Source organism: Pseudomonas sp. PP3 (genome assembly GCF_905336995.1).
In the GTDB taxonomy this organism is placed as follows: domain Bacteria; phylum Pseudomonadota; class Gammaproteobacteria; order Pseudomonadales; family Pseudomonadaceae; genus Aquipseudomonas; species Aquipseudomonas reinekei.
This window is the reverse complement of record NZ_HG995459.1, coordinates 6,314,002-6,370,514: the sequence shown is the minus strand read 5'-3', so window position 1 is coordinate 6,370,514 and position 56,513 is coordinate 6,314,002. Positions and strand designations below refer to the sequence as shown.

Below are 56,513 nucleotides of genomic sequence, written 5' to 3'. Positions count from 1 at the left end.
AGGTGTCAGTCAGATCCATCCGACTCGGCATTGGTGTTTGCTTTTTTACCCAACAAGCTGCTGGAAACGAAAAGTAAGGCACCGAGGACAATTGCAATATCAGCCAGGTTGAAGGCCGGCCAATGCCAGTCTCGCCAATAGAAATCAAAGGAATCCACAACATAGCCGCGAAAGACCCGGTCAATCAGGTTGCCCATGGCGCCACCGAGGATAAGACTGTAAGCGATGGCTTCTCCTTTATGACGATTTTCAAGGATCAGCTTGATCAGAAAAATCGAGACCACTACCGCGATTCCGATAAAAAAGTAGCGCTGCCAGCCTCCACCATTCGCAAAAAGACTGAATGCGGCACCGGTGTTCCATAGGTGCACCCAGTTAAAGAACGGGGTCACCGAAACATACTCGCCATAGGCCATTGATTGCTGCACCAGCCACTTTACAGCCTGATCAGACGCTGCCAGCAGGCCCGATATGGACAATAGGGCATACGGCGAGAGCTTTTTGCCAATAATGAGCATTATTTAACCCTTCAACGCCAAAATGCGTCTGGCACCGTTAAGTACAATGCCCCCCGCGATGGTGCCGATAATCAGATCCGGATAATTGGAACCGGTCCACGCGACCAGGGCGCCGGCGGTGATGACCCCCAGGTTGATCACCACGTCGTTGGCCGAGAATATCCAGCTTGCCTTCATGTGCGCCCCGCCTTCCCGATGTTTGGATATGAGCAGCAGACAACTGGTATTGGCAATCAATGCGACGAATGCGATAGCCATCATCACCAGCGATTCAGGCTCACTACCGAATACAAAGCGTCTCACCACCTCTACGAGCACGCCCACAGCCAAGATCAGTTGCAGTACACCAGCAAGATGCGCGGCACGTACCTGCATTTTCACGCTATGTCCAACCGCATAAAGGGCAAGCCCGTACACCGCCGCATCGGCAAAATTGTCCAGGGATTCTCCAATCAGGCCGGTGGACCGGGCGATCAGACCGGCAGTCATTTCCACCACGAACAGAAGTGCATTGATGCCGAGCAACCAGCGCAGGGTCCCGGATTCTTGCTTAGCAGAAGCTGCCGAAAACTCGGCGGCCTTGATGGTCTCCGGATTTGCAGCGACGGTTTCCTGAAGCGAGGCGCCTAGCCCCAAGGTCTTCAGTTTCGAGGTGACGGGCTCGACCTCGCCGTCATGCACGACCTTCAGCCGGCGGTTCGACAAGTCGAAGGACAGCGCCCGAATCTCCTCAAAGCCGTTCAGGGCTAGGCGAATCATTCGTTCTTCTGATGGACAGTCCATCTTCGGCACGGCATAAACACTGACCCATCTCCCTGGCGCCTCGGAGGAGGCCTGTATATCGGTATCCGCTGCGGACGTTGCATCACCGCCACAGGCGCCACCACAGGATTTGCTCATGATACGACTCCATTTGAACAATGTTGTGGTACCATTTAAAACTATAAAGCTACTATAAGGTCAATAGAGTAAAGAATCCGTTGGGGAGGAGGCTGATGCGCATTGGTCAGTTGGCGCAGTTGGTAGGGGTCGAAACACAGACGATCCGCTTCTATGAACAGCAGGGCTTGTTGCCGCCGCCTGATCGGCAGGACAACGGTTACCGTGTCTATACCGAGAAGCATGGTGAGGGGCTGGCCTTCATCCGTCGCTGCAGAATCCTGGGCCTGTCACTGGCTGAGATTCACGAACTACAGAGCTATGAGGACGACCCTCATCAGCCTTGTACCGCCGTCAACGCCTTGCTCGATGATCACATCTCTCATGTGCGGTCGCAGATAACCGCTCTGCAAGCGCTTGAGAAACAACTCGTTTCACTGAGAGCGAGTTGCAACGATGACCGGGAAGTTGAGGCGTGTGGGGTTCTTGCTGGAATTAGCGAAGGAAACATGCACCAGCAGTAGGTGAAGCATCAACCAGATAATCCGATGAGATGCCGGTCTGTCTCACTCTCATGCAAAGGTAAGATCAACCATTTAATCCGCTTACCCCATTAAACAACCGAATTTGGCCTGACAATCACGCACCTCAAACCGGGAACTTTCAGATCAGATCGCAATTACTAAACGTTGCAGAAGGAAGATGTTAGTCGGCATTCAAATCGCTGGCTTCAGCATCCATGCGCAGCTTTCTCTTGACGGTTGACTCGCTGATGGCTAAATTTTTGGCCGCTTCACTAATGCTTCCATACTTGTCGATGGCGGCCCGGGCAAGCTTTCTTTCGTACGCCGCAACGGCCGCCTGGAAATCCAAGCCTGCAGAGAAGTCCTCAGAAAATCCAGGCGCTAGCTTCTCCGGAAGTGAGTTTGTGCCAATGATATCGGTGGGTGAAATTACCACTAAACGTTCCACGAGGTTGCGCAGCTCTCTCACATTGCCCGGCCATGAGTGCTCCAAAAGCTGCTGCATGACGCCTTCGGAAAATCGCTTAGAAAAGTGATGGCGCTTGTTAAACTCGGCGAGGAAATGCTCCAGAAGTGGAACAACGTCTTCTTGCCGCTCCCGCAGAGGCGGGACTTTCAGTGGCACTACGCTTAGGCGATAAAAAAGATCTTCTCTGAAGGTGCGCGCGCGCACTAACTCTTCCAGATCGCGATTCGTGGCTGCAATTACCCGAAAATCAACATGGACCGTAATGGTGCCGCCAACACGAGTGAAGGTTTTATCCTGCAAGACCTGTAACAGTTTGACTTGAAGGTCCAACGGCATCTCGCCGATTTCATCTAGAAAAAGCGTTCCCTTGTCAGCGAGCTCAAGCAGGCCAGGCTTTCCCTGCTTATTCGATCCGGTAAATGCGCCTTTTTCATAGCCAAACAGTTCCGACTCAAGCAATTGTTCAGGAATGGCGCCACAATTGATCTTGATTAGCCGGCCTTCCTTTCGGTCACTTTCATTGTGTACCAGCTTGGCGATCACTTCTTTTCCCACGCCGGATTCACCGGTGATGAGTAATGCCGTATCGACCTTGGCCAGTCGTTGCGCCAAGTGTAAGACGTAGCGCATCTTGTCGCTTTTCCAGACGAATCCATCAATCTGCACGGTGCCGCTTTCGCGTCGCAGCCGCTCCAGTTCGGACTCGTAGCGGGCGATATTTTTTTCAGCCTGATTGAGCTGCTCGCGTAGCTGATGCAACTCAGTCATGTCGCGTGAATTGACAATCACTTTTCGCACCTTCCCGCTTTCGTCGAAAAGCGGTATGCCGGTCGCGAGCACACTTTTGCCGGTATTGGTTTTATGGACCACCGTGATCCGTTTTCCGGTCGATATGACTCGCCATGTAATGAGTGGCTTAGCGTAGCCCCGACGCTCGAGTTCTCTCGCATCTTGGCCAATAAACTGGTCCCGACTGACACCGTAAGCACGCTCGAATCCCTCGTTCAGCCATAAGGTTTTACCTCTGCCGTCGGCGACATAGATGCCATCGTAGCAATTGTGAAAAATCTCTAGGAAATCCTCGTATTTCTGCCGCAATTCCTGCAGTTCTGGATTGCGCAAGTCCATGTAGGCCACGGGAACAAGCAGGGTGACCTTTCCCTCATCAGAGGGCAGTTGATCGCGGTAATAGATCGCGCCATCAATATTTACCCACCGGTTACCATTGTTCGGTTCTGTCGTGATCATGCTCACCATCAATGCATTTTCCTGCTCTAGTTGCGCCAATGAATCGTACCGGCCGCCAAACAAGCTTCGGGCGACGCGATTCATTGCCAAGATCGTGTCACCATGCACTTCCACAACACCAATCGGTAATGCATCCAGGACGGTGCTAAGAACGTCATAGGTTGATTTGCTCATCCTCATATTTCCTTTAAGAGATTGCTTTGTTGTGGGTGCGCTCTTTTGGTGACTTATTGATTAACCATAGGCGCAATTGACAGTCAGGTCAAATATGGTTTGCGCGGATCAGAAATGAACCTAACACAGTTGCTGAATGACTGGCTGTCTTTCATAAGCATTTGATTTTAAAGAGTAAATTTATATGGCACGGGCCTTGCTATATAAGCTGGGCGTCCAATATGACGCCCCTGACTCGGCGATTTTGCTGACTTACGGACCAAGCATTTATGGATAGGAGAGCCCACACAATGACCAACCCTGCATACTTTCCGCAACTTTCCCAGCTTGATGTGTCTGGAGAAATGGAATCGACCTATGAAGATATTCGCCTAACGTTACGCGTGCCTTGGGTCGCCTTCGGTTGCCGAGTGCTTGCTACATTTCCAGGTTACCTGCCACTTGCATGGCGCCGCAGCGCAGAAGCACTCATTACCCGCTACGCTGAGCAAGCCGCTGACGAGCTGCGCGAGCGCTCCCTACTCAACATCGGTCCATTGCCGAACTTAAAAGAACGGTTGTACGCTGCAGGATTCGATGACGGAGAAATTGAGAAGGTTAGACGCGTGCTTTATGCGTTTAACTATGGTAATCCAAAATATCTGTTGCTCATTACCGCGTTGAGTGAAAGCATGCAGATGCGGCCGGTGGGAGGAGCTGAGGTTTCGTCCGAGCTTCGAGCATCCATCCCGAAGGGGCATCCAAAAGGTATGGATCCGCTTTTGCCGCTTGTCGATGCCACCAAGGCATCCACCGAGGTTCAAGGGCTCCTTAAGCGGGTGGCTGACCTTCACTATCATCACGGTCCGGCAAGTGATTTCCAAGCGCTGGCCAATTGGCCGAAGGTACTGCAGATTGTTACAGATGAAGTGCTCGCACCGGTTGCCCGCACCGAGCAGTATGATGCCAAGTCACGGGAGCTGGTAACCCGGGCGCGGGAACTGGTGCGTGGACTGCCCGGCTCTGCTGGTGTTCAGCGGTCGGAGCTAATGTCCATGCTGACACCGAACGAGCTTGCCGGTCTGACTGGTGTCCTATTCATGTATCAGCGCTTCATCGCTGACATCACAATTAGCATCATTCATATAACAGAGTGTTTGGACGGCGCGGAAGCAGCGTCTAAGTCGCCTTTTCCTATCTAACTTATTGGGGTATACGGATTTAATGGTTGATGGGGCACCTTCACCCCATCAATCTGATACCACCCTCAGATGGTTGATAGATCGACTCCGTAGTTGAGTTCCTCTGCGAAGTCCGGCAGTCCGTAACCGATGGTTTTCTTGTAGAAAGGAGAGACCTTCGCAGTCGGTGCCTTCTTCTTGTGCTTCGTGGTGTAGAGCATTCGTGCCCGCATCACCTCGAAGGAGTAACCGCGCCCTTCACGGTTCTTGTCCTTGGCCAGTCGGTTGATGGACTCCGTGTAAGCGTTGGTGACGGGCATGTCCGTCTCGAAGTAGGTCATGGTCTCTTCGCGCCAGTTTCCCACTGCCCTGACCAGATCGCTCCAGACTTCCTTTTGGCCCTTCGGGATGGTGGCTATCCACTCGTCCAGGGCGGCTTCTGCCTGGAGCCGTGTGGTGGCGTCCCAGATGCCGTAGAAGCGCTCCTTGTGCTCGTAGGCGGCCAGCAGTTGCGGGAACGCGCCTGTCCAGGTCTCCATGATGAGGCGCTCCCGGTCTGAGACTTCGTGAGCGCGTTTCAGCAGGATTTTCCGGTCTCCCTTGAGAGTCCGGCTCTGGGACGGTTTCAGCTCCTTTCTGAGGCCCTTGCGCACTCTCTCTAGGGCATCGTTGGCCATGCGCACCACATGGAACTTATCGACCACGATACGGGCCTGGGGCAGCACAGCCTTGACCGCTGCCCGGTAGGGGTTCCACATGTCCATGCTGACGATCTCGACCTTCTGCCGGTCTTTCAGCTTCATCAGGTAGTTGGTCACCACGTCCTGGCGGCGGGTGGCCAGCAGGTCGAGCAGGGTTCGCTCCTCAATGTTGGTCAGAATGCAGCGGTAGCGCTTGTTCAGGTATAGCTCGTCAATGCCCAGGATGCGGGGCGTCTCGAAGCGGTGCCAGCGCCCCAGGAACTCGGCGCGGGCGTTGAAGATGTCGCGCACCGTCTTCTCGTCCAGGCCGGTCTGTGCCGCCACAAAGGTGTAGGGGTGGTTGAAGGATTCCTTCTCCACGTACTCATGCAGCCGCAGTGTCATACGGAATCCGTCCACCATCTCCGGTAGCTGGGGCCTGAATGTTGTCTTGCAGGCCCGGCAGGTGTATCGGCGGCGGACCACCCAGAGAGTGACCCGCTTGCCGTGGATGGGCAGATCACGATAGGGAACGTCACGCTTGCCGAACCGTACGAACTCACCCTGCACGCCGCATTCCTCGCAGGCGATGGGATCGGGCACGTCCACCTGGAAGTGCATTTCGTCGTCGGTTGATTTGCAGCCCAGTACTTGGTATTGCGGCAGGTGAAGGATGTTGTCGGGAAGTTCGGTCATGGTGTTGTATAGGCGTAGGTGTCAGTCAGATCCATCCGACTCGGCATTGGTGTTTGCTTTTTTACCCAACAAGCTGCTGGAAACGAAAAGTAAGGCACCGAGGACAATTGCAATATCAGCCAGGTTGAAGGCCGGCCAATGCCAGTCTCGCCAATAGAAATCAAAGGAATCCACAACATAGCCGCGAAAGACCCGGTCAATCAGGTTGCCCATGGCGCCACCGAGGATAAGACTGTAAGCGATGGCTTCTCCTTTATGACGATTTTCAAGGATCAGCTTGATCAGAAAAATCGAGACCACTACCGCGATTCCGATAAAAAAGTAGCGCTGCCAGCCTCCACCATTCGCAAAAAGACTGAATGCGGCACCGGTGTTCCATAGGTGCACCCAGTTAAAGAACGGGGTCACCGAAACATACTCGCCATAGGCCATTGATTGCTGCACCAGCCACTTTACAGCCTGATCAGACGCTGCCAGCAGGCCCGATATGGACAATAGGGCATACGGCGAGAGCTTTTTGCCAATAATGAGCATTATTTAACCCTTCAACGCCAAAATGCGTCTGGCACCGTTAAGTACAATGCCCCCCGCGATGGTGCCGATAATCAGATCCGGATAATTGGAACCGGTCCACGCGACCAGGGCGCCGGCGGTGATGACCCCCAGGTTGATCACCACGTCGTTGGCCGAGAATATCCAGCTTGCCTTCATGTGCGCCCCGCCTTCCCGATGTTTGGATATGAGCAGCAGACAACTGGTATTGGCAATCAATGCGACGAATGCGATAGCCATCATCACCAGCGATTCAGGCTCACTACCGAATACAAAGCGTCTCACCACCTCTACGAGCACGCCCACAGCCAAGATCAGTTGCAGTACACCAGCAAGATGCGCGGCACGTACCTGCATTTTCACGCTATGTCCAACCGCATAAAGGGCAAGCCCGTACACCGCCGCATCGGCAAAATTGTCCAGGGATTCTCCAATCAGGCCGGTGGACCGGGCGATCAGACCGGCAGTCATTTCCACCACGAACAGAAGTGCATTGATGCCGAGCAACCAGCGCAGGGTCCCGGATTCTTGCTTAGCAGAAGCTGCCGAAAACTCGGCGGCCTTGATGGTCTCCGGATTTGCAGCGACGGTTTCCTGAAGCGAGGCGCCTAGCCCCAAGGTCTTCAGTTTCGAGGTGACGGGCTCGACCTCGCCGTCATGCACGACCTTCAGCCGGCGGTTCGACAAGTCGAAGGACAGCGCCCGAATCTCCTCAAAGCCGTTCAGGGCTAGGCGAATCATTCGTTCTTCTGATGGACAGTCCATCTTCGGCACGGCATAAACACTGACCCATCTCCCTGGCGCCTCGGAGGAGGCCTGTATATCGGTATCCGCTGCGGACGTTGCATCACCGCCACAGGCGCCACCACAGGATTTGCTCATGATACGACTCCATTTGAACAATGTTGTGGTACCATTTAAAACTATAAAGCTACTATAAGGTCAATAGAGTAAAGAATCCGTTGGGGAGGAGGCTGATGCGCATTGGTCAGTTGGCGCAGTTGGTAGGGGTCGAAACACAGACGATCCGCTTCTATGAACAGCAGGGCTTGTTGCCGCCGCCTGATCGGCAGGACAACGGTTACCGTGTCTATACCGAGAAGCATGGTGAGGGGCTGGCCTTCATCCGTCGCTGCAGAATCCTGGGCCTGTCACTGGCTGAGATTCACGAACTACAGAGCTATGAGGACGACCCTCATCAGCCTTGTACCGCCGTCAACGCCTTGCTCGATGATCACATCTCTCATGTGCGGTCGCAGATAACCGCTCTGCAAGCGCTTGAGAAACAACTCGTTTCACTGAGAGCGAGTTGCAACGATGACCGGGAAGTTGAGGCGTGTGGGGTTCTTGCTGGAATTAGCGAAGGAAACATGCACCAGCAGTAGGTGAAGCATCAACCAGATAATCCGATGAGATGCCGGTCTGTCTCACTCTCATGCAAAGGTAAGATCAACCATTTAATCCGCTTACCCAAAAAAATGAATATATTATGAAGAGATATGCTTTCCGTCGGCGCTGTCTGGCTTCCAATAAGTATTAAAGCTACCGGTATGGCGAGAAGTTGATTCTGTATCTCAGAAAAAACCTTATTCAGCTTAAGCATAAAGTCAAGCTTTTCTTTCTCGACTTGATCTCTTATTTTTTCAAAAGAAAACTCAGAGACGTATAACTGATAATTCGCATTGACGCGTTCTACAAATTCCGAAAACCGTTTAAGCAGACAGGGAAGTGTTAGTCTGTCGAGCTCATTTGTCTTCAACATTTCAATCAGAACTGATTTTATGATTGAGGACTTTTGTTCTTTATGAATCTGAGCATTAACGAATTCGGCATAAAAATCTTGGCAGCCATCGAGGGGACGGAGATCATTAACGGTGTAGCCTAGAGATAACTCGATTTTCTGGCCATGTAAGAAAATGGCTTTTAACTTTCCTTTCAATACCGAATGATCCGCGACTTTAGCGATTTCTTGGATAAAACGAGCAGTATCTAGATAATACTGTACAATCCGGTCGGGTGCGTTTTCTCCACCCTTGTAGTGGTAGTCAATATCAGACAAATAAAACTCTTTCGGCACGCGTGCTTGGCGAGACGGAGCCGAAATCAAATCTTCCAAACAGCTGGCAAAGATTAAATCATCTTGGGACGGCAACTTAAAAGATAGTTGCTCAATCCTTTGATCGTACTGAGCCTCCAATCCGCTTTTTTCGAGGTCTGAGTGAATACTCGCATATTCTGCCTGCGGAAGGCGACCAGACAGCACCCGGCCAGAAGAAACGGGCCCTGCTATTTTCTTGCTTAAATGAATAGCGAGCTCTAAATCGTTCATCTCATTCTTCGTTGTCTTCTGGATCTATACCTTTCTCTTTTTTTATTCTTGCTATCAGATCGACTGGGGGATTTCTGATGATAATGCTTTCTTCGTCGTCGTCTAGATATACTCTTTCGTTGAATATATCCTCAACATCAAACCCAAGACTTATAGTGCCAAACTTTGTTGTATAGCGCTGCAGTTTCTTAATGCTGCTACTGTGCGGAGAGAAAGTTTCGTGAATCTCAACGTTATTGTCTTTGACATACTCGATAAACGAAGCGGGCTCTTCTGGGTTAATGAACGCTGAAAGTGCTACCAAATGAACTGGTTTGTCATCGTCCTTCATTTCTTTACAGTGTTCGTAAACCTTGGCGCGAATGGATTGGCGCTCCGCCGCGGCGAACTCATTTTCTTCGCAATATGAATCTATCGTTTCGATAAGCTTTTGCGTGTTGTATTTGGAGTCCGTGTAATCAATGCATGCGAGTGCCTGCCTGAAGTATGCGGATGAGTCGCCTTCAGCGCCTGTTCCTTTTTTAATGAAGGAAAGGTAAGGTTGTTCATCGTTTTGCCACTTCTCAATATCGATCCGCGCCGCCTCGCGCAGATTGCTAACATCAAAGAAAAGCGAGTCGTTTAAGTCGAGCGTCGTACTATCTATCCCTACTCCCTCTTTAAGCTTCAGCATCGCAATCAGTAGCCAGTCCCGCCCCTGATTCTCATACCGGATGAACACAGGATAGCTTGTGGTAGTCAACCTGCTGTTCGCCATTTCTGTCGAAATAACTTCGGTGCAAAGTTTACTCATTGCCACCAGATCAGTTTTCCCGGCATGGTAGTCGGTCAGGATCTTAGGGAAGATATGGATCATATGGTTGGCGCCTAGAGTCCCGTAGCCGTTACTGAGTCTCCCATACAGCTTCAGCACATCATCCCCCAGATTCTGAAGTCGATCGTCTAGCGGCAACGGAGTCAGTCGGGGGACCACAGTGGCGCTACCTGGGCCTGACGTGTCTCGGGCTTTCTCAATCCCGTGGATGATGGACTCTGTAATATTCACTGGATTCCCTTCTCTCAGGTGGGGTCGGCTTTCACGCTTTGTTTAGCGGAATGCAAGCTGCTTCTGTGCAGGCCACAGTTAACTACACAACAGTTACGGGTGCTACTCCCAACCTAATTGCCCGCATTTAAGGCTGCAGCCTCTGACAAATCGATCAGGGAATGGCATCAACAGAAGCTGAAATCGTTTCGTGGGCTGCCCCGTTGTGATTGGCCCACCTGTACGTCTCCTTTTGGCCCAGAGTGTGTAAAAACATCCCGGTAAACCCTTGCTATGATTTCCGAGAATCTCATCGCAAGGGACGCCCATGAAACGGTTTATCCAGGGTGAACATCGAGGTCAAAGCACCTTACTTCCCGAAAGCCTCGACGACTACGTCAGCGATACCAATCCGGTTCGGGTGGTTGACGTTTTCGTCGATGAACTCGATTTGGCCAATCTAGGTTTTGATGGCGTCATTCCAGCCGAAACCGGCAGACCTGCCTACCACCCGGCGATCCTGCTGAAGATCTACATCTACGGTTACCTAAACCGAATTCAATCGAGCCGACGTCTGGAGCGAGAAGCCCAGCGCAACGTCGAACTCATGTGGCTAACCGGGCGTTTGATGCCCGATTTCAAGACCATCGCCAACTTCCGAAAAGACAACAGCAAGGCCATTCGCGGCGTCTGCCGCCAGTTCGTTTTGCTCTGCCAGCAGTTGGGGTTGTTTGACGAAAACCTGGTTGCCATCGACGGCAGCAAATTCAAGGCAGTGAACAACCGTGACCGCAATTTCACCAGCGCCAAACTGAAGCGGCGCATGGAAGAAATCGAGGCGAGCATCGGCCGTTATTTGGCTGCGCTCGATGCGGCTGATCGACAGATTCCTAGCGCCTCCGCGCCAGACATTGCCAGCCTGGAAGATAAAATCGCCAAGCTCAAATCGCAGATGAAAGAGCTCCAAGGGATCGAAACTCAGCTCAACGATTCCCCTGACAAACAGGTTTCGCTGACCGACCCGGATGCCCGTTCGATGATGACGCGCGGCAGCGGTATCGTCGGCTACAACGTGCAGACGGCGGTCGATACGCAGCACCATTTGATTGTTGCTCATGAGGTCACCAACAGAGGTTCTGACCGCGACCAACTCAGCTCGATGGCCAAGCAAGCTAGGGAAGCCATTGGCGCAGAAACATTGTCGGTAGTCGCCGACCGAGGCTACTTCAAGGGTGAAGAAATCCTCGCCTGTCACGATGCAAACATCACCGCTTATGTGCCAAAGCCGATGACTTCAAGCGCCAAGGCTGATGGCCGGTTCAACAAAGATGCCTTCGTTTATGACGCGACGAAAAACGAATATACATGCCCGGCTGGAGAGGCACTGATTTGGCGATTCTCCAGCGTTGAGAAAGGCATGAATATGCACTGTTACTGGAGTTCAAAGTGCCAGAGTTGCGCGCTGAAAACCCAGTGCACGCCAAGCACAAATCGTCGAGTAAGGCGCTGGGAACATGAAGCGGTGCTGGAGGAAATGCAACGCCGGCTGAACCAAGCACCGGAGATGATGCGGGTTCGAAAACGGACTGTTGAGCATCCCTTCGGGACGCTCAAACAATGGATGGGAGCAACGCACTTCCTGACTCGAAAACTGAATGGGGTGAGCGCAGAAATGAGCTTGAATGTGCTCGCCTACAACTTGAAGCGGGTGATGAAAATCATCGGCACCGAAGGCTTGTTGAAGGCGATGGCGGCGTAAAAGCCCAGCTTTTACTGCCCCAAGAGGTGCCAAAGCGCTTCATACGCGCTCTGAAGCGTTACCGGCGCTGATCGCGGTAAATAATCGGGAAATTGCCATGCTCAGGAGCAATGGGCTGAAGCACGCACGATAAGAAAGGGTTTTTACACACTCTGGGCCGAGAGCAGACATTGCTGAACCCCATATCAAACTAACTTTTCCCGTCATCCCTCCGACAGTTGGGAAGTGTCACATCCGCTCCCCTAGTTGCAGCGAACCACCCATAGCTGATCCAGCCTGGTCGTGAAACTCTGGCTCATCATGTCCCGTCGCATTCCCCAATCCGGCGTCGTAGTTATTCGGCCTGGTCTCAGGGTATTGCGGCCCCACTTGGCATTGATCGCATCGAGCACGCCCATGACGCGCTCCGAGGCGGCAGGCTGGGTTTCGGTGAAGAGGTCAGCGGTATATTCGCCGCGCTGGCGGAGGTCCATCAAAAGGACCTCGGCCTTGCTGAAAGAGAAGCCGTCCCGATAAACGTGTTCCAGACCTGCAATAGCCGCCCGAGTGATGTGCCGGGTGTCATCAGTGGGGTACGGCAGCTCGCACACTACCCCTTTTGCGAACTTGGGCTCGTCGGGATTGAACATGCCGGTGCGGATGCTCACTCGTACGCGCTTGCACATCGATTGCTGCTTCCGCAGTTTCTCGCTGGCCCTGGCGGCGTACGCCGCGACCGCCTCCTTAATCGGCTCTAGCTCGCGCAGACGCTTCCCGAACATTCTCGAGCAGCAAATCTCCTGTTTGGGAGCCTCCATTTCCTCCAGATCAAGGCACGGCGTGCCGCGCAGCTCACGGGCAGTCTTCTCAATCATTACGCTGAACTGCTTGCGCAGAGTCCATGCATCCGCGCTGGCCAGGTCCCAGGCTGTGCGAATGCCCATCTTGTTCAGGTGTTCAGTCATCCGACGCCCAACGCCCCACACGTCGCTAACGTTGGTCACCCGCAGCACCTTATCGCGGCGCACTGGGTCGAGCAGCTCTACAACCCCGCCGGTCTGTTTCTGCCACCGCTTTGCGGAATGGTTAGCCAACTTGGCGAGTGTTTTCGTTCCGGCTATCCCCACTCCAACCGGGATGCCCGTGCAGCGCAGTACATCGGCGCGGATTCGCCTGCCAAGCGCTTCCGTGTTCGGCACACCGGTCAGATCCGCAAATGACTCGTCGATTGAGTAGACCTCTACAGCCGGCACCAGACTTTCGATGACCGTCATCACTCGCTCGCTCATGTCGCCGTACAACGCGTAGTTGCTAGAAAACACCACCACGCCCCAGCGCTCCAGGTCACGCCGGATCTGGAAGTACGGCGCGCCCATCTTGATGCCCAGTAGCTTGGCCTCGGCTGAACGCGCGATCACACAGCCATCGTTATATCTGAATGACTCTAACAGTTAGTAGATTGTAACATACTGTTTTATAAGCATTTTACAAGACTAACAATTTTTCAATTTTTCGAGGCCTCTTGAAACCCTTCACGACCACTGTTCGAACGCCAACGCAACCATCGTCATCCCAGCAGGTCATGCGTACAGTCGCCCGCAAGCTGGCAAGGCCGATCTGATTGAGGTGGCAGAAAAGAGCGTTTGCTCACGGTAAGTGGGCACCATCGTGCCGACGTACAGAAATCAACCGGACGCATACATCTAGCTAGGCGAACGGGGCATCACGCCCTGCCGGGGAGCCCAGCTGTGCAGCAACAGCTCGATCAAGGCGCTGGCTTTCAGGGTTGGCAAGCGCGTGAGCACGTCCTTTAGGTAGATCGAAAAAAGAAAGATTAATTTCCTCCCGGTTAAACCTCCACGTTGCTTAATGGGCGGAGGTTTGAGCACGATCATCAAGCCTTCATGGCAAGAATTCGCCGACCACCGTTGAGGACAAGCAGCCCGACAGCAAAACCAATGGCAAGGTCGGGATAAGGCGAACCCGTAAGCATAACCAGTAAGCCAGCAACAATAACCCCTAGGTTGGCCAATACATCGTTTGCTGAGAATATCCAGCTTGCTCGCATGTGAGCGCCACCATTCCGGTGTTTTGATATCAAGAGCAAACAGCCAACATTGGCCACAAGGGCGACCAGGCCAACCCCCATCATCAACAATGACTCAGGTTCGCTGCCGAAAATAAATCTGCGCACAACTTCCAATAAAACGCCTAACGCGAGCGCTATTTGTAGAAAGCCCGACAGATGTGCGGCCTTAAGCTGTAGACCCTTGCTCCGTCCAGCGGCATAGAAGGCAAGGCCATAAACAGCGGCATCGGCGAACATATCCAGTGAATCCGCAATCAACCCTGTGGACTCAGCAATAACCCCAAGAACCAACTCGGCTACAAACATAAGAGCGTTGATACCCAACAAAGCTTTAAGCACTCTGGACTCGTCTAGAGCCTCCTGGGCGTCAGCTTTCCCTCTCTCCGCGACCTCGCTTGGTGCGCAAGCCCGCGTACCTATCAGGGTCGAGCCAAGGCCCAAGGAATCGAGCTTGTTAGCGTGCAGATCTATCGCCCCCGAGTGATAGACGTGAACGCGCCGTTGACTGAGATCGAAGGATAACGACTCGATACCTTCCAGTCCCTCCAAAGCCAAGCGAATCATGCGTTCTTCAGAGGGACAGTCCATCTTGGGTACAGAAAACTCACTGACCCACGCAGCCCCATTGCTTCGGGTGGACACCTCATTCGACGGTGCAACGCTATTCGCACAACCACAAGCTTTGTCACCACTCATCCCGTTCACCTCCTAACAAGTAGGCAGCCTAAATACACCCTGTAGCAGGTACAGGGTCAACCATTGATCCCAGTCAGGCTATGCCAAAAATTGAGGTCTATATTGGAAAGTAGTGATTCACCCTCGATCAATCACCCGCTGCAAGGAGTAGAAGATGAAAGCATCCCAACTCGCCGCCGTCGCTTTGGCGGCAGCGCTTTTCCCCGCATTAGCCTCCGCGCAGCAGGACTCAACCGCTGCTAAATCGGCCCAACAGCAACCGATAAGCGTTGAGCAATTCGACCAAGAGATGGCGAAGGCACAAGAAAATCTCAAGAAAATGCAGGAGCAAATGAGCCAAATCCAGAAAGCTAGCGACCCTGCACAGCGTCAGAAACTGATGCAAGAGCACCAAACCATGATGCAGCAAGGAATGCACATGATGAACGGAATGCGTGGCGGCGGAATGATGGGGTGCTGCGGAGGGGGCATGATGGGTGGCCATATGATGGGTAACGGTCAGATGATGGGAGGTGGCCACATGATGGGTGACGGTCAGATGATGGGAGGTGGTCACATGATGGGCTGGGATCAAATGGGCAGCCACTACTCCCAGATGACGCCTGAGCAGATGAAGCAGCATCAATACATGATGGATAGGTACATGGGCATGCAGCAAATGATGATGGATCAGATGATGCAGCATCAGCAACACATGGGCACACCGCCTCGCTAAGCCCTCACGTCGACGCCACGGGGGGCATCCTATTCCACCATGAGTTAGGCAGGCCCCCACCGATGCGGCAGCAGTTACCCCGGAGTGGAACATGAAGCACGAGGTGCTGAGCCCCAGCTATACAACCAGGATCGATCAGCTACGGATGGTGAAATAAGCCCCTGGGGCTACTTAGCCCCAGGCTTCGGTGCTAGCGTAACTACCTTACCTTGGGCAACGCCATCCAACTGGGCCAGCTCAATCATGAGGCGCTGGTTCACCGACGCGAGCCTGGCTAACTCCTCAAGAAGCAGGCTGTTCTCCGCCCGGAGCGCCTTGTTCAGTTCTTTCTCCTTCATCAGTGCTTGATGCTTGGAGTCACGCTGGGCGCGCACCGACTTGCCCATAAGGTTGCGAATACGTTCCGCCACCGCAGGGTAGGTGTTATGGATAAGGCCCGGCGTTACTCCTGCGGCCCTGGCAACTGAGGAGATGCTGAGCTTTTGGTTGCCCTCGACCATGCCATCGATGACCTTGTCGAGTGCATCGGTTGTCTTTGGCCGAGATCGTCCAGTGGAGCGAGGCTCCGTCGCTTGCTTAGTCATTCACAGCCCCTTCTTGCTCGTCGTCATGGGGGGATATGCCTAGGCTGTTGATAACATCGAGCGCGACTTTCAAATCACGCTCGGCACGCTGTCTTACTGCTGGGCCTGCATCCTCAATTTTCATCAGCTCCCGCTGTTGCGAGTAGATAGCATGCCAAGTGCCGGCGAATGTCTCATCAATTACCGAATGCTTGCACCCAGGGCACCGTGTCGCCTCGTATAAGCCCGCACCTCCGCATCCGCGCTCTGTGGCAATGCACCAGCCATGGCCAGTCGCCCGAATATTCGCATGAGGCGCAGTTTGGGCCAGTAGAGCGGCCCTGTTCTTGACCGGAATAGCCCGCAACTCAACGATCCTCTCTCCTGCGCCTCCGGCCAATGGCTGATCGTCGAGCCAAGATTCAATCAGGTCGATTTTGAATTCGGTCATCTGCTGGAGGATCTCATCGAACAACGTGAGATCCTGAAGGGGGTTGGAGGCATAGAGCTGAGTCATGCTCATACTGCTGTGTTTGAACTGCCACTTGAGGAATACAAGCGAAGCACGCCCCATACGAGACTCTACAAAGCACCGGGCATAGGTGCGACGGCACTGGTGAGTCCGCAATGGCCAATCACTTCCAGCGGCTTTTGCGAGCCGCTTGAAGGCCTCATTGGAACCTGCGGCGCTGAGCACTTCGATGTGTCCAACACGCTCGGTTTTGTTGCCGCTTCCATTCAAGCAGAGGAACAGTCTCTTCGAGTCTTTTCTGGCCTTCTCCAATCGAAGCAAAAGATCAGCGGAGTCAGTTGAGTTGGGCGACAGTTCAAGATCGCTCAACTCCGCCTCAAGCTCTCTTCTCATTGGGGTTGAGCACATGGCAAAGAGATTTAACGCATCCAGCGTAAGCTCAGGGACAAGATATTCGACTCGCCCCTTTCCTGTTTTATGCTCGGTCGTGATTACCCAGCAGTAAGTAACACCATCCACCACCTCTTTTCGCCATGCACCGACTTCAATTCCGATGACTTCTTCGTTACGCATGCCGCTGGTAATTGACGCGATGTATAAGACAGCATCACGACAATTAATCATTTTGGAGCTGCGGCGAGTAAAGGTGCCAATGCCGGTGACCATCAAATCTTCTTTCGCCTCATGGACGACCTGCTCGCAGTAATTAAATATCTTCGCCTGATCGTCTGGTGGAATTATATCCGTCCTACCGGTGTTCTTATTAGCAGCTGAACTGCCCCTTGTTTCTCCAATTCCGCTAACTCGCCACAGGGACGACTCTCCCCATGGAAAATACTGAAGAGGGGAAATGGTTTCGACAGAGAAAATCCATAAAAAATCAATTATCCGCAGCCTGGAATAAAGAGGCATCGGCCTCAATGATTCTGACTTGCAATGATGTATGTAATTGCTGATATGTATAGGCCGAACATCGGAAAACCGTTCAATTCCCAAGCCACTAAGCCAACGAATGAACGGAATTACGCTGGCGCTGACGAGAGTTGTGATCCCCCTGGCGACAGGTGGCTTTGACCCTGGGAGCCCTCTCTTGAACCATGCATACGCGACTGCCTTGCAGTCATCAATCATCTCAGGTGGGAGATTAAAGTCCCAACTGACATACTTGTGCCCCTCGCTTACGTTAGATTGATCAAAGAATGGCCGAAGATCCCACCGAGCATCACCAAATCTGCTTAATACAAAAGTTTCGCCATGATCATTAACAATCGCACTAACAACTATCGCATCTCGCTCAGCCTTGCTTAGGCCCGAGGCTGTTACAGGTTGCGCGAACAGTACATCATAGGCCTTGAGAGCTGCCTTGGAGTTCCTATTAGCCGACAAGATCGCCCCCTCGAATTTTCCGCATAAACTCAATCTTGCATCCCCAGAACGGATGAGGGGACATTTTCGCTTTGGCTTTAGCCGCCTCGATCAGTTCAATATTAAATTTTCTCGACGTAAACTCGTCAATGAGCCTGATGAAATCGCCTTGGCGTTTGCGCCATCCCGCCCACTCATCCGTTAAAAAATACTCCATCTCCGCGCGCAGAAACTGCTGATAGCTGAACAGTCGATACAAGTCATCAAGAGTACCGACAATTGCGTAACTAGGACATGTCAAGCAATGAATGAACTCGGAACAATGGGTGACACCATCTTTGGGCGCCAGGCTTCCATAGAGGCTATCTTTACAGCCTCCTGGGGGTGTCGGTGTGACATTGATGCCACGCAGCTGATCGGTGAAAGCCGATCCGACGAAGATCGCTCCCTCAACCCTGATCTCGTCATTTATCTTCAAATAATGGTTATCAGCGACGCTAGGGGACTGGCCCATCACGGCGGACACTTCCAGTAGGTCGCCGCCGCTGAGCTTCCAAAGCCTACTTTCCATAGTCTTTCGAAGACGACTGAGATTAACGATCAGCGGCTTGCCCTGATCATCCTTCAAAGAGTGTCGCGCACAAATACTCTTCGTTGATTGAAATAACGTGCTGGAAGCAAGCGCGACTATCTTATGACCATGCCCATTCTGTCCGGATCTATATAGCCAAACATGCGACTTAATATTCTCAGGTGCAAACCCAACCAGTGGTTCAGAAATTGACAAAGCCTTATTTACAACAGCAACCCCATCTAAAGGAATTGAGTTGTATTCGTCATGCAGTCCCGTCTGTCGAATGGTTTTGCTCTGAGCACCCTTTCCGCGTCTTTTTACGGTGTTCAAAAGTCGAAGATTAGGGATGAATGGGTGTGGCTGGAGCGCATCTCTAGACATTTCTAGGAGCGGCGTAGTGTTAATGCCAGATCTGGCGGCTGTAATCAGTAACAAGACCGTCATTGCTTCAGCGTCATTCCCAGGGAATAACCCCTTATGAATAGCTATTAAGTCTGATTTTAGTGCAGTTATAAGACCCTGCATTTCCGAGAGGCTGAGCGGCTTCGCGTCATTGGTGGATTTCGCGTTATTCGGGAAAGGAACAACTGGAAGAAAATTATCTTTGTCTGTCTCAATGAATCCGTATTCAATTAGACTGATGATCAATGACCTCAGTGAAGTGTAATAGTTCTTTGCAGTCGACCCGTTTGGATATTTTAGCTTCAACCAAGAAACATATCGATCAAGATGCCGTCTAGTTAGACTGTTGGGGGATGACGGTGGTGAATCAATCGCTCCGCTTTTCAAGAAGGCCATGAAATATCGAAGGCCATAGCTGGAGTACCCTACAAGAGTAGCCAGAGAGAAGTTCCCTCCATTGACCAGCGCCCTGATTACATGAGTGCTCTGAATGGCCCATGCGTCAAAGCCAAGCCCAATGTACTGAGTGTGATCAATTTTAGTTACATTCCGAGGATTTTTCGGGAGATCGATTACAAGCTCATTCTCTACGGTCTCGAATCCTTTAGTGACCGAATGCATCTCGGCCTTATAGCTTTTCTTTCGGGCCAACAGTAGTACCTCAGGCGCTTGGAGTAGAGCCGGCCATAAACATCATGTCTATCTCATCCTCATGGGCAAGAACAGACTGAGCCTCTAGCTGATTAATTAGATGCAGATACACCATTGTTGTTTGAATGTCGGAGTGCCCCATTCTGTCTCGGACATAGAGTAACGGCTCGCCTTTAAAATCTCGGCTTTTTCGCAATGCAAGAAGGGTATAAGTTCCATAGGTATGGCGAAGCATATGGGCCCTAACATAAAAGCCGCACTTGCGCTCATACGCTTTCATCACGTCGACGATAGAGTCTTTCGCGTATTGCCGCCCCTCCTTGGTCAGCACCAAGGCCGTGGTGCGTCCGTTGCCGGTCGCTTTCCGTACTTCGCGCTTATGAAGCGTGTACGACCACATTTCCTCCATCAGCGACCAAGGCACGTCAATTGTCCTCGGACGGTTGTACTTGAGATGCATGTCCGATGGTTCAAGAGCCACGCTGATCATTTGCCCAGGACGTAGGCCCTTCTTCAGCCGAGGATTAAAGATGTACTTGAGAGGGAAAGTGCGAGCCTCGCAGGAGCGAAGGCCAGTACGAACCATTAGATGGAACAAGATCCGGTGACTCGGATCTGCATCAAGGGCGAGGCAAACCTTTGCCTGATCTTTGGTCAGGAATTTGGTCAATCGCTTACGCTCTCGCACCATCACTGAGGGTTTGGTACTCGCGGCGTTAGGACGCGCTACGTGACTGAGAAAGCCAGAGTGCGGAGTCGCTCTGACCCTTCGCTCGCCAAAGGGTAGAACTGCGATCAGATCACGCTGCTTGGCCCATTGGTAGAACCTCACAATTAGGTTCAGTCGCTTATTCAGTGTGCTGGGATCTAGCTCCAGCTCACCGCTCGACCAGTCTCTATATCGCGACAGGACGCTCAGGCCATCTGCCTGACTCTCCTCATTCCAGGCCAGGCCATTAGCCTCCAGGAAGGCGAAGTAGTCGAACAGACGGCGACCATAGGCCTCCCACGTCAGAACACTGAGTGCCTCACCTGACTCGACTAGGATGTGCCATAGGAATGATTGAGCCGGTTCCACAGGCCAGCCATCTGAACCAACCAAGAGCGGGAAACCTTTGAAGGATCGACCGGCTACCGTCAGGTCTTTTGTCGCGAGCACTAACCTCATTCCACAGCCTTCAAGCCCCTATTAGTGATCTCCCATCAAGAGCCGGGACAAACCTCGATCAGGGGGGGCGGACTGTAATGGATTAGCTAACAGTTGGCACCCTTCAGATCGTTATTCGAGAGCACAACGATAGGGGTACGCCGCAAGTCCGGTCGGAAGACGCGCTCACAGCTGGCGTAGAACGAATTGCAATCGATGAGAGCGATCACTCTCTCAATATTTGCCATGGATTCGGATGCTGTATGGCACCACACCCCATACGTAGAGTTCTTCGCTTTCTAGCAAATATCGCGGCGGGAATTTCGGATTAGCTGAGCGCAGGATTACCTGGCTACCGTCCCGGTCGAAAATCTTGACCAGTGGCTCGTTGTTCAGCGCTGCGATAATTACCTCGCCCTTCTCCGCCTCACGCCCACGGTCAATTATCAGGATATCTCTGTCGAAAATACCTACATGAATCATGCTCTCGCCATCGGCACGAGCAAGGTAAGTGTGCGGGGCCCGAATGTTCATCATCTCGTCAAGCGAGATGCTTCCCTCCATGTGGTCCTGAGCGGGACTAGGAAAGCCTGCTGGCACGCAAAAACTGAAAAACGGCAGTGCAATTGTGGAGGGAGCGGCAGGTCCCAAGATGTGGACGGGCATGATACGCACCTTAAGAATACTGTATATTTACACAGTATTCTTAAGGTGATCCCCGGTCAATTGAACTAGACGTGCGGAGTCATCATGTGTGGACGTTTCGCCCAGTACCGAGTCGCCTACGAGTACTTAGACAGGATCGCAGTGCAGTTGCCCTTGCCGTTACGTGGAGGCATAAACCCTGAGCCTATCGGGCGCTACAACGTACCGCCTCAATCGATGGTTCAACTGCTTCACCAGGACGACGACGGCCTTCGTATGGAACCGGTCAAGTGGGGATACGCCCCGTTGTGGGCGCAGGGGAAGCGACCGCCAGCGATAAACGCTAGGGTGGAAACAGCCGCGACAAGTAAGTTTTTCCGCGATATATGGCAGACCGGCCGCGCGATCGTGCCGGCGGACGGTTGGTACGAGTGGAAGAAGGACGAGGCCAACCCGAAGCTCAAGCAGCCCTACTACACCACGCTCCGCACAGGCGAGCCGATGTTTTTTGCAGCACTTGGAAGATTCCAGCGAGGCGGCTCACTGGAGCCGCGTGATGGTGACGGTTTTGTGATCATCACCTCATCCAGTGATGCCGGGATGCTCGACATCCACGACCGGCGTCCATTGGTGCTATCGCCGGAGTGCGCTTCGCGCTGGATTGATCCCGAGCTTTCGCAGCGCGACGCTGAGAATCTCGCTCTAGAGCATGGATTGTGCGTGGAGGAGTTCGACTGGCATCCGGTAGGCAAAGCAGTAGGCAACGTACGGAACGAGGGTCCCGCACTGATCGAACAGATCAATCATCCTCTGTTATGAATTAGACGGGACGCCCTCCTGAGGTAGTAGAAAACATCTCTCGTTTCTCGATAGTCAAAAGCGAATCACGCCGTAGAATGCGCGTCCATTTCCTGATGCCCCCGCTCAAATGAACCGCTTTGTTTCTGCGCTACTTGCTTCGCTCCTCCTCATCTCCCACGCAAACGCCGATGCGCCAACAACATTTACCGCCGCCAAAATAGTCGCCAAACAAAACGTGTTCTTCGATCAGTCGGCCAGCGTGCATGGCGAGTTGTACTGTGGATGTAAATGGGAATGGATCGGCAAGTCCGGCGGTAGGATCGATCCTGAATCGTGCGGCTACGAAACTCGCGCTCAGCAGACCCGCGCCGCTCGCATCGAATGGGAGCACATCGTCCCTGCGTGGATTTTCGGACATCAGCGTCAATGCTGGCAGAACGGAGGCCGAGAAAACTGCATTGCTGATGACCCTGTGTTCCGGGCGATGGAAGCAGACCTATTCAATCTCTACCCCTCAGTTGGCGAGGTGAACGGCGACCGCAGCAACTTCCAGTACGGCACGGTGGCCGGAGTTGCACCGCAGTACGGCGCGTGCCCCACTCGCGTGGATTTTAAGGGGCGAGCGGCCGAGCCGCGTAATGACGTCAAGGGGTTGGTAGCGCGCTCCACTTTTTACATGTACGACCGCTACGGGCTATCCATGTCCAAGCAGCAACAGCAGCTGCTTATGGCCTGGGATCGGCAATACCCGGTGTCAGCATGGGAGAAAGAGTGGAACCGCCGCACCGCCAGCGTGATGGGGCACGCGAACCTATTTATCACCCGTGACCGCACTTGGAGCTTAGGACACAAGCCTTCTCGCGAGGGAATCGTGAGCGCTGTTCCTGCCCGGGGTGCTGCAGCTCAATCACCAAAGTCTCACAGAGGCGGCGCAATCATTGGCAATCGGAACAGCAAGGTCTATCACCTCGCCCAGGGGTGCCCCAGTTACAACATGGTATCGCCCAAGAACCAGGTGCTTTCGCGCAACGATGATGCAACAGGCAATCGTGAAATTACGGCTCAGCAGCGAAGCCGCGGCACCGTTCAGTCTTCACGCTGGACGTTCCGGCGGCGCAATCCCGATGAAAAATGGTTTGTAGTGGTGATCAGGCAAGATCGCGAGTGGAATCATCCAGACGTCTTGGAGAAAGAACCTTATGCACTGGTTGTGACGGTTGCTGACCGTGACAACGAAGATGCCCAGCTCTATGCCCAGATCCAGGCCGTGATTGCACAGCAGGCTGAGATTCGGGAGCGGCAACAGGCTGAGCGTCTGCAGGCCCGACGGTAGTCACGATGGAGCCTCATGACTGCTGGAACAAGCGGCTCCAATCCCTGGTGGCGAGCTCGCGACACGCCTGTGGCGCTCCACCAAAGCAACGCGAGCAAACCTCCCTCATCCGGTCTTCGGATTCATAAGAGACCGGTTCACCATCCTGATTAAGTAGCACGCCACCCGCACCGATTAGCAACGCGTGTCCTCCGACCACATCGTGGGCGGACACGGGGACTAAAGATGTACCAACCAGAGCATCACCTGCAGCAGCGCGGGCAAGACGATAGGCTACGCTGGGCATCGGTATGAACTCTGCTGGGGCACAGAGCTCTGCGTTGAGCTCTGGTTTGCCGGCGGCGGCAGTGCTCACCAGCACTGCACTACCAGGCTGCAGCGTTAATTGGCCGAGTGGAGCGTGAACTGATTGCCCGTTACGCATCAGCCCCGTTTGCCCCTCTGCCCAATAGATACAGTCCTCACCGAGATCTAGCGTTATCGGTGCGTAAACGACCCCGAGAATTGGTTTTGCATTATGGAGGAGCCCAACTGAAATCGCAGAACCAGGGATTTTCTGCAAGAAATCTCGCGTCCCATCATTCGGGTCAACTACCCAGCAGAACTCATGGCCCGCCATGTGGGAACCGGTTTCCTCGCCCCAGAAGTCACAATCCAGAAGATTGAGTAACTCCAAACGTAGCTGAACTTCAATCTGAGAATCGATAACTGCCTTGTCCCCGTGTCCTCTAGGGCCACCGGTGCGATGCCATTCAGCGGACAACAGTTCGCCGGCACGACGAACCCTGTCGACCGCAGGGTTGAGCAAGTCCAAGACGTTCATACGGTCCCCTTGCATTTGTCGATCAGCTCTTGAAGATTAATCGCTTTTGCCCAAAATGCTTTTGGAGCGGAGTCCGATGGTCGGGAAGACAAAAACTTGATTGTTCTTGGCCGCTGAGCGATCACTCGCGCGGCCGCTGGCAAGCTTGTGTCAATCTATATTGTTTGCATGATCTGCTCGTATTCGATACAGGCCATGGCGTGTGTCAAACTATATTGTCGGAGTTAGGGTTGAAGAGAACGCTCAAGCCCAGTGTTTCCAGGGGCTATTGTGTCAAACTATATTCTTGCCAGCTAGTTGATGCTTCGAAAAGCATTTCGAAACTATCAGCTCAATGACTCGGGGCGGCTGGCGTCGACTCCTAAGTTATCTTGTCGCCTTGTCCGGAGGAGAAGTTATGTGACAAGCGCACTACAGCCCGTTGAAATCCTTTCACTTTGGACGCATCTCCTCGGGTTCTGTGGGTTATGACGCCATAGGCGTAAGGAAGTAAACCATCCAGCCACTCCCGGGGGTGGATCTCTACACTGTTCTCCAGTGTCGATACGACCCAGTCTGGTAGCCAAGATACATCTCGATCCGAGAAGTTGACTTCACCTGCGATCAGCAACGCCAAAGTGGTGCGCAATGGCGACTTTTCCTTGAACAATCGCTCTTGCATTGCCTGACAAGCATCCGGGTTATCAAGTAATACGCGAAGATCGTTGGGTTTCTTTAGCCTTAGCGAGACTGGAAGCAATGTAGACAAGGTTGCTAAAGAGTCTCTCCATCGTTTTCTTACTTCCAAATCAATCCCGACGAAGTCCAGCGCTGGCGGCGCGAGCGATGCGTTGCGAATAACCACTGGTGTTAGATAGCGCAGGCGTAGGTTCATGATGTCCATAAAGAGCTGGTCACTGGCGCATAAAAACTCCCTGGTAGGAGCGGAGCCCAGAAGGTCGCATTGCGTCGGTGGGGTAGGTAATGAATGTCTCCCCAGCTTTCGTTCAGGCAATGAGAGAGCCAAGCTTGGGGCGTTGGGCCGTTGAATGGGTCCAAATTCATAGGGACGCCAAAACCGTTGAACACCACATGACCGAGGGGAGTAAGGCGGCTCTTCAATAGTTGGTGGAACCCATGGTCGAACACGATCGGGACGTAACCGTTTTGTGTATAAAGGTCGACAATAATGACGTCATATGTATCGGGGCTGGCAACTAGGAAGTCCGCCGCATCGGCGACCACACTGACGAAGTCGATATTGTCTGAAAGTCGTTTCTGGTTGTTTAGGCTGCGCACGAGAGCCGTCTCATCCAGATCAACGGCCAGCAGACTTTTCACTCTGGTGCTGGCTCCGATCGGCGCGAGCGCCACACCATCTGAAAGACCCAGCATCAGAACCGAAATACGATCCTTGGAAGGATCCCCCAGGAATCCTGTACAACCCATGTCGTCATAATATTGTCCGCAAAAAATCTGCTCGTGTTGTACAGATTCGTGTCGTTCCTTGTAGTCGGACATCATGAGGCAACTCCGTTTGTAAGTGCCGGGCGTGGCCAAGTACTTCAATGCTCAAATGCTTTAGGGTATTTTTTGAGGTAAGCATCTTTGAGCAGCGTATCTTGGGAACGCATGAAAGTTCTAAAATCGGGAATCAGAAAGACCAACAGAGACAACATCACGACCATTGCGCCTAAAAGCGTGATTGTCATAGCAACGCCCAGATAGGCGATCAGGGTATTCATAGCAAAACTACCCAATGGACTGGCCGCGGCAGAAAGAAATGAAATCGTGGCAAATATCCGGTTGCGGTAGAGCTTCGGTATCGCCAATAACCTTACTGCCGAGGTGGGGATGTTGATTAACATCAAGCCTATGCCACCGCAGAAGAAGGCAATAGGTAGGATGAGAGAGGATGAAATTGTTCCGACTGCCAGTAGGTTGGATCCCAATAATGCAAAGCCGGCAGATACACACATGTCACGGGGTATGCGGTCAGATAACCAGCCGATGATTTTGTAACTACCCGCCAAAATGCCCAGCCCGAAGCAGGAATCCAGGAGCCCGATATAAGTGACGGGGTACTGGATGACATCCTTAACGTAAAGCGGAATTAGGATGGTGAAGAACGGAAACAGGGCAAAGTTGACAAGCATTGCGATGATGGCCAGATAAAATTCAACCTTCACTCGGAAAACTACTTTGAAACCGGAATAGATCATGGTGAAGCCACTGGCACCTGAAAGCTTTTCGCTTTGGTCGGCGGCACCTATATGGTTCGGGATATTCGCAATCAATACCGCGGCAATCAGAATCGCAAAAAAATCGGCGGCAAAGGCGAACGTAATACCAAAACCGTAAATCAACCCGCTAGCCAGTGCTGGCCCCAGCAGAATTGAAAAGGATGACATTACGCTTTTGGTCCGAAAGGCCAAAGAGACTTTATCGTCGGCTGCAAACAAAGGGATGATTGAAGCTTGGAGAGGGTCGCGTACACCAACAATTGCACTGCTAATCATCATGAGTGCGCCCACTGTCCAAGGATTGAAGATGCCAGTTGAGCACAGCACCACCATCAAAAACGCAGTCATCAAACTGATCCACGAAGCCAGTTTGATGATCAGGAGTTTGTTGTATTTATCTCCCAGCCATCCCAGTAGGGGTTTAGCTAACACCTCTGTTGCGATGGAACAGGCAATCATGTTGGCAAAATAAAGCGCGGACCCTGTTTCCTGTAAGGTCCACCAGGCTATCGCGAGTTGATTGCATCGCCCTCCAAGAACTAATAGCAAAAAGCTGAATTGTATTTTCAGCAAACGCCGGTCGATGCCCGGAAAGTCCCACGCATTACCTGAAAAATGGGCACTCATTTACGTTCCTTTAATGCAGATAAGATGACTGCGTAACCAGAGGAATTCAAGAAACGGAAGAATATTGCTCATCAGGGTAAAGCGTTCGATATCGCTCGATACCGCCCTCAAGGCTATATAGTTCTGTTTTCTGGTTGAGGCCGCGAAGTGTCAGCAGGGCAGCTTTGCTCCTGACGCCGGATGTGCAATAAAAAACTATTCGGCGGGTAGCATCTATTTCGTCCTTGCGCTTGATGATGTCTTTAAGCGGAATTAGTTTGCCACCTAGCGAATAATGTTCACTGATGTCGCGTACATCAATAAATTGAAACTGCATTTTGCGCAACGCCTATAATTTCTTGCAGAGGGCGAAGTGAATGTCAAATTAAATATTCTTATTTCGATTGCGCACTTTTTTCTGGCGCTATTTCCTACAACAGTAGCCTACATTGACTTCGGAGCTTTCTGACAATAAATTAAGACGGTTGAGAGATCGGTTGGTTGTTTTGTTTTGTTGGTCAGATAATTTACCTTTGGTCTAAGTTGTTGATTAAATACATAAGTGTTATTTGCAGATGCGGAGTAATGCCATTGTTTAATATGTTTAGTTTTGGTTATTCTGAACCGCTCATGAAATCGCGGATATAACCAGGTAAGCTCCAATTCGTTGCAATCGCAAAAAAACATTTTTCCTCCGCCGAGATGCTAATTTTCCATTTTCACTGAATTTTCTGAATCTCAATGGCGCAACTGTTGATGCCTGATCTAACTTTATCTGGGGGGCACGCAGCACGAAGCCTTGCCACGAAAACCTCGTGATGCGAATTTTATCATCCGCTCTTTGATTACTTTTTGTACTAAGCAACGAGGCCGCTGGCTTCTTTCATCCAAGGTCAGGAGCGATCCGACTTTTGTAATGATTGGCTTCCCGCTATATATGCATCTACTGAGGTTCGACTTCTTGGGTTTTAGATCAACCAACGAAGATCAACTGACGTTGCCATGTTCTGGATCAAAAACAGAGGAGTAACCATGGACCGCTTCCAGGAAATGCAGGTCTTCACCGCCGTCGCCCAGGACCAAGGGTTTTCGGCGGCGGCGCGGCGTTTGGGGCTGTCGGCGGCCAGTGTTACCCGAGCGGTGGCGGCGCTTGAGAAACGTATCGGCACGCCTTTGCTCACGCGTACTACACGCAGTGTGCATTTGAGTGAAGCGGGTCAGCGTTACCTCGAAGACTGTCGGAGAATTCTTGCTGAGGTGCAGGAAGCCGAAGATTCGGCGGCTGGCAGCCATGCCCAGCCCCGTGGGCAACTGACGGTTACGGCGCCGGTGTTATTTGGTGAGCTCTTCGTCACACCGTTGATGGTGAGTTTTCTTACACAATTCCCGGACGTCACGATCAATGCGCTGTTGGTTGACCGGATTGTGAGCGTGGTGGAGGAGGGCATTGATGTGGCGGTGCGCATCGGTGAGCTGCCCGACAGTAATCAGCACGCGATCCGTGTAGGCGAAGTGCGCAGAGTGGTTTGTGTATCACCAGCGTTTCTGGCTGAACATGGGCGGCCAACCCATCCACAAGAGCTCGCTCAACAACCGCTGATCGCCTCATCTGCTACCGGGCAATTGAGAAGCTGGCCGTTTCTGGACGGGGGCGAGCCCATCACCGTGCGTACCGACCCGCGATTGGTGGTAACGGCGAATCAGGCGGCGATTGCTGCGGCTTGTCTGGGTTTGGGTTACACCCGGGTTTTGTCTTATCAGGTGGCGAGCAAGGTCGCGGCCGGGGAGTTGGAAATTGTCCTGGCCGATTTCGAAATGCCGCCCTTGCCAATCCATGTGGTGTATCAGGGGGGGCGCAAGGCGGCGGCGCGAGTTCGCAGTTTTGTCGATTTCACCGTCACAGCGTTGAGGGAACACCCGGCCTTTTAGGTCGGGCGCGTTATTGCGCTGGATGAAATAATGGATTGCGGTTGCTGGTTATTCTGTTGTTTTGGTGAGTGATGGAAGATGGCTTCCCCAACGGTGCTGATCTCCCTGAACAACACCACTCAAGCGCGGAGTCGATCATGCAAGCCATTAAACTCTACAACTTTCCCCGTTCCGGTCACGCACATCGTGTGGAGCTCATGCTCTCCCTGCTGCAACTGCCGACCGAGCTGATTTTTGTCGACCTCGCCAAAGGTGAACACAAGAAGCCCGGGTTCCTGGCGCTGAATGCGTTTGGTCAGGTGCCGGTACTGGATGATGACGGTGTGGTGTTGGCGGACTCCAATGCGATCCTGGTGTATCTGGCGCAAAAATACGGCAAGGGTCGTTGGCTGCCTGCCGATCCGGTCGGTGCCGCTAAGGTGCAGCGCTGGTTGTCGGCCGCTGCGGGTCCTATCGCTTTTGGTCCAGCCAGAGCGCGGTTGATCACGGTGTTTGGTGCGCCTTACAACCCGGAGGAAGTGATTCCATACGCCCACAGCGTGCTGAAGATCGTCGATACAGAATTGGCCAACACTCAGTACCTTGCTGGCAGCGAACCTACCATCGCCGACGTGGCGGCCTACAGCTACATCGCCCATGCACCGGAGGGCAATGTCTCGCTGGACGACTACGCCAACATCCGCGCCTGGTTGGCGCGGGTTGAAGCCTTGCCTGGTTTTGTTGGCATGCCGCGTACTGTTGCCGGCCTGCAAAAAACTGCCTGACGTCTGGCGCCCGGAAACCCGGGCCCTTCACGCTGTGCCGCTGGCGCAGGGGAGAAGCCGTAATGGAACGTTCACCGTGGCATGCTGGCGAAATTGAAATGCAGGCTCGCATCGGGGTCAGCGAGAGAATGGAGTTGCTAGGTCGCAGGGTTATTCGCGATCACATGCCGGACCAGCACCGCAGCTTTTATGAGCAGCTGCCGTTCATGGTGTACGGCGCGGTGGATGCGGATGGAAAACCGTGGGCCAGCCTGCTCGAAGGTGAACCGGGTTTCGTTCATTCGCCGGAGCCTCAGTTGTTGCATTTCATTAGCCGGCCGACGGTGGATGACCCTGCGCAATTGAGTGACGGTTCGGCAATTGGCCTGCTGGGTATCGAACTTCATACCCGGCGACGCAACCGCATCAATGGCCATATCGGCGCGATGTCCGAAAATGGTTTTGATGTGACGGTGGATCAGTCCTACGGAAATTGTCCGCAGTACATCCAGTTAAGGCAGTTCCGTACGGTGCCGCTGACGGATCCGGCAACTCGTCCCGCGCAGCACTTCAATGCGCTGGATGACGCGGCCAAAGTCATGATCGCCGAGGCAGATACGTTCTTCGTCGCCAGCTACGTCGACGTCGAGGGTGTGCGTTCGGTGGATGTTTCCCACCGTGGCGGCCAGTCAGGTTTCGTTCACGTGGAAGGCGATCGCCTGACCATTCCGGACTTCGCCGGCAACCTGTTTTTCAACACCTTGGGCAACCTGCTGGTTAATCCGCGCGCCGGATTATTATTTATCGATTTCATCTCCGGTGATCTGTTGCAGCTCAGCGGGCGCACCGAAATTACTCTTGAAGGTCCCGAAGTCGAAGCCTTCCAGGGTGCTGAGCGGATTTGGACGTTCCACGTGGAACATGTCGTGCGTCGACCTGCCGCGCTTGCATTGCGCTGGCGCTTCGACGGTGTTTCACCCACCAGTTTGCTGACAGGCACCTGGCCCCAAGCCAAGGCCCGTCTGGAGGCCAAGGCTTTAGGTGATCAATGGCGGCCATTGCGTGTGGTGAAAATTGAAGCTGAGAGCCACAACATTCGCTCGATTTATATGGAGCCGGCAGACGGTGCAGGGTTGCCGTTGTTTCAAGCCGGCCAGCATCTACCGTTGCGCTTCAATATTGATGGCGACGTGCATATCCGCACGTACAGCCTGTCGAGTGCGCCGTCAGACGATTTTTTCCGTATCAGCGTGAAGCGTGACGGGCGAGTGTCTTCGCATCTGCATGAGCAGATTCGCGTCGGTGATTTGCTTGAAGCCCGAGCACCTCAAGGCCATTTCACCGTGGCGCCCCACGAACGTCGGCCATTGGTATTGTTGGCCGCAGGCGTCGGCATTACGCCGCTACTGTCGATGCTGCGCGAAGTGGTTTATCAAGGTTTGCGCACCCGCCGCATCCGCCCAACCTTGTTTTTGCAGAGTTCGCGTACGCTCGCCGATCAGCCGTTCCGTCCAGAGATGCAGCGCTTGCTTGAGAGTGCCGGTGATGCGGTCAAGGTTGTGCGTCTGCTTAGCCAGCCTGAGCCGGAAGCTCAGGTAGGCAATGACTACGATCTGTCCGGACGTATCGATGTCACGGTGCTCAAAGATTTGCTTGAGGTTGAGGACTTCGATCAGGTGGATTTCGTGGTGTGCGGTCCTGGCAGTTTCACCCAGGCGTTGTATGACGGACTGCGAGCACTGGACATCCGCGATTCACGGATCCACGCCGAAACATTTGGCCCTTCGACTTTGCGCCGTGAGCCTGACCCTGACGCCGTTGTGATCGAGCAACCGCCAGCTGCCACGTCTTCAGTGCCTGTGGTATTCCAACGGTCAGCCAAAGAGGCTCGCTGGCAACCGGACGGCGGCAGTCTCCTGGAACTGGCGGAAAGCCGTGGCCTGCACCCGGAATTCAGTTGCCGTGGCGGCTCCTGTGGCACCTGCAAAACACGCCTGATCAGTGGTCAGGTGAATTATCCACTGCCACCGGCGGAGGTTCCGGATGAAGGGCATGTGCTGATTTGTTGCGCGATTCCTGCCCAGGGTCCGCAGCCGTTGGTGCTGGATATTTGATGGAGCCATGGCAGGCCAGCATTGCTCGCAGAGCATTGGCTGAGTAGGGTAGAGGCAGAACGAAAAAGGGCCGTGACTGGCCCTTTCTGCATTTCAGGGATAGGCGTTTCATGGTTTTTTTCTCTCGCTTGATCATCGTGCTGACAACGTTGGCGCTGCTAGCTGGCTGCGACCAAAAAGACCTGCCAGCACTCGATCAACAGCTCTACATCTGGCAACGACAATGGACGCCAGCCCATGAAGCGGCGCTGACAGACAGCCGCACAGATTTTTCCACCTTGCGTGTGCTGGCCCTGCAGGCTTTCCCCCAGGCCGGCTGGAGTCGGACGCGAATCGATCCGCTGTTGCTCAAGCGTGATGGTCGTCCGCTGATCGCGGTGATTCGCCTCGATGGTCAGCTCAAGTCGTTGAATCAGGATGAGGTCGCGGTGCAGATTCAGCAGGTGATCGTCGATTGGCAGGCTCAGGGGCTGAACCTTGCCGGTGTGGAAATCGACCACGACGCGGGCATCTCCCGGCTACCCGCCTACCGTGAATTCCTCATGCAATTACGTCCGGTGTTGCCGGCGTCGTTGCCCCTGAGCATCACGGCGTTGCCGGCCTGGCTCGACAGTCCTGAGTTACCGGCGCTGTTATCCACCGTCGACAGCAGTGTGCTGCAAGTGCACGCGGTGAGCGATCCGCGTCGTGGTTTGTTTGATCCCGAGCAAGCGCGGCAATGGGCCAAAGCCTGGAGTCGCATCAGCGCAAAACCCTTCTATCTGGCATTGCCGGCCTACGGTGTGGCGTTGTTGTCGAGCACCAGCGGTGCGCCCATCGTGGAGAGCGAGGTACGCCTCGAACGTGATGGTGAGCGCCGTGAGTTGCTGGCCGATCCGCAGCAACTGAGTGAGCTTGCAATCCACTTGCGCAATGATCCTCCGGCGCATCTGGCTGGCCTGATCTGGTTTCGCCTGCCATTGATCAATGACCGTCGAGCCTGGAGCCTGACGACGCTGCGCGCAGTGTCCCGTGGTGACGCGCTCGATAGTCAGTTGTCGCTGAAACTCTCGGCTGATGAAGGCCTCTATGACATCGCTATCGAGAACAACGGCAACCTCGACAACGCCTGGCCAGAACGTTTGACGCTGGCGGTGCAGGGTTGCGAAGGCGCCGATGCGCTGGCCGGTTATGCATTGCAACAAAGTCCCGATCTGCTTACCTTCATCCGCTTGCGTGACGGTCGAATAGCGGCCGGAGGGCAGCGCGCCATCGGTTGGGCACGCTGCGCGAATATTGATCAAGGAGCTTCGAATGTTCACCCGTAACTGGCCGCGTCATCTGCTCTGCCTGAGCCTCAGCCTGCCGCTGGGATCGGCGTTGGCGTGCGGGCCGGATTTTCCCATGCGTCTGCTGGACAACCGGGGCCAGTCGCTGGCGGAACTGCCGGAAGGCAACTTCAACTTCGAAGTCAGTCGTCTGGGGCACGCCATTCCCGGGTTGAAAAATGTCAGCGCTACCGCCTACAGCATGGAAGATCCCGAATACGCAGAACAGCGCAGTCAGGCCGAGCAAAGCGGTTTGACCGCTGAGCAGCAGGCGTTGGTGAAACAGTTGCGCGGGCTCACCGATGCTCGCCAGGTCGAAGAGCAAGGCGCGAGTCTGCCGACCGAGGTCAGACTTTATCTGGCCGGTGCCGCGGCATTTGCAGTCGATGATCATGACTTGGCGGCAGAGTACTTTCAGAAAGTGCTCGCGTTACCTGCCGATCAACGGGCGTTGCGCAGCACTTGGGCGGCGTATTCCTTGGGCCGGGCGCTGTTCGCCATGAGCTCGGAAGCGGGCGCGCGCCCTGACCTGCTGACGCAAGCGCGCAAGGCCTTCGAGCAAACCCGACAGCTGAGTATCGGCGGCTTCAGTGACCCGTTGGAACTGGGGGTCGCCAGTCTCGGTGAAGAGGCCCGTGTTGCCCGCACTGCGGGCGACTGGAACAGCGCCATCGAACTTTATGCCACGCAAAACCTTCACGGTTCAGCGGTGGGCTACACCTCGTTGAAGGTGTTGATGGCGGATCTGTCGGCCATGACCGAGACGGAACTGGCTGAATTGCTCAAGAACAAACCGGTGCAGCAGTTGGTGACGGCATCGTTGATCAGCCGACTCGGCTGGTCCTTCGGTGAACAACCGGCAAACGAATCGAAGCTGATCAAATCGCTGCAGAACAGCACGCGCGGCAGTCTCGACAACGCGGATCGGTTGGCAGCGGTGAATTATCAACAGGGCGATTACGCCAGTGCCAATGCGTTCCTTGAACAGGCTGGCGACGGCGGGCTGGCCTGGTGGTTACGCGCCAAGCTGGCGCTACGTGATGGCGATAAAACAGCGGCGGCTGCGGCGTATGCCAAAGCGGCACAGGCCTTTCCGCAGAATGAGTCGTGGGGTGATCGCCGGACGCCGGACTTCGATTATGAAACGCTGCAACCCAAATGTCGGGTGGATGGCGAAAGCGCGATTCTGGCCCTGCAACGCGGGGATTACCTGCAGGCGTTCGACCAGCTCTATCGCAGCCAAAGTATCTATTGGTTCGACGCGGCGACGGTTGCCGAGCGTGTCCTGACGCTCGAAGAACTCAAGCATTACGTCGACACTCAAGTCCCGGCACCGCCGCCGCTTACCCAACAGCAGCGTGATAACTACGTGCCGCTGCCGGTGGCGGCGAGCCTGCGCAATTTGCTCGGTCGGCGTTTGTTGCGTGAAGGGCATTATGAAGAGGCGCCGGCCTATTTCGATAACGACGGGCTGCGCCACAAGGCCAGGCTGTATGGCGAACAACGTCTGGCGGCCGATACTGCTTGGTGGCCGACCCGTCGCGCTGCTGCCTTGTTTAATGCCGCCTGGACGGCACGTGAGTGGGGCATGGATATCCTCGGCTATGAAATGGCTCCGGACTACGCCACGTTCGGCGGTAGCTACAGCCTTGAAAACACTGAGTTGAAGGTCGGGCCGCTGGTGGCCGAAGACGAGGTGAAACGCCAGCAAGCCAGCGCGGCCCGGCCTGATCAGCGTTATCACTACCGGTTTGTCGCCACGGCCCTGGCCAATCGCGCGGCGGATCACTTGCCTCATACCAGCCAGGCATTTGCCGCTGTGCTGTGTGAGGCGGCCGGGTGGAACAGCAGCCTTGAAGATCAAAGTGCGCTCTATCAGCGCTATGTCAAAGAGGGGCCGTTTGTGGAGTGGGCGGCTGACTTTGGTCATCAGTGCCCGTATCCGGATTTCGAGAACGCCGACAAGCGTTATGTCACCCAGATCACCGACGCTGCTCGCTCTGCATTGCGGCCTTACAAGACTCCATTGCAACTGGGTGGCGTAGCGGCTGTAGCGGCAGCCGCGATGCTGCTGATCTTTCGCCGCCGGCGCAAAACGCAGTAAGGCTCAAGCCTGTTGGACAAAGGTCAGCCGCAGGGCGAAACCGATCAACAGGCTGCCGAACAACCATTGCTGCAGGCGCTGGGCTGAAGGACTGCGTTGCAACCAACGGCCGAGCGCCGCGCCGATCAAGGCGTAGGCGCTGTCGAAAAGCAAACCGACGCCAACCAACACGCCGCCCAGGAGCGTAAATTGCGCGAGCACCGGGCCGGCCTGTGGGTTGATGAATTGCGGCAGCAACACGGAACAAAACAGCAGCGCCTTGGGATTGAGCAGGTTGGTCAGCAGACCGCGGCGGATCGCTTCGCCCCAGCGTGCTTTCTCGATCGGTTGATGGCTATTCAAGTTCGGAAGCATCGTTGTTCGCAGGCATTGGATGCCGATCCACAGCAGATACGCCGCACCCGCCAGGCGCACCACGTCAAACGTCCAGGGCGCCGCTTTGAACAGTGCCGCCAACCCCAACGCCGCCAGCACCACGTGACAGCCTCGCGCTACCGCCAACCCCACCGCTGTGGCGAGTGCTGCGCCTTTGCCCTGACGTGCGCCGGTCTGGAACAGCAGGATCATGTCGGGGCCGGGCAACAGATACACCACCGCCAATGCCATGAAAAACATCCAGAGTCCCGCCATGTCGCACCCCCATTCGATGTCGATTTGATAGCCCAGTTTAGGGCGCGAGGGCAGGGCAGGTGCTTGCGTAGTTTGCTTCTAAAATGGGCAGCCTTGGCATAATCTGCCAATCATTGCTCTTTCGACCATCGGGATCTGCCAAACCATGAAACTGGACGCCTACGACCGCAAGATTCTCGCCGCATTGCAGCGGGACGGTCGCCTGACCAATGTGCAACTGGCTGAAGAGATCGGCCTGTCCGCGTCGCCCTGTTTGCGTCGGGTTCGGATGCTTGAAGAGGCTGGGGTGATACGGGGTTATCAGGCGAACCTCGATCGCGATGAAGCGGGTCTTGGATTGACCGTGTTTGTCGGCGTAAAGGTTGAACGTCACAACGACGAACAGGCGGAGTCGTTTCGCCTGGCGGTCACGGCGTTGCCGGAGGTAATTTCGGCGTTTCTGGTGTCCGGCGAATCGGATTTTCTCTTGCAAGTGGTGGTGCCGGATTTGCGCGGCTACGACCGCTTTCTGACTGGATGCCTGTTGAAGTTGCCCGGCGTGAGCGATATCCGCAGCAACTTTGCGATCCACACTGTGAAAGCGCCGGGGCCGTTACCGTTGACGCATTTGCCTGATTAAAGCGAAAAGATCGCAGCCTGCGGCAGCGCCTACAGGGGCTGCGATCTTTTGCTGGTGTTACATCTGCGTCGCCATCCCCTCCACATTCATCGCAGCCTGGCGCAAGGCTTCAGAACGGGTCGGATGCGGATGGCAGGTCAGGGCGATGTCCTCGGCAGAGGCGCTGAACTCCATGGCCACGCAATATTCGCCAATCATTTCACTGACGCTCGGGCCAACCAGATGCACGCCGAGGATTTCGTCGGTACGTTCATCGGCGAGGACTTTAGCGAAGCCCTCGGTCTCGTGATTGATCTTCGCCCGGCTGTTGGCGGTGAAGGGAAACTTGCCGACCTTATAGGCACGGCCTTCGGCTTTCAGTTGCTCTTCGGTTTTTCCAACGCTGGCCAGTTCCGGCTTGGTGTAGATCACGTTGGGGATCAGATCGTAATTGACCTCCCCGGCCTTGCCGACGATCTGCTCGACACACGCCATGGCTTCGTCCTCTGCCTTATGCGCGAGCATCGGCCCTGACGTCACGTCGCCGATCACCCAGACGCCAGCGGCTTCGGTACGGTGCCCCTTGTTGGCGAGCATGCCGCGCTTGTCCGTGGCAAGACCAACGTTCTCCAGCCCCAGGCCCTGTGTATAAGGTCGGCGTCCGATGGCCACCAGCACATAATCGGCTTCGAGCATTTCGGCAGTTCCACCCGCGGCGGGTTCGACGCTGAGCTGCACGCCCGTGGCTGACGTGGTTGCGCTCGTCACCTTCGAACTCAACTTGAAACTGATCCCTTGTTTGCTCAGCGAGCGTTGCAGGGTTTTGCCAGCTTCACCATCCACCCCGGGGCAGATCCGGTCGAGAAATTCGACGACCGTGACCTGCGCGCCCAGGCGCCGCCATACCGAACCCAGCTCCAGCCCGATCACGCCGGCGCCGATGACGACCAGATGCTTTGGCACTTCTGTCAGTGACAGTGCACCGGTGGAGTCGAGAATGCGTTTGTTATCAATCTCGACGCCGGGCAGGGGCGTGGGTTCGGAGCCCGTGGCGATGATGATGTCCTTGGCACTCAGCTCAGTCTTGCCGCCAGCTGCGTCAGTGACGCTGACTGTGCCCGGCCCGTCGATATGCCCCCAGCCCTTGATCCAGTCGACCTTGTTTTTGCGAAAGAGAAACTCGATGCCCTTGGTCAGCCCGGTCACGCTTTCATCTTTCTGCTTCATCATCTGCGCGAGATTGAGACTGGGTTTGACCTCGATCCCCAGGTTGGCGAATTCCGCTCCCATGGCCGCGTCGTACAGCTCGGAAGCATGCAGCAATGCCTTGGACGGCATGCACCCCACGTTCAGGCACGTGCCGCCGAGCGTGGCACGACCTTCTACGCAAGCGGCTTTCAAACCCAGTTGACCCGCGCGGATCGCTGCGTTGTAACCGCCTGGTCCACCGCCGAGTATCACGACATCGTAAGTGCTCATGGATCTTCTCCTGGATTGAAAGGGATCGGATGGGTAACCCTAGCCTTTGAATAAAATTACGAACGTAATATGTGCGTTCCGAAGCCTTTCGGTCAAGGCTTCAGCCAAGCGACAGACTGAGCATCTTTAGATAGTGCGAATTAGCACGAAAATTTCACCGATTTCGTTATATGGTAACGAAATTCGACGTGAGCAAAGATAACCACTGGAGCGCTATGCAAGTCGACCTAGATGTAGAGGGGCCCGAGGTAGCGGGGCTGCCACGCTTTCAGCAGGCGATTGTTCAAGGGCGGCGCTTGCGTCAACTCGCGATCGGCTTGGGCGTGCTGGCGGCAGTCGGCGTGCTGTGCGGTTTTTTTGTCGGGCTGTTTGCACCGCAATCGCTTTGGCCGGCGTTGCTGTTTAACCAGAGCGCCGCACTGCTGGTGTTAGTCGCGGGATTTCAATCTGCCGGGTGGGTGACGCAATGGCGTGCCCGCGCGATCAATCCCCCGCTAGCGGAGGTCGTTGCGCAAGAAGTCGACACGCCGACGGGTTGGTATGAACGGCTGCTGGAGAAAATCAGTCAGCGCTGGTTGATCATGCTCAAACAGATTGGTGCGCCAACACTGTGGCTGGGTGGTTGGGCGTTGTTGGTTGTGCTCTGTGTCGAACACGCCTGGAACCTCTCGTTGCCAGCGACTGCGCCAGGATTGTCGGCCACCATTGGCGCTGCCCTGGCGTTACTGCTTGCATTCGGTTTGTTGGTGCTGGAGCGTCATCTGGCCCAGGAAAACCCCGCGCAATGGCCTGAAGCCGCCGCCTTGGCGCAGATGACTCGGGTGGCGATCATTAGCCTGGTGTTGGGCGCGTTGTGCTTGCTGTTTGGCAGTGAAACGTCGGTTTGGCCTGTGCGGCTGGCAGTACTGATTGGCCTGTTGCCTGGGCTTGTCGCAGTTGAGTGGCTACTGCGTGCGGTGCTGTCCTTGTTCAGTCCGCGCCGCGAGCAAGTCGAACCCGCGCTGCTGGCGCGCAGTTTTGTTGCCGACCTGCTGCGTTGGCCGCCACAACCTTTGCTGGCGTTGCAGCACGAACTGCATAACCGTTTTGGCATCGATCTGCGGCAAATCTGGGCATTCACTTTTATGCGCCGGGCATTTTTGCCGGTGCTTGCCATTGTCGCCATGGTCGGTTGGTCACTCACCGGCCTGCACGAAATACCGCTGCAAGGCCGCGGAATCTACGAACGTTTTGGCAAACCGGTGGAGGTGTTCGGTCCTGGCTTGCACGCGGGTTTGCCTTGGCCATTGGGTCGGGTCCTGAATGTTGAAAACGGTGTGGTTCACGAGTTGGCCACCAGCGTCGGCGAAGCATCCGCTCCGACACAGCTTGCGCCAGCCGAAGGCCTGGCACCGCTCACGGCCAACCGCTTGTGGGACGCCAGCCATGTGAACGACAAGTCCCAGGTGATCGCCAGCAGCCGCGCCGACAAGCAGAGCTTCCAGATCGTCAACATGGACGTGCGCTTCGTCTATCGCATTGGCCTGACCGATCAGGCGGCATTGGCGGCGACCTATATCAGCGCTGACGTGCCGACACTGATCCGCAGTACGGCCAGCCGGATTCTGGTTCACGACTTCGCTTCGCGCACCCTCGATGGTTTGCTCGGTGAAGACCGGATAGGGCTGGCGCAAGAGATCGGCCGCGCCGTGCAGGCGGATCTGCAAAAACTCGACAGCGGCGTGGAAATCCTCGCCACCGTGGTCGAAGCGATTCACCCGCCAGCGGGCGCGGCCAACGCGTATCACGCTGTGCAAGCGGCGCAGATTGGCGTGCAGGCATTGATTGCCCGTGAGCGTGGCGCCGCCGCTGAAGCCACCAACCGGGCGCAATTGCAGGCCAGCGTTGCCCGCGATCAAGCGACCGCCAGCGCACGGGAAATCAACGCCAACGCACAAGCCGCCAACCTGAAATTCAGCGCCGAGCAGAAGGCCTACGCCAGTGCCGGTCAAGCCTTCGTGCTCGAGCAATATCTCGGTCAACTTTCCCAAGGGCTGGCCAACGCCAGGTTGCTGGTGCTCGATCATCGTCTGGGCGGCAGCAGCCATGCACCGACTATCGACCTCCGTACGTTTACGTTGCCGGCTGACCCTGTGGCGCCGCCTAAAACCGCTCAGCCAGGAGCTGCCAATTGAGCCAGTCGCATACTCACGATCACGCTGATCACGCCGGCCACGATCACGGCCATGGCGGGCACCATCACGGTCATCACCATCACCACCATGGCGACCCACAGGAGGCTGGCCCGTTTCCCTGGCGGCGAATGGGCTGGGCGGCATTGCTCGTTGCGTTTGCGGTTGCGGCAGCCAGCCTGGTGCAGGTGCGTTCGGGCGAAGCGACGGTGATCACGCGCTTCGGTAATCCGGCGCGGGTCCTGTTGGAACCGGGTCTCGGCTGGCGCTGGCCTGCACCTTTCGAAGCGGCGATTCCGGTGGATCTGCGGCTGCGAACCACGTCCAGTGGGTTGCAGGATGTGGGGACGCGGGATGGCTTGCGCATCATTGTTCAAGCGTACGTCGCCTGGCAGGTGCAGGGTGATCCGGACAACGTGCAGCGCTTCATGCGCGCCGTGCAGAATCAACCCGATGAAGCCGCGCGACAGATTCGGACCTTCATTGGCTCGGCGCTGGAAACAACAGCCAGCAGTTTCGACTTGGCTAACCTGGTGAACACCGACGCCAATCAGGTGCACATCGCGGATTTCGAAGCGCAGTTGCGCCAGCAAATCGATCAGCAGTTGCTCACCACCTATGGCGTTCGCGTGCTGCAAGTCGGCATCGAGCGGTTGACCTTGCCTTCGGTGACGCTCACGGCGACGGTTGATCGCATGCGCGCCGAGCGTGAAACCATTGCCACCGAGCGCACCGCTATCGGCAAGCGTGAAGCGGCGCAAATTCGCTCGGCTGCGGAACGTGATGCGCGAATCGTGCAAGCCGATGCCACGGTGAAAGCGGCGGACATTGAGGCGCAGTCCCGCGTCGAAGCGGCGCAGATTTACGGTCGTGCATACGCCGGGTCGCCGCAGCTCTACAACCTGCTGCGTTCACTCGATACCTTGGGCACAGTGGTAACGCCGGGGACAAAACTGATCCTGCGCACCGATGCTGCACCATTCCGCGTGCTGGTTGACGGTCCGCCCACGCTCGAAACCAAGCCTGGATCGCAACCATGAGTCTGGTTCCACGTGGAACAAATGAACTGGGCAGCCCCTGGATTCAGGCCGGGCGTTTGGCATTTCTTGCGTTGTACGCGGTGACGATTCTGGCAGCTTTGGCTTGGGCGTTTTCCAATGTGCGTCAGATTGATCCGCAAAATCGTGCCGTGGTTTTGCATTTCGGCGCGATGGATCGCATCCAGAATGCGGGTCTGTTGTTGGCTTGGCCACGCCCGTTTGAGCAGGTGATCTTGTTGCCCGCGGCGGACCGGGTCATCGAACGACGGGTGGAAAATCTGTTGCGCAGCGACGCCGCGTTGCAGGCTGATCGCGTCGCCAGTTTCGCCACGCCGATCAGCGATGCGCTGGCGGGCTCCGGATATTTGCTCACCGGTGACGCCGGGGTGGTGCAACTCGATGTACGGGTTTTCTACAAAGTCACTGAGCCCTATGCCTTCGTGCTGCAAGGCGAACACATCCTGCCGGCATTGGATCGACTGGTGACTCGCAGCGCCGTCGCGCTGACCGCTGCTCGCGATCTGGACACCATTCTGGTGGCACGTCCGGAGTTGATCGGCGCTGACAACCAGGCGGCCGAACGACGGGAGCGTCTGCGAGGCGATCTGGTGCAGGGCATCAATCAACGCTTGGCAGAGTTGACGGCAACCGGGCAAGGGCTTGGGATCGAAGTCGCTCGCGTCGACGTCCAGTCGAGTTTGCCAGGGCCGGCAGTGAATGCCTTCAATGCCGTACTCACCGCCAGTCAGCAGGCCGACAAAGCGGTGGCGAACGCGCGCACTGAAGCCGAAAAGCTGACTCAGACGGCCAACGAACAGGCCGACCGCGCGCTACAAGTCGCTCATGCTCAGGCCAGTGAACGGCTGGCGAAAGCGTCGGCGGATACGGCCACGGTATTGAGCCTCGCCAAGGCACAACAGCAAGGCACCGACCCGCAAATGTTGCTGCGGATTTACCGCGAGCGGATGCCGAAGATTCTCGGTCAGGCGGGGTCGGTGACCACGGTCAATCCCAAAGATGATTCCCGCCTGATCATTCAGGGAGCTGCACAATGACTGCGCAAACGGCTGCACCCAGCCTGTTGTCCTCGGCCGAACAGCGCAGCGCCGCCCGCCAATTGACCCTGGCGATGCTCGCACTCGGCTTGCTCGCGTTGGGTCTGCTCTGGCGCTGGATATCGCCAGAGCAGACCGGTGTCAGCCAGTTGCTGTTGGGTTTTGCATCGTTGCTGGTGGCCGTCCCGGTGATGCGTTCGGCGTGGTACAGCCTGCGTTATCCGAGCCTGCATGGCATCACTGATCAGTTGATCGCCCTGGCCATGCTCGGTGCCTGGGCGACGGGCGATCTGCTGACGGCGGCGTTGCTGCCCATCATCATGATTTTCGGCCACGTGCTGGAAGAGCGCAGCGTCATCGGTTCGCAGGAAGCCATTCATGCCCTCGGCAAACTGACGCGCAGTCACGCGCGCAAAGTACAGGCCGACGGCGCCATCATCGAAGTCGACAACGGCACGCTCAAGGCGGGCGACGTGGTGGAGGTGCGCGCCGGTGATCGTGTGCCGGCGGATGGCCGGGTGTTGTCCGGACAGGCGAGCCTGGATACCGCGTCGATTACAGGTGAATCGGTACCGATAGAAGCGGGCATCGGCATGTCGGTGTTTGGCGGGGCAATCAACCTCGACGGTTTGCTGCGCATCGAGGTCACTCGCACCGGGCAAGATTCGACCCTCGGCAAAGTGATCGCGCTGATGCAAAACGCCGAGCGCTCCAAGCCACCGATCACGCGTTTGCTTGAGCGTTACGCCGGTAGTTACATGGTGCTGGTGTTGCTGCTGGCAGCGGTGACCTGGTTCGTTACCAACGATGCCCAGGCGATGCTCGCAGTGTTGGTGGCGGCGTGTCCTTGTGCGCTGGTGCTGTCGGCGCCGGCGACGGCAATTGCCGGTGTGGCTGTGGCCGCACGGCACGGGATTCTGATCCGCAGTTCGGCATTTCTTGAAGAGCTGGCGGACCTGACGTCACTGGTGGTCGACAAGACCGGCACCCTGACCTTCGGCACCTTGCGCCTGCAATCGATCGATAGCCCGCTGGAGGATCGCAGTCATGTGCTGAAACTTGCCGCCAGTCTCGGCTCCGCCAGCAGTCACCCGGTCAGCCGGGCGCTGGCCGGGCTGGTGACGCAGGAGCACTTTGTGCTGCTCTCGGACCTGCACGAACGTCAGGGGCTAGGCGTCGTGGCGATGACCGAGCAGGGCCAGGCTGCACTCGGACGACCCGAGCTGTTCGCTCTTTTGGGCATTACCCCCTCAGCCGTTCCCGAGCATGACGGACCGATCGCCGGGCTGGCGCTCAACGGTGAATTCCTCGCCTGGCTGCTACTCGCAGACAGCGTCAAACCTGAAGCGAAGTTCGCCTTGAGCGAATTGCGCGAGCTGGGATTGGGTCGGCAACTGTTGCTCACCGGTGACCGCAACAGTGTGGCGCAGACCCTCGCGCGGGATGTCGGCATCCGCGACGTTGAGGCGCAAGCGTTGCCCGAGGACAAACTCAATCGCGTGCTCAAGGAAATCGACAGTGGTTTTCGGCCGATGGTGGTCGGCGACGGCATCAACGATTCCCTGGCCCTCAAGGCCGGTGTGGTCGGAGTGGCGATGGGTGCTGGCGGGGCGGACATTGCACTGGCGTCCGCCGACATCGTGTTGATCGGCAGCGACTTGCGACGCCTCGGGACCTGCGTGCGCTTGAGTCGCCAGTGCCGACAGACGTTGCAGGTCAACGTGATTATTGGTTTGGGCTGGACGCTGGCTATCGTCGCCTTCGCCGCATTCGGCTGGCTGGGTGCGGCAGGGGCTATGATCGCAGCGTTGCTGCACAACCTCAGCACGTTGCTGGTGTTGGGCAGCGTTGCTGCACAACCTCAGCACGTTGCTGGTGTTGGGCAACGCCGGACGCCTGCTGCGGTTTCAAGAACCTTTGCCGAAACTGAAGGATGAAAACTGAGACGTTGCGTCGCCAACGGCTCTAAATCGCAGCGCTGTATGAAAGATAAATCGTTAGAACTGTCTGCCGTGTCCGCAGTCACTTAAGGTGAGGACACGGCATTCTGTGTATTCGAGGCGTGTGTGAGTTGGCGGCGCGAATCATGGAAAACGGCTATGAATTCGATAGCCTGCTATTTTTCCAAGATGGTCTAACCTCTGATCAGACGTCTGAAACAAGGGGGATTCTCCATGCTCGCGCAACTTCCACCGGCCTTACAGAATCTGCAGTTACCGCTACGCCTGCGACTCTGGGATGGCCATGAATTCAATCTGGGGCCGACGCCCAGCGTCACGATTGTGGTCAAGGACCCACAAATGGTTACCCAGTTCACCCATCCCAGCCTGGACGCGCTCGGAGCAGCATTCGTCGAGGGCAAACTGGAGCTGGAAGGCTCTATCAGTGACGTGATCCGCGTCTGCGATGAATGGAGCCAGGCGTTGCTCAATGAGGACGACGACAGTCAGCCTGTGCGTACCGTCCACGACAAAGAAACCGACGCCAAGGCAATCTCCTACCATTACGACCTCTCAAACGCGTTTTATCAGCTGTGGCTCGATAGCGATATGGCGTATTCCTGCGCTTATTTCGAGACCGGCAGCGAAACCCTGGAGCAGGCTCAACAGGCAAAATTCCGCCATTTATGTCGCAAGCTGCGCCTGCAACCCGGCGAGTATCTTCTGGATGTCGGCTGCGGTTGGGGTGGGTTGGCGCGCTATGCGGCCCGCGAGTTCGGGGCGAAGGTGTTTGGTATCACGCTCAGCAAGGAACAACTGGCGCTGGCCAGGGAGCGGGTCAAGGCTGAAGGTCTGGAGGACTTGGTCGAACTGCAATTGCTCGATTACCGCGATCTGCCGCAGGACGGTCGATTCGATAAAGTCGTCAGCGTTGGCATGTTCGAACACGTGGGCCACGCCAACCTGGCCGAGTACTGCAAAACCCTGTTCGCCGCGGTGAAGGAGGGTGGGCTGGTGATGAACCACGGTATCACCGCCAAACACACCGACGGACGTCCGGTGGGGCGCGGTGCCGGTGATTTCATCGAGAAGTATGTGTTCCCCAACGGCGAGTTACCGCACCTGTCGATGATCTCTGCCGAGATCAGTGAAGCGGGCCTGGAAATCGTCGATGTCGAGAGCCTGCGCCTGCATTACGCACGCACGCTGGACCACTGGAGTGAACGCCTGGAGGACAACCTTGAAGCCGCCGGCAAAGTGGTGCCGGAACAGGCTCTGCGCATCTGGCGTTTGTACCTGGCCGGATGTGCCTACGCCTTCGCCCGAGGCTGGATCAACCTGCACCAGATTCTCGCGGTGAAGGCCCATGCCGATGGCAGTCATGAACTGCCATGGACGCGTGACGATATTTACACCCCTTAAAGAATGGGTGAAATGAGCCGGGCGACCCGCATGCCGAGCTGTTGCAGGCGGCGGGTCTCCCGGCCCTCTTCTTTGGCAATTTCGTGGGCCTGGGCAAAGTCGTCGTTGAGCATCTGCTCCACCTCGGCGGCGAATGTGCTGTCGACCGTCAGCAACATCACTTCGAAATTCAAACGGAACGAGCGGTTATCCATGTTGGCGCTGCCGATGGCGCTGATTTCACTGTCGATCAACACGACTTTCTGATGCAGGAAGCCAGGCGCGTAGCGGAAAACCCGTACCCCGGCCCGCACAGCTTCGAAGGCATAGAGGCTGGAGGCGGCGTAGACGATTCGATGGTCGGGCCGCGACGGCAGCAGAATCCGCACATCCACCCCACGCAGTACCGCCAGACGCAGAGCGGCAAACACCGCTTCGTCGGGAATGAAATACGGGGTGGTGATCCACACTCGTTCGGTTGCCGCGTATATGGCTTCGACGAAAAATAACGAACAGGTCTCGTAGGGATCCGCCGGGCCGCTGGCGAGCAGTTGGCACAATACGCCGTCGTCCGGGTACACGTCTGGCAGGATCAGTGGCGGTAAAGAACGGGCGGCCCAGAACCAGTCTTCGGCAAAGGATTCCTGCATGCAGGCCACCACCGGACCGCGCACCTGCACATGGGTATCGCGCCACGGTGCCAGGGGTGGTTTCTCCCCCATGTATTCATCCCCCACGTTGTGCCCGCCCACGAAGCCGAGCATGCCATCGACCACCACAATCTTGCGGTGGTTACGGAAGTTGACCTGGAAGCGATTCAGCCAGCCGCTGCGTGTGGCGAAGGCTTTGACCTCGACACCGCCGTCGCGCAGCGACTGAACATAGCTGTGGGGCAGGGAGTGGCTGCCGATTCGGTCGTAGAGCAGGTAAATCGCGACGCCTTCGGCGGCTTTTTCCAGCAACAATTTATGCAGTCGCTGACCGAGGCGGTCGTCGTGAATGATAAAAAACTGAATCAGCACGGCTTCTTTTGCTTGGCTGATGGCATCGAAAATCGCATCGAAGGTGGCCCGGCCATTAATCAACAGCCGCACGTCGTTGTTGGCCAGGCATGGCATGCGCCCGAGCTTCGGCATGGCCCTTAACGACGCGTAAGCGGTGGAAGCGCGAGCGGTGAGTGCTTCCTCTACCCAGGGGCGCCAGTTGAGCTCTGAGACGGCCTTGCGCATTTCTTCGTTGGCCTGGCGCCGCGCCTTGATGTAACCGTCGAAGGTACTGCGGCCGAACACCAGATAGGGAATGAGTGTCAGGTAAGGCATGAAGACCAGTGACAGTGCCCAGGCGATCGAGCCTTGGGCAGTTCGAACGGTCAACACGGCATGGATGGCTGCGATCGTGCCCAGGGAATGCAGCAGGGCGATGGTGTAGCCGAAAATATGCGGTCCGAAATAATCCATTGGGGGGCAGCCTTGCTCCTGAAGATTCAATGCTTAACAGACCATGTTCCGGGCAGAATGTCGCTATTTAATTGGGCCATGAACCGAAGCTTGCGGCTGACGTCTAACGGCCACTACTGATCAGGAGTTACACGATGAATGTTCGTCTGCTGGGTTTGGCCATTACGCTGGGTTTGGCACTTCCTGTGGCCGCTCAGGCGCAGATGCTGCAGCCGGGTTTGTGGGAATTGACCTCGAGTAACATGAAGGTCGATGACCAGAACCTGCCGGATCTGCAACTGATCCTCGGTCAGATACAAAGCCAGATGACCCCTGAACAGCGCGCGCAGCTGGAAAAACAGGGCATCACCATGGGTGGCAAAGGTATTCGCGCCTGCCTGACGCCGGAGCAGGTCAAAAGCGACAATATTCCGCTGACCGATCCGCAATCGGGCTGCAAACAGGAAATCACCGAGCGCACCGGCAATCAGTGGAAATTCCGTTTCAGCTGTCCGAAAGCACAGGGTGCGGGTGTCGCCACGTTCCTCAGTGACCGTGAGTTCACCACTAAGGTCAACGGCACATTCAATGCCACCGGCATTCAACAGAAGGGTAGCCTCGATACTCGCGCCGTATGGCTGGGCCAGGATTGCGGCACGGTCAAACCACGAGCCTGATGAAATACTTCGGTGGCAAGTCGGATTCCCGACTTGCCACCGAACGTCCGTTCAGACCCCGGCAATCCCGGGCGCTTTCAACCACTGACACACCGCGTCAACCTGCATCCTGCCGAAATCCTCGCCGCTGTTACTGCGCACGCTGACGAACCCGCCAGCCTTTTCCTTCTCCCCGACGACCACCAGATACGGCACGGTTTGACTGTGCTGGCGAATCTTGTAGCGGACCTTTTCGTTGCGCAGATCCGCCAGGGCTCGAACGCCGCCACGGCGTAAGGTCTCGGTGACGGCGTGGGCATAGGTGGTCTGGCGATCATCCATGCTAACCACCATGACATGGGCTGGCAGGCGCCAATACTGCAGCTCCTGATGGCTCGACCAGCACGTTCCATAGACCCGTTGTTGCAAGGTGCCGCTGATGTGATCCAGGGCGAATGCCTGCAGGACCTTGGTGGTGGGAACATGCGGGCCGGTGGTCCAGTACTCTGTGTCACCGAGGCGATAGAGCGAGAGATTTTCCGAGGTCGTGGTTGTGGTCGGACGGCGCCGGATCGAGTGGTTGGTCGCTGCCAGAGATTGCATGCGTGCTTCAATCAGCGGCAGGTCGGTCGCGGCGAGGGCTCGCTCGACAGCGAACTCGCAAAAGAACCCATCACCCAGCGGTGAGCCCACGCGCATTTGTGCATGCGGATGAAGTTGTTTGACGGCCATCGCCAGCATCAGCGTGCAGGACCGGCGCAAGATCTCCAGGCCGTCTGGCTCCTGCGGCGTCACAATGCTGACCCGGGCATCGGCCCCGACCATGAATTCGCAATCCACCAACACGCCGTTGACGCGTCCTGCCACCGCTGCACTGGCCAGCCCCAGGCCAATACTCGCGGCGATTTCATGAACGGTCAGGGGTTGGTCGTACTCACGCAATGAACCATCGGGCAGGGTGATCTGGATCATAGTTATTGTTCTCGACTGCTTCGATCACACGCGCTAGCGAATAAACCATAAGACCAAACCCTGTTCGCTGTCATGTAGACGTTTGTCGATTGTCTTAAAACTCGTTTTGCAGGGCTTTGTAACCGCGCACCAAGTCGACATTGGTGCGCGCCACGTCCTCGGAAAACTCCGAGGCGCTGATGCTCACCGGCGGATATTGAGACAGATCGGTGTTCGGTCCGATGCGCGTAGTGGAGGGTACGTAGAAGGCCTCGGGCAAGTCGCGCCCATCGACTACCGAGTTGTGCCGGACCACACAGCCATCACCTACACGGCAATTGAACAGCACGCTGTTGAAACCGATGAAGACCCGATTTCCGACGGTGCAGGGGCCGTGAACGATCGAGCGGTGCGCGATGGAACTGAACTCACCAATGGTCACCGCCGCGCCGGATTTCGAGTGGATGACCACGCCGTCCTGAATGTTCGAATTGGCGCCGATGGTGATGGGCAGCATCTCACCGGTCTCGTCGACTTCATCGGCGCGAATCACCGCGTAGGGTCCGACAAATACGTTTTCACCGATCACCACTTTGCCGCAAATGATGGCGGTTTTGTCGACATAGGCGGACTCGGCTATCCGCGGTAAATCCCCCGAGGGGTTCTTGCGAATCATGGCTTGCTCAACGCGTTGTAGAGGGTGTTGAGGTTGTATTCGAACAGTCCGGTAAACGTACTTGCCGGGCCGGTCGCCGCGAGCGCATCGGAGTACAGCGTGCCGCCGATCTGTGCGCCGCTTTCGTCGGCGATCTGTTTGAGCAGACGCGCATCTTTGATGTTTTCCATGAACACGGCTTTGACCTTGGCCTGGCGAATCTGGGTGATCAGCGCAGCGACCTCGGCGGCTGAAGGCTCTCGCTCGGTCGACAAACCCTGAGGCGCCATGAAGTCGATCCCATAGGCCTGGCCGAGGTAACCAAAGGCATCGTGTGAGGTCACGATCTTGCGGTTGCCCGGCGGTAGTGCGCCGAGTTTGGCTTTAGCCTCGGCAAGCAACGTGTAGATCTGCTTGAGGTAGGCGGTGCTGTTGCGTTGGTAGTCGGCCTTGTTCGCAGGGTCTGCGGCAATCAGCGCTTTGGTGATGTTGCCGACGTACAACTCGGCGTTCGCCAAATTGTGCCAGGCATGTGGGTCGGGAACGGTCTCGCCGTCTTCATCCAGATCCCGTGGGATGACACCTCGACTGGCGGTGATGACCGGTGCCTTGGCCTCGCTGCTTGCCACCAGGCGATCCAGCCATGGCTCGAAACCGAGACCATTCTTGATGATGAGTTTGGCTTTGAGCAGTGCCTGGGCATCGTTTGGCGTGGGTTCGTAGGTGTGCGCATCGGCGTCGGGGCCGACCATGTTGGTGATCTGGATGTGCTCGCCGCCCACGTGTTGGGTCATGTCGGCGAGGATGCTGAAGCTGGTGACCACCTGAAGTTTTTCCGCAGCAGACAGTGACATCGACATCATCAAGCTGAACAGCACGAGTAAAGCGCGCATCGGGTAACACCTCATTGGGATGTGAGCAAAGGTGGGCGATGCAGTAGACCGTGCACGGGTCCGAACACCACCGACAGCAGGTAGAAACCGCCAGCCACCAGCACGATGGCCGGGCCACTGGGTAGGGAATAGTCAAACGACAGCAACAGCCCCAGCCATACCGAGAGGCAACCAAACACTGCTGCGATGGCCATCAGGACCGGTAGCCGGCGACTCCAGAAGCGTGAAGCGGCGGCGGGCAACATCATCAAACCGACCACCATCAAGGCACCGATGGCCTGGAATCCAATCACCAGATTCAACACCACGAGGGTCAGGAATACGCCATGGGCCAGAGGACCGAGGCGGCTGACGGTGCGCAGGAAAAGTGGATCGAGGGTGTCCAGCAACAAGGGTCGGTAGATCAGCAGCATGGCGATCAAACTCACCGCCGAGACCCATAGCATCCCGTTCAAGGTGGGGCCATCGACCGCCAGTGCCGAACCGAACAGCAGGTGCAACAGGTCCAGGCGTTTGCCGGCCAGGCCGAGAATCAGCACACCGCTGGCCAGGGAAATTGGATAGATCGCGGCGAGGCTCGCATCTTCCCGCAGGCCGGTTCGGCGAGTGATCCAGGCTGCCAGTCCCGCCATGCCGAGGCCGGCGCCGAGACCGCCGACCGTCAATGCGGGGAGACTCAAACCGGCGAACCAGAACCCGAGTGCGGCACCCGGCAGGATGCCGTGAGCGACGGCGTCTCCGATCAGGCTCATGCGTCGCAGAATTAAAAATACCCCTAGCGGTGCTGTGCTACAGGCCAGGAGCAACCCTCCGATCAGCGCCCGGCGCATGAACACGAACTCGTGGAACGGTTGCCAAAGCTGTGCGGCAGCGAGCATCACGCCACCTGCGTAAATGGTTGCTGGCGGATGAGATCGGTGCTTGCGCCAAAGAGGCAGCCGCTGCTTTTGATCAGCAGGGTTTGCGCAATGTGTTGGCGCACGGCCGCCAAGTCATGACACACCACCACCAGCGTTCGACCGTCGGCATGCCACGCGTGCAGGTGCTTCCACAGCAGCGCTTGGCCGAGCTCGTCGAGCGCCGCGTGAGGTTCGTCAAGCAACAGCAAAGGGGCGTCGGCGAGGCTTAATCGTGCAAGCAGGGCACGTTGTAATTCACCGCCGGACAACGCCATCAATGGGCGTTGCTCCAAACCGCTCAGGCACCAATCTTCCAGTACGGTGCGAAGTCGCTGGCGGCGTTGTTCCGAGGATTGTTTGCTGCTCCAGAAACCCGCGGCGACCAACTCCTGGAGGCTGATGGGAAACTGGCGATCGAGATGTTGTTGCTGAGGCAAGAACGACAGCCCACCTTTACCCGGTGCCGCAAGTGCGACTTTACCGGAGAGAGGTTTTTGCAGGCCGGCTATCACTTTCAACAGGCTACTTTTACCGGAACCATTGGCACCGATCACGGCGGTGAAACTGCCTTCTTGCAGTTCGATGTCGAGGGGCGGTGTCAGCGGTTGCCCCGGGGCACCCCAACGTAATGCCTGACAGTGGATCATGCGTTCTCCCGGTTCCAGCGACTTTCAGCGACAGCATCGTGGGCATGCAAACTTTCAGCGTGGATAACGCGAATGTGAAAGCCGTTGATGCCGGGAGAGCGTTTCAGGGCGATGTTCAACCGTCGGGCTGCGTCTTCGCAGAACATCAGGTTCTGGCCATTGGCGAGGGCGAAAGCTTGTTCGTCTGCACGCTTCACGGCCGTCTGCACTGCAGTGCCCAGAGCTGCTTCAGCGTCATTGATCAGTGCAATCAATGGCAGCTCGTCCAGATAGTCGTCGAGTTGCAGGCTTAATTGTGCCGAGCTGCGTTGACTGTGAGGCGTCGCAACGATGCCTTTTGTCGATCCCAGCCAAGCCAAGACGTCGGCGTGTTCCAAGGGCTTGTTGGCGAAATCATCGACAAATTGCTGTTGGATTAACTGTCGAGACAACGCCGCTGAACAAGGGCATGTCGAGGAATAAGCAATCTCGATTTTTAGTTCCACGTGGAACATCGAGTTTTTCAAGCGCGCATTAATGGAGATGGGATAGGTCTTCCATCCGCTCAAAGGGCTGATCAGGGCGGGCCTTTTAAGCAGTAGATTCGTATGGATTTTTAGATAAGCGCTGCTTGCCAGACCTTCATGGCTGTCCAGAAATCGCTGCAATAACCGTCGAAGCAGTGCCGGCGTAAGTGTTGCCTGTTCGAGCATTTCCAACGCCAGATAGAGCCGCGACATATGAATGCCTCGCGCCTCTCCATTGTCGAGACTCACCCCTGCATCGGCAGTTGCGCTCAATCGTTGGCCGTCGAGTAAAACAGGAAGAGCAATGCCGCACATGCCCACCCACTCAAGTGGCAGGGCTTGGCGTGAGGCCTGCGCGGCGATATCCGGCAGAGTCAGCGCATTCATGAGCAGGTCCATCATGGAAATTGAATTTGCATGTTATAGTATAACAATGCGTTCCACGATAGCTTTTTCATGAACAGGTTTTCACTTTGCCTGGATGGCAATCCCTCGAGCTGATCCCGCCTGTAATCCCAGCGTTAGCAACCGGTTATTCGGCTGCAGGTGAATTTGGCGCTGCTGCCACCAGAACTGGAAAACCGATTGATCGTGGTCCAGCCGACACGCCGGTTGTACCCGACCCACGCTTCACCGTCGGATGCAATTCCCGTGAAGAACGTCAGCTGGCCATAGCGGCTATTGGTCTGTGCCCAGTGACGCTTCCCGGCGGCTTCGAACCCCCGCAAGTAGATTGTGCTGCCGACCGTATTGACACTGTACGCATTGCCTTCGCCATCCACGCAAGCCAGCAAGTTGGCGCTTCGGGTGCAATTGGCCAAGGCTGGAGTTTGCGGCTGGACAGCCGCAGCACCCAGCAATGAAAGGCTCATCAGTGCGAGTTTCAGGGCGTTACGCATGGGATTTCTCGTGAACGGAATGAGCTCCAGCATCCAGCCCTTGGTCGTTCGGGACAAGAGGAGAGTGGCTTGATTGTGTTGTTATACTATAACATAAAATCAAGCCCGACATTTTGACCGGGCATCCCGTGAGGAGCATCTGATGCCAAATCGTTTACCCGTGACCGTGCTGTCGGGCTTTTTAGGGGCCGGAAAAAGTACACTTCTTAATTACATACTACGTAATAGAGAAAATCTTCGAGTCGCGGTGATCGTCAATGACATGAGTGAAATCAACATTGACGGTAGCGAGGTCCAGCGCGACGTCAGCCTCAATCGCGCAGAAGAAAAACTCGTTGAAATGAGCAATGGCTGCATCTGCTGCACCCTGCGTGAAGACTTGCTGGAAGAGGTGAGCAAGCTTGCAAGCGAGGGTCGTTTTGATTATTTATTGATCGAGTCCACAGGCATCTCCGAACCGCTGCCGGTAGCGGAAACCTTCACGTTCCGCGACGAAAGCGGGCAAAGCCTTATGGATATCGCGCGGCTCGATACCATGGTCACGGTGGTCGACGGCATGAATTTTTTGCTCGACTACCAGGCCGCTGAAAGCCTCGCATCCCGTGGTGAGACTTTGGGCGAAGAAGATGAACGTGCGATTACCGACCTGCTGATTGAGCAGGTGGAGTTCGCTGACGTGATCCTGATCAGCAAGATCGACCTCATCAGCAGCCGCGATCGCCAGGAGTTGATTGCGATCCTGGAGCGACTCAACGCCGAGGCGGAGATCATTCCAATGGTCATGGGTGAAGTACCGCTCGAAAAGATCCTCAGTACAGGTCGATTCAACTTCGATAAAGCCGCCCAGGCGCCAGGCTGGTTGCGCGAGTTACGCGGCGAACATGTACCGGAAACTGACGAGTACGGCATTGCCTCCAGCGCTTATCGGGCGCGTCGTCCCTTCCATCCGCAACGCTTTTTCAGCTTCATCGACCGTCCGTGGGTCAATGGCAAGCTGCTGCGATCCAAGGGGTTCTTCTGGCTGGCCAGTAAGCACATGGATGCCGGTAGCTGGTCTCAGGCCGGCGGTTTGATGCGTCATGGTTTCGCTGGGCGCTGGTGGCGTTTTGTGCCGAAGAACCAGTGGCCGCAGGACGAGGAAAGCACGGCCGGCATTATGGAAAACTGGACTCGCGACACGGGGGATTGCCGGCAGGAACTGGTGTTCATCGGCCAGAACATCGACTTCAAACTGCTCACCGCAGCGCTCGATGAGTGCCTGCTGACAGACGATGAAATGGCACTGGGCGTTGAAGGCTGGCGATTGCTTCCAGACCCGTTTGGCCCTTGGCAGGAAGAGGCTGCCTGATGCTGACATTGACCCCGGCGGGACGGTCCGGAAAGTCGATCCGCCAGCAACAGGGAACAACACCAACATCCCTGAGCGACATTCTCGATGACGGTGTAAACCTTGCGGTCTGGAATCGCCAACTCCCGCTGCATATCGCTGACTTCGCGACTCTGCTGCTGTCGCTGAACGAGCCACTGGCGGAGTCGCTATCCCTGGAAATGCCCGACGACGAAGCTGAACCCAATCTCCATGGATTGGCCTCAGGCTTCAGTGATCTTGAAGGTTACGAAGGGTTCATCGCCGACGTTTCCTGGCTGGTCAGCGCGTTTGCCTGCCTGCTCGGTGCCCGGCGAATCGGCGTGCGCCTGAGGGTTCTCGACAAGGCCATGTGCCCGCGCTTTCACGTCGATCACGTCCCCGTACGGTTGATCACCACTTACGCCGGGCTCGGCAGCGAATGGCTGAGGGAAGGCGCCATGGACCGTCGTCAACTGGGCCAAGCCGCCGCCGAACCTCAGGATGACACCTTGATCGAGAAGATCGACAGCGGCGAAGTCGCCTTGCTCAAAGGTGAAAAATGGCATGGCAATGAAGGCTTCGGTCTGATTCACCGCTCGCCGCATCTGGATCCCGGCGAGCGCCGTTTGATCCTCACGCTCGACTGGCTGAGCTAACCGCTCAAGGCTTGAGCCAAGTGCCCTGGCTTTGCCCTTCGCAATACGGCTGCAAATACGCCGCGTCCGTGGCCACGCCGTAATAGTGAATATCCTGCCGGTAAGGCATATTGGCAACTTGCGCGTTGCTGCACACGCCGAACGCGCCAGTGGGGCAATGGTCGACGTACCGTACCTCGACCTTCTGCCCGGCCAGGTTTGGCTGGCAGAAGCCGTCGGCGAACAGTTTTTCCGGGATGTTGCGGTTCTGCTGGCAGACTTGGACGTCAAGGCGTTCCGCCTGGCTGTGGACAACGCAGGCTTGTGCCAACGCCTCACCACACGCAAGCGTCAGCAGTAACGACACTCCCATCCACCGCATACTTACCTCCTCAGAAACCTTCGATCATGTTGCAGAACATTCCCACCCACGTCATCGCCGGGCCCTTGGGCGCAGGCAAGACCAGCCTGATCAAGCACCTGCTGGCGCAACGTCCCACCGGTGAACGCTGGGCTGTGTTGATCAACGAGTTCGGGCAGATTGGCATCGACGCCGCGCTGCTGACTCAGGAGGCCGATGGTATCGCACTGGGAGAAGTGGCCGGTGGCTGTTTGTGTTGCGTCAATGGCGCGCCGTTTCAGGTCGGGCTCGGCCGTTTGCTGCGCAAGGCGCGGCCGGACCGGTTGTTCATCGAGCCTTCGGGCTTGGGGCATCCGGTGCAGTTGCTCAAGCAGCTGAGCGAGGCGCCATGGCAAGGCGTGCTGAGTTTGCAACCCAGCGTGCTGGTACTCGATGCGCAAGCGCTCGCAGCAGGAAAGCCGCTGCCTGAGGCGCAACAAGAGGCGCTGAACAGTGCGGGGCTGTTGCTGATGAACAAGTCTGAAGGGCTTGAGGATGCGGACCGCCAGCGCATAGGTGCCATGTTGCCGGTGCGTCCTTTGTATTGGACGCAACAAGCCGCGCTACCCTTGAGTGAGCTGCCCGGTCTTGCGTCGCGAGCGGTGGCGGGTGTGGATAACTTTGTGATGCCCAAGCGTCTGGCGCAGCTTCCTGCAATCTGGAGCGACCCGACGCTGCCGATTTGTTTAAGCCAGGAACAGGAGGGTGGCTGGAGTATCGGCTGGCGCTGGCATCCGAGCCAGGTCTTCGATACGGCGCTCCTCGGCCGCTGGCTCGAAAGCCTTTCCTGGCGGCGTGCGAAGCTGGTTGTTCACGGTGAGCAAGGCTGGGTATCGGCGAACGCGCTGGATAATTCAGCCGTGGCGTGGCAAGCCAGTGAATGGCGTCAGGATTCGAGGATTGAATTGATTTTCAGCGCGCCGCAAGACCTCGAAGAGCTGCAGAGAGGCCTGGCCAATTGTCGGTTGAATTGAAGATCACG

At 56.0% G+C, this 56,513-nt stretch carries 52 protein-coding genes and 3 pseudogenes (1 of these 55 running past the window's edge); 22 read left to right on the top strand and 33 right to left on the bottom strand.

Features of this window, described 5'->3' with window-relative positions:
* Positions 1 to 5: 5 nt before the first annotated feature.
* Both lspA (KHO07_RS28840) and KHO07_RS28835 read right to left on the bottom strand, forming a co-directional pair.
* Entirely contained in the window at positions 6 to 518 is a 513-nt protein-coding gene (gene lspA / locus KHO07_RS28840) for a signal peptidase II (protein WP_003821921.1), read from the bottom strand.
* 3 nt (positions 519 to 521) lie between these two features.
* Positions 522 to 1,418 carry a cation transporter gene (locus KHO07_RS28835; RefSeq protein ID WP_004364974.1) on the bottom strand — a complete coding sequence of 299 codons (897 nt, stop codon included), beginning with the start codon at positions 1,416 to 1,418 and terminating at the stop codon, positions 522 to 524.
* Positions 1,419 to 1,513: 95 nt separating this feature from the next.
* On the opposite strand from KHO07_RS28835, the gene cadR (KHO07_RS28830) reads away from it, so the two are divergent.
* Positions 1,514 to 1,921 carry a Cd(II)/Pb(II)-responsive transcriptional regulator gene (gene cadR, locus KHO07_RS28830; protein ID WP_009403731.1) on the top strand — a complete coding sequence of 136 codons (408 nt, stop codon included), beginning with the start codon at positions 1,514 to 1,516 and terminating at the stop codon, positions 1,919 to 1,921.
* Between the two features lie 181 nt (positions 1,922 to 2,102).
* Here the strand turns inward: cadR (KHO07_RS28830) and KHO07_RS28825 are convergent, their stop codons facing one another.
* Entirely contained in the window at positions 2,103 to 3,812 is a 1,710-nt protein-coding gene (locus KHO07_RS28825; RefSeq protein ID WP_212626158.1) for a sigma 54-interacting transcriptional regulator, read from the bottom strand.
* Positions 3,813 to 4,102: 290 nt separating this feature from the next.
* Here KHO07_RS28825 and KHO07_RS28820 point away from each other — a divergent pair, with 290 nt between their 5' ends.
* The gene (locus KHO07_RS28820; RefSeq protein WP_015063429.1) at positions 4,103 to 4,993 is read left to right on the top strand and encodes a haloacid dehalogenase; all 891 of its coding nucleotides are present in this window, start codon (positions 4,103 to 4,105) and stop codon (positions 4,991 to 4,993) included.
* A 65-nt stretch (positions 4,994 to 5,058) separates the two neighbouring features.
* Here KHO07_RS28820 and KHO07_RS28815 read toward each other — a convergent pair whose 3' ends face one another.
* From KHO07_RS28815 to KHO07_RS28805, 3 genes are read right to left on the bottom strand one after another with little or no spacing between them, the layout of a single operon-like run.
* Positions 5,059 to 6,348, bottom strand: coding sequence for an ISL3-like element ISPpu12 family transposase (locus tag KHO07_RS28815; RefSeq protein ID WP_004574636.1), 1,290 nt, complete (start codon positions 6,346 to 6,348; stop codon positions 5,059 to 5,061).
* Positions 6,349 to 6,369: 21 nt separating this feature from the next.
* On the bottom strand, positions 6,370 to 6,882 hold the full coding sequence (gene lspA, locus KHO07_RS28810; RefSeq protein ID WP_003821921.1) for a signal peptidase II: 513 nt from the start codon (positions 6,880 to 6,882) through the stop codon (positions 6,370 to 6,372).
* 3 nt (positions 6,883 to 6,885) lie between these two features.
* Complete coding sequence (locus tag KHO07_RS28805; RefSeq protein WP_004364974.1) at positions 6,886 to 7,782, bottom strand: cation transporter; 897 nt, start codon at positions 7,780 to 7,782, stop codon at positions 6,886 to 6,888.
* Positions 7,783 to 7,877: 95 nt separating this feature from the next.
* Here KHO07_RS28805 and cadR (KHO07_RS28800) point away from each other — a divergent pair, with 95 nt between their 5' ends.
* Positions 7,878 to 8,285 (top strand): Cd(II)/Pb(II)-responsive transcriptional regulator, encoded by a 408-nt coding sequence (cadR, locus tag KHO07_RS28800; RefSeq protein WP_009403731.1) that lies wholly within the window; start codon positions 7,878 to 7,880, stop codon positions 8,283 to 8,285.
* Positions 8,286 to 8,293: 8 nt separating this feature from the next.
* Here the strand turns inward: cadR (KHO07_RS28800) and KHO07_RS28795 are convergent, their stop codons facing one another.
* On the bottom strand, positions 8,294 to 9,229 hold the full coding sequence (locus tag KHO07_RS28795; protein WP_212626157.1) for a hypothetical protein: 936 nt from the start codon (positions 9,227 to 9,229) through the stop codon (positions 8,294 to 8,296).
* A 1-nt stretch (position 9,230) separates the two neighbouring features.
* A complete protein-coding gene (locus KHO07_RS28790) occupies positions 9,231 to 10,274 on the bottom strand; it encodes a nucleoid-associated protein (protein WP_023446890.1) in 1,044 nt (347 codons plus the stop codon).
* A 307-nt stretch (positions 10,275 to 10,581) separates the two neighbouring features.
* Here KHO07_RS28790 and KHO07_RS28785 point away from each other — a divergent pair, with 307 nt between their 5' ends.
* On the top strand, positions 10,582 to 12,012 hold the full coding sequence (locus tag KHO07_RS28785; protein ID WP_003291638.1) for an IS1182-like element ISPmo1 family transposase: 1,431 nt from the start codon (positions 10,582 to 10,584) through the stop codon (positions 12,010 to 12,012).
* A gap of 242 nt (positions 12,013 to 12,254) precedes the next feature.
* On the opposite strand, the pseudogene umuC reads toward KHO07_RS28785, so the two are convergent.
* Positions 12,255 to 13,421: pseudogene (gene umuC / locus KHO07_RS28780) on the bottom strand (translesion error-prone DNA polymerase V subunit UmuC); the annotation flags it as partial.
* Between the two features lie 464 nt (positions 13,422 to 13,885).
* A complete protein-coding gene (locus KHO07_RS28775) occupies positions 13,886 to 14,776 on the bottom strand; it encodes a cation transporter (RefSeq protein WP_052906047.1) in 891 nt (296 codons plus the stop codon).
* A 154-nt stretch (positions 14,777 to 14,930) separates the two neighbouring features.
* On the opposite strand from KHO07_RS28775, the gene KHO07_RS28770 reads away from it, so the two are divergent.
* Positions 14,931 to 15,491: a hypothetical protein gene (locus KHO07_RS28770; protein WP_045633889.1), complete on the top strand. Its 561-nt coding sequence runs from the start codon at positions 14,931 to 14,933 to the stop codon at positions 15,489 to 15,491.
* Positions 15,492 to 15,658: 167 nt separating this feature from the next.
* On the opposite strand, the gene KHO07_RS28760 is transcribed toward KHO07_RS28770, so the two are convergent.
* The 6 genes from KHO07_RS28760 to umuD all read right to left on the bottom strand — a co-directional run bounded on the left by KHO07_RS28760 (position 15,659) and on the right by umuD (position 21,331).
* Positions 15,659 to 16,075, bottom strand: a complete 417-nt coding sequence (locus tag KHO07_RS28760) for a TetR family transcriptional regulator (RefSeq protein ID WP_170934336.1) — start codon at positions 16,073 to 16,075, stop codon at positions 15,659 to 15,661.
* Entirely contained in the window at positions 16,068 to 17,912 is a 1,845-nt protein-coding gene (locus tag KHO07_RS29335; RefSeq protein ID WP_230679663.1) for a site-specific integrase, read from the bottom strand. Before KHO07_RS29335 ends, KHO07_RS28760 begins: the two co-directional genes overlap by 8 nt.
* Positions 17,902 to 19,518, bottom strand: coding sequence for a hypothetical protein (locus KHO07_RS28750; protein ID WP_047299985.1), 1,617 nt, complete (start codon positions 19,516 to 19,518; stop codon positions 17,902 to 17,904). Before KHO07_RS28750 ends, KHO07_RS29335 begins: the two co-directional genes overlap by 11 nt.
* Positions 19,519 to 19,528: 10 nt before the next feature.
* Positions 19,529 to 20,686, bottom strand: coding sequence for a site-specific integrase (locus tag KHO07_RS28745; protein ID WP_045633891.1), 1,158 nt, complete (start codon positions 20,684 to 20,686; stop codon positions 19,529 to 19,531).
* An 86-nt stretch (positions 20,687 to 20,772) separates the two neighbouring features.
* Complete coding sequence (locus KHO07_RS28740) at positions 20,773 to 20,913, bottom strand: hypothetical protein (RefSeq protein WP_244858257.1); 141 nt, start codon at positions 20,911 to 20,913, stop codon at positions 20,773 to 20,775.
* A complete protein-coding gene (gene umuD / locus KHO07_RS28735) occupies positions 20,900 to 21,331 on the bottom strand; it encodes a translesion error-prone DNA polymerase V autoproteolytic subunit (protein ID WP_158190204.1) in 432 nt (143 codons plus the stop codon). The genes KHO07_RS28740 and umuD overlap by 14 nt, the downstream gene beginning before the upstream one ends.
* An 84-nt stretch (positions 21,332 to 21,415) precedes the next feature.
* On the opposite strand from umuD, the gene KHO07_RS28730 reads away from it, so the two are divergent.
* Positions 21,416 to 22,129, top strand: coding sequence for an SOS response-associated peptidase family protein (locus KHO07_RS28730; protein ID WP_212626156.1), 714 nt, complete (start codon positions 21,416 to 21,418; stop codon positions 22,127 to 22,129).
* Positions 22,130 to 22,238: 109 nt separating this feature from the next.
* Positions 22,239 to 23,129, top strand: a pseudogene (locus KHO07_RS28725) (endonuclease); the annotation flags it as partial.
* A gap of 328 nt (positions 23,130 to 23,457) precedes the next feature.
* Here the strand turns inward: KHO07_RS28725 and KHO07_RS28720 are convergent.
* The 5 genes from KHO07_RS28720 to KHO07_RS28700 all read right to left on the bottom strand — a co-directional run bounded on the left by KHO07_RS28720 (position 23,458) and on the right by KHO07_RS28700 (position 27,432).
* Positions 23,458 to 24,267: an inositol monophosphatase family protein gene (locus KHO07_RS28720; protein WP_077750178.1), complete on the bottom strand. Its 810-nt coding sequence runs from the start codon at positions 24,265 to 24,267 to the stop codon at positions 23,458 to 23,460.
* 361 nt (positions 24,268 to 24,628) lie between these two features.
* Positions 24,629 to 25,150 (bottom strand): hypothetical protein, encoded by a 522-nt coding sequence (locus KHO07_RS28715; RefSeq protein WP_212626154.1) that lies wholly within the window; start codon positions 25,148 to 25,150, stop codon positions 24,629 to 24,631.
* Positions 25,138 to 25,770 (bottom strand): hypothetical protein, encoded by a 633-nt coding sequence (locus tag KHO07_RS28710; RefSeq protein ID WP_212626153.1) that lies wholly within the window; start codon positions 25,768 to 25,770, stop codon positions 25,138 to 25,140. The genes KHO07_RS28715 and KHO07_RS28710 overlap by 13 nt, the downstream gene beginning before the upstream one ends.
* A gap of 41 nt (positions 25,771 to 25,811) precedes the next feature.
* Positions 25,812 to 27,116, bottom strand: a complete 1,305-nt coding sequence (locus KHO07_RS28705; RefSeq protein ID WP_212626152.1) for an MFS transporter — start codon at positions 27,114 to 27,116, stop codon at positions 25,812 to 25,814.
* Between the two features lie 46 nt (positions 27,117 to 27,162).
* Positions 27,163 to 27,432 (bottom strand): rhodanese-like domain-containing protein, encoded by a 270-nt coding sequence (locus KHO07_RS28700; RefSeq protein ID WP_212626151.1) that lies wholly within the window; start codon positions 27,430 to 27,432, stop codon positions 27,163 to 27,165.
* Between the two features lie 695 nt (positions 27,433 to 28,127).
* Here KHO07_RS28700 and KHO07_RS28695 point away from each other — a divergent pair.
* The 5 genes from KHO07_RS28695 to KHO07_RS28675 all read left to right on the top strand — a co-directional run bounded on the left by KHO07_RS28695 (position 28,128) and on the right by KHO07_RS28675 (position 35,292).
* Entirely contained in the window at positions 28,128 to 29,024 is an 897-nt protein-coding gene (locus KHO07_RS28695; RefSeq protein WP_212627705.1) for a LysR family transcriptional regulator, read from the top strand.
* 137 nt (positions 29,025 to 29,161) lie between these two features.
* The gene (locus tag KHO07_RS28690) at positions 29,162 to 29,788 is read left to right on the top strand and encodes a glutathione S-transferase (protein ID WP_212626150.1); all 627 of its coding nucleotides are present in this window, start codon (positions 29,162 to 29,164) and stop codon (positions 29,786 to 29,788) included.
* A 62-nt stretch (positions 29,789 to 29,850) separates the two neighbouring features.
* The gene (locus tag KHO07_RS28685) at positions 29,851 to 31,881 is read left to right on the top strand and encodes a pyridoxamine 5'-phosphate oxidase family protein (RefSeq protein WP_212626149.1); all 2,031 of its coding nucleotides are present in this window, start codon (positions 29,851 to 29,853) and stop codon (positions 31,879 to 31,881) included.
* Between the two features lie 110 nt (positions 31,882 to 31,991).
* Positions 31,992 to 33,188 (top strand): DUF3142 domain-containing protein, encoded by a 1,197-nt coding sequence (locus tag KHO07_RS28680; protein ID WP_212626148.1) that lies wholly within the window; start codon positions 31,992 to 31,994, stop codon positions 33,186 to 33,188.
* A complete protein-coding gene (locus tag KHO07_RS28675; RefSeq protein ID WP_212626147.1) occupies positions 33,175 to 35,292 on the top strand; it encodes a hypothetical protein in 2,118 nt (705 codons plus the stop codon). The genes KHO07_RS28680 and KHO07_RS28675 overlap by 14 nt, the downstream gene beginning before the upstream one ends.
* Before the next feature lie 3 nt (positions 35,293 to 35,295).
* On the opposite strand, the gene KHO07_RS28670 is transcribed toward KHO07_RS28675, so the two are convergent.
* Complete coding sequence (locus KHO07_RS28670) at positions 35,296 to 35,922, bottom strand: LysE family translocator (RefSeq protein WP_212626146.1); 627 nt, start codon at positions 35,920 to 35,922, stop codon at positions 35,296 to 35,298.
* Between the two features lie 145 nt (positions 35,923 to 36,067).
* On the opposite strand from KHO07_RS28670, the gene KHO07_RS28665 reads away from it, so the two are divergent.
* The gene (locus KHO07_RS28665; RefSeq protein ID WP_212626145.1) at positions 36,068 to 36,541 is read left to right on the top strand and encodes an Lrp/AsnC family transcriptional regulator; all 474 of its coding nucleotides are present in this window, start codon (positions 36,068 to 36,070) and stop codon (positions 36,539 to 36,541) included.
* A gap of 57 nt (positions 36,542 to 36,598) precedes the next feature.
* Here the strand turns inward: KHO07_RS28665 and lpdA are convergent, their stop codons facing one another.
* A complete protein-coding gene (gene lpdA / locus KHO07_RS28660; RefSeq protein WP_212626144.1) occupies positions 36,599 to 37,999 on the bottom strand; it encodes a dihydrolipoyl dehydrogenase in 1,401 nt (466 codons plus the stop codon).
* A 215-nt stretch (positions 38,000 to 38,214) separates the two neighbouring features.
* Here lpdA and KHO07_RS28655 point away from each other — a divergent pair, with 215 nt between their 5' ends.
* From KHO07_RS28655 to cfaB, 5 genes and pseudogenes are all read left to right on the top strand, one after another.
* The gene (locus KHO07_RS28655) at positions 38,215 to 40,173 is read left to right on the top strand and encodes a protease modulator HflK (protein WP_212626143.1); all 1,959 of its coding nucleotides are present in this window, start codon (positions 38,215 to 38,217) and stop codon (positions 40,171 to 40,173) included.
* The gene (locus KHO07_RS28650) at positions 40,170 to 41,210 is read left to right on the top strand and encodes a protease modulator HflC (RefSeq protein WP_075947021.1); all 1,041 of its coding nucleotides are present in this window, start codon (positions 40,170 to 40,172) and stop codon (positions 41,208 to 41,210) included. The genes KHO07_RS28655 and KHO07_RS28650 overlap by 4 nt, the downstream gene beginning before the upstream one ends.
* Positions 41,207 to 42,265, top strand: coding sequence for a protease modulator HflK (locus KHO07_RS28645; RefSeq protein WP_150735890.1), 1,059 nt, complete (start codon positions 41,207 to 41,209; stop codon positions 42,263 to 42,265). The genes KHO07_RS28650 and KHO07_RS28645 overlap by 4 nt, the downstream gene beginning before the upstream one ends.
* Positions 42,266 to 42,288: 23 nt before the next feature.
* Positions 42,289 to 44,112: pseudogene (locus KHO07_RS28640) on the top strand (heavy metal translocating P-type ATPase); the annotation flags it as partial.
* Positions 44,113 to 44,439: 327 nt separating this feature from the next.
* Positions 44,440 to 45,627 (top strand): C17 cyclopropane fatty acid synthase CfaB, encoded by a 1,188-nt coding sequence (gene cfaB / locus KHO07_RS28635; RefSeq protein WP_150735888.1) that lies wholly within the window; start codon positions 44,440 to 44,442, stop codon positions 45,625 to 45,627.
* Here cfaB and cls read toward each other — a convergent pair.
* The gene (cls, locus tag KHO07_RS28630) at positions 45,624 to 47,063 is read right to left on the bottom strand and encodes a cardiolipin synthase (protein WP_150735887.1); all 1,440 of its coding nucleotides are present in this window, start codon (positions 47,061 to 47,063) and stop codon (positions 45,624 to 45,626) included. The two genes, cfaB and cls, sit on opposite strands and share 4 nt — an antisense overlap.
* Positions 47,064 to 47,197: 134 nt before the next feature.
* Here cls and KHO07_RS28625 point away from each other — a divergent pair, with 134 nt between their 5' ends.
* The gene (locus tag KHO07_RS28625; RefSeq protein ID WP_150704996.1) at positions 47,198 to 47,719 is read left to right on the top strand and encodes a DUF3617 domain-containing protein; all 522 of its coding nucleotides are present in this window, start codon (positions 47,198 to 47,200) and stop codon (positions 47,717 to 47,719) included.
* Between the two features lie 51 nt (positions 47,720 to 47,770).
* On the opposite strand, the gene KHO07_RS28620 is transcribed toward KHO07_RS28625, so the two are convergent.
* The 7 genes from KHO07_RS28620 to KHO07_RS28590 form a co-directional block, all read right to left on the bottom strand.
* Positions 47,771 to 48,670, bottom strand: coding sequence for a His/Gly/Thr/Pro-type tRNA ligase C-terminal domain-containing protein (locus KHO07_RS28620; RefSeq protein ID WP_150735886.1), 900 nt, complete (start codon positions 48,668 to 48,670; stop codon positions 47,771 to 47,773).
* Between the two features lie 94 nt (positions 48,671 to 48,764).
* Positions 48,765 to 49,325, bottom strand: a complete 561-nt coding sequence (locus KHO07_RS28615) for a DapH/DapD/GlmU-related protein (protein WP_150735885.1) — start codon at positions 49,323 to 49,325, stop codon at positions 48,765 to 48,767.
* Positions 49,322 to 50,197 (bottom strand): metal ABC transporter substrate-binding protein, encoded by an 876-nt coding sequence (locus tag KHO07_RS28610; protein WP_150735884.1) that lies wholly within the window; start codon positions 50,195 to 50,197, stop codon positions 49,322 to 49,324. The genes KHO07_RS28615 and KHO07_RS28610 overlap by 4 nt, the downstream gene beginning before the upstream one ends.
* A gap of 11 nt (positions 50,198 to 50,208) precedes the next feature.
* On the bottom strand, positions 50,209 to 51,075 hold the full coding sequence (locus KHO07_RS28605; RefSeq protein ID WP_150735883.1) for a metal ABC transporter permease: 867 nt from the start codon (positions 51,073 to 51,075) through the stop codon (positions 50,209 to 50,211).
* Positions 51,075 to 51,743: an ATP-binding cassette domain-containing protein gene (locus tag KHO07_RS28600; RefSeq protein WP_212626141.1), complete on the bottom strand. Its 669-nt coding sequence runs from the start codon at positions 51,741 to 51,743 to the stop codon at positions 51,075 to 51,077. The genes KHO07_RS28605 and KHO07_RS28600 overlap by 1 nt, the downstream gene beginning before the upstream one ends.
* Entirely contained in the window at positions 51,740 to 52,636 is an 897-nt protein-coding gene (gene folE2, locus KHO07_RS28595) for a GTP cyclohydrolase FolE2 (protein WP_212626140.1), read from the bottom strand. The genes KHO07_RS28600 and folE2 overlap by 4 nt, the downstream gene beginning before the upstream one ends.
* 134 nt (positions 52,637 to 52,770) lie before the next feature.
* The gene (locus KHO07_RS28590) at positions 52,771 to 53,148 is read right to left on the bottom strand and encodes a glutamine synthetase (protein WP_212626139.1); all 378 of its coding nucleotides are present in this window, start codon (positions 53,146 to 53,148) and stop codon (positions 52,771 to 52,773) included.
* 142 nt (positions 53,149 to 53,290) lie between these two features.
* Between KHO07_RS28590 and zigA the strand changes: the two genes are divergently transcribed.
* Together zigA and KHO07_RS28580 are read left to right on the top strand one after the other, a co-directional pair.
* Positions 53,291 to 54,496, top strand: coding sequence for a zinc metallochaperone GTPase ZigA (zigA, locus tag KHO07_RS28585; protein WP_150735879.1), 1,206 nt, complete (start codon positions 53,291 to 53,293; stop codon positions 54,494 to 54,496).
* Complete coding sequence (locus KHO07_RS28580; RefSeq protein ID WP_150735878.1) at positions 54,496 to 55,152, top strand: DUF1826 domain-containing protein; 657 nt, start codon at positions 54,496 to 54,498, stop codon at positions 55,150 to 55,152. Before zigA ends, KHO07_RS28580 begins: the two co-directional genes overlap by 1 nt.
* 4 nt (positions 55,153 to 55,156) lie before the next feature.
* Here KHO07_RS28580 and KHO07_RS28575 read toward each other — a convergent pair whose 3' ends face one another.
* Complete coding sequence (locus KHO07_RS28575) at positions 55,157 to 55,513, bottom strand: NADH:ubiquinone oxidoreductase (protein WP_075947036.1); 357 nt, start codon at positions 55,511 to 55,513, stop codon at positions 55,157 to 55,159.
* Positions 55,514 to 55,539: 26 nt separating this feature from the next.
* Between KHO07_RS28575 and KHO07_RS28570 the strand changes: the two genes are divergently transcribed.
* A complete protein-coding gene (locus KHO07_RS28570; RefSeq protein WP_212626138.1) occupies positions 55,540 to 56,505 on the top strand; it encodes a CobW-like GTP-binding protein in 966 nt (321 codons plus the stop codon).
* A gap of 3 nt (positions 56,506 to 56,508) precedes the next feature.
* On the opposite strand, the gene KHO07_RS28565 is transcribed toward KHO07_RS28570, so the two are convergent.
* A protein-coding gene (locus KHO07_RS28565; RefSeq protein ID WP_150735875.1) for a DUF3301 domain-containing protein crosses the window boundary here: on the bottom strand, positions 56,509 to 56,513 show its 3' end. Its footprint extends 409 nt past the window's final position; the window shows 5 of its 414 coding nt (coding positions 410–414); its start codon lies off the right edge, out of view; its stop codon occupies positions 56,509 to 56,511.

Excerpts from the sequence above, each read along its gene's own strand:
- lspA (WP_003821921.1), bottom strand. The coding sequence starts at position 518 with ATGCTCATTATTGGCAAAAAGCTCTCGCCGTATGCCCTATTGTCCATA.
- KHO07_RS28835 (WP_004364974.1), bottom strand. The coding sequence starts at position 1,418 with ATGAGCAAATCCTGTGGTGGCGCCTGTGGCGGTGATGCAACGTCCGCA.
- cadR (WP_009403731.1), top strand. The coding sequence starts at position 1,514 with ATGCGCATTGGTCAGTTGGCGCAGTTGGTAGGGGTCGAAACACAGACG.
- KHO07_RS28825 (WP_212626158.1), bottom strand. The coding sequence starts at position 3,812 with ATGAGCAAATCAACCTATGACGTTCTTAGCACCGTCCTGGATGCATTA.
- KHO07_RS28820 (WP_015063429.1), top strand. The coding sequence starts at position 4,103 with ATGACCAACCCTGCATACTTTCCGCAACTTTCCCAGCTTGATGTGTCT.
- KHO07_RS28815 (WP_004574636.1), bottom strand. The coding sequence starts at position 6,348 with ATGACCGAACTTCCCGACAACATCCTTCACCTGCCGCAATACCAAGTA.
- lspA (WP_003821921.1), bottom strand. The coding sequence starts at position 6,882 with ATGCTCATTATTGGCAAAAAGCTCTCGCCGTATGCCCTATTGTCCATA.
- KHO07_RS28805 (WP_004364974.1), bottom strand. The coding sequence starts at position 7,782 with ATGAGCAAATCCTGTGGTGGCGCCTGTGGCGGTGATGCAACGTCCGCA.
- cadR (WP_009403731.1), top strand. The coding sequence starts at position 7,878 with ATGCGCATTGGTCAGTTGGCGCAGTTGGTAGGGGTCGAAACACAGACG.
- KHO07_RS28795 (WP_212626157.1), bottom strand. The coding sequence starts at position 9,229 with ATGAACGATTTAGAGCTCGCTATTCATTTAAGCAAGAAAATAGCAGGG.
- KHO07_RS28785 (WP_003291638.1), top strand. The coding sequence starts at position 10,582 with ATGAAACGGTTTATCCAGGGTGAACATCGAGGTCAAAGCACCTTACTT.
- KHO07_RS28775 (WP_052906047.1), bottom strand. The coding sequence starts at position 14,776 with ATGAGTGGTGACAAAGCTTGTGGTTGTGCGAATAGCGTTGCACCGTCG.
- KHO07_RS28770 (WP_045633889.1), top strand. The coding sequence starts at position 14,931 with ATGAAAGCATCCCAACTCGCCGCCGTCGCTTTGGCGGCAGCGCTTTTC.
- KHO07_RS28760 (WP_170934336.1), bottom strand. The coding sequence starts at position 16,075 with ATGACTAAGCAAGCGACGGAGCCTCGCTCCACTGGACGATCTCGGCCA.
- KHO07_RS28745 (WP_045633891.1), bottom strand. The coding sequence starts at position 20,686 with ATGAGGTTAGTGCTCGCGACAAAAGACCTGACGGTAGCCGGTCGATCC.
- KHO07_RS28740 (WP_244858257.1), bottom strand. The coding sequence starts at position 20,913 with ATGGCAAATATTGAGAGAGTGATCGCTCTCATCGATTGCAATTCGTTC.
- umuD (WP_158190204.1), bottom strand. The coding sequence starts at position 21,331 with ATGCCCGTCCACATCTTGGGACCTGCCGCTCCCTCCACAATTGCACTG.
- KHO07_RS28730 (WP_212626156.1), top strand. The coding sequence starts at position 21,416 with ATGTGTGGACGTTTCGCCCAGTACCGAGTCGCCTACGAGTACTTAGAC.
- KHO07_RS28720 (WP_077750178.1), bottom strand. The coding sequence starts at position 24,267 with ATGAACGTCTTGGACTTGCTCAACCCTGCGGTCGACAGGGTTCGTCGT.
- KHO07_RS28715 (WP_212626154.1), bottom strand. The coding sequence starts at position 25,150 with ATGGACATCATGAACCTACGCCTGCGCTATCTAACACCAGTGGTTATT.
- KHO07_RS28710 (WP_212626153.1), bottom strand. The coding sequence starts at position 25,770 with ATGATGTCCGACTACAAGGAACGACACGAATCTGTACAACACGAGCAG.
- KHO07_RS28705 (WP_212626152.1), bottom strand. The coding sequence starts at position 27,116 with ATGAGTGCCCATTTTTCAGGTAATGCGTGGGACTTTCCGGGCATCGAC.
- KHO07_RS28700 (WP_212626151.1), bottom strand. The coding sequence starts at position 27,432 with ATGCAGTTTCAATTTATTGATGTACGCGACATCAGTGAACATTATTCG.
- KHO07_RS28695 (WP_212627705.1), top strand. The coding sequence starts at position 28,128 with ATGGACCGCTTCCAGGAAATGCAGGTCTTCACCGCCGTCGCCCAGGAC.
- KHO07_RS28690 (WP_212626150.1), top strand. The coding sequence starts at position 29,162 with ATGCAAGCCATTAAACTCTACAACTTTCCCCGTTCCGGTCACGCACAT.
- KHO07_RS28685 (WP_212626149.1), top strand. The coding sequence starts at position 29,851 with ATGGAACGTTCACCGTGGCATGCTGGCGAAATTGAAATGCAGGCTCGC.
- KHO07_RS28680 (WP_212626148.1), top strand. The coding sequence starts at position 31,992 with ATGGTTTTTTTCTCTCGCTTGATCATCGTGCTGACAACGTTGGCGCTG.
- KHO07_RS28675 (WP_212626147.1), top strand. The coding sequence starts at position 33,175 with ATGTTCACCCGTAACTGGCCGCGTCATCTGCTCTGCCTGAGCCTCAGC.
- KHO07_RS28670 (WP_212626146.1), bottom strand. The coding sequence starts at position 35,922 with ATGGCGGGACTCTGGATGTTTTTCATGGCATTGGCGGTGGTGTATCTG.
- KHO07_RS28665 (WP_212626145.1), top strand. The coding sequence starts at position 36,068 with ATGAAACTGGACGCCTACGACCGCAAGATTCTCGCCGCATTGCAGCGG.
- lpdA (WP_212626144.1), bottom strand. The coding sequence starts at position 37,999 with ATGAGCACTTACGATGTCGTGATACTCGGCGGTGGACCAGGCGGTTAC.
- KHO07_RS28655 (WP_212626143.1), top strand. The coding sequence starts at position 38,215 with ATGCAAGTCGACCTAGATGTAGAGGGGCCCGAGGTAGCGGGGCTGCCA.
- KHO07_RS28645 (WP_150735890.1), top strand. The coding sequence starts at position 41,207 with ATGAGTCTGGTTCCACGTGGAACAAATGAACTGGGCAGCCCCTGGATT.
- cfaB (WP_150735888.1), top strand. The coding sequence starts at position 44,440 with ATGCTCGCGCAACTTCCACCGGCCTTACAGAATCTGCAGTTACCGCTA.
- cls (WP_150735887.1), bottom strand. The coding sequence starts at position 47,063 with ATGGATTATTTCGGACCGCATATTTTCGGCTACACCATCGCCCTGCTG.
- KHO07_RS28625 (WP_150704996.1), top strand. The coding sequence starts at position 47,198 with ATGAATGTTCGTCTGCTGGGTTTGGCCATTACGCTGGGTTTGGCACTT.
- KHO07_RS28620 (WP_150735886.1), bottom strand. The coding sequence starts at position 48,670 with ATGATCCAGATCACCCTGCCCGATGGTTCATTGCGTGAGTACGACCAA.
- KHO07_RS28615 (WP_150735885.1), bottom strand. The coding sequence starts at position 49,325 with ATGATTCGCAAGAACCCCTCGGGGGATTTACCGCGGATAGCCGAGTCC.
- KHO07_RS28610 (WP_150735884.1), bottom strand. The coding sequence starts at position 50,197 with ATGCGCGCTTTACTCGTGCTGTTCAGCTTGATGATGTCGATGTCACTG.
- KHO07_RS28605 (WP_150735883.1), bottom strand. The coding sequence starts at position 51,075 with ATGCTCGCTGCCGCACAGCTTTGGCAACCGTTCCACGAGTTCGTGTTC.
- KHO07_RS28600 (WP_212626141.1), bottom strand. The coding sequence starts at position 51,743 with ATGATCCACTGTCAGGCATTACGTTGGGGTGCCCCGGGGCAACCGCTG.
- folE2 (WP_212626140.1), bottom strand. The coding sequence starts at position 52,636 with ATGAATGCGCTGACTCTGCCGGATATCGCCGCGCAGGCCTCACGCCAA.
- KHO07_RS28590 (WP_212626139.1), bottom strand. The coding sequence starts at position 53,148 with ATGCGTAACGCCCTGAAACTCGCACTGATGAGCCTTTCATTGCTGGGT.
- zigA (WP_150735879.1), top strand. The coding sequence starts at position 53,291 with ATGCCAAATCGTTTACCCGTGACCGTGCTGTCGGGCTTTTTAGGGGCC.
- KHO07_RS28580 (WP_150735878.1), top strand. The coding sequence starts at position 54,496 with ATGCTGACATTGACCCCGGCGGGACGGTCCGGAAAGTCGATCCGCCAG.
- KHO07_RS28575 (WP_075947036.1), bottom strand. The coding sequence starts at position 55,513 with ATGCGGTGGATGGGAGTGTCGTTACTGCTGACGCTTGCGTGTGGTGAG.
- KHO07_RS28570 (WP_212626138.1), top strand. The coding sequence starts at position 55,540 with ATGTTGCAGAACATTCCCACCCACGTCATCGCCGGGCCCTTGGGCGCA.